This window comes from Brachybacterium tyrofermentans, from assembly GCF_014897585.1.
Lineage (GTDB): Bacteria > Actinomycetota > Actinomycetes > Actinomycetales > Dermabacteraceae > Brachybacterium > Brachybacterium tyrofermentans.
The window spans coordinates 56,989-114,034 of the sequence record NZ_JABUXW010000016.1 but is presented as its reverse complement, the minus strand read 5'-3'; the positions used below and the strand labels follow the sequence as shown (position 1 = coordinate 114,034).

The 57,046-nt window shown below is 69.7% G+C and carries 52 protein-coding genes (1 of these 52 cut by a window edge); 27 read left to right on the top strand and 25 right to left on the bottom strand.

The features are described from left to right. Positions 1-79 precede the first annotated feature (79 nt). From INT49_RS13195 to INT49_RS13180, 4 genes are all read right to left on the bottom strand, one after another. Positions 80-514 carry an ABC transporter substrate-binding protein gene (locus INT49_RS13195; protein WP_193118206.1) on the bottom strand — a complete coding sequence of 145 codons (435 nt, stop codon included), beginning with the start codon at positions 512-514 and terminating at the stop codon, positions 80-82. Between the two features lie 166 nt (positions 515-680). Beyond that, entirely contained in the window at positions 681-2,105 is a 1,425-nt protein-coding gene (locus tag INT49_RS13190; RefSeq protein WP_193118205.1) for an extracellular solute-binding protein, read from the bottom strand. After that, positions 2,102-3,028: a carbohydrate ABC transporter permease gene (locus INT49_RS13185; RefSeq protein WP_193118204.1), complete on the bottom strand. Its 927-nt coding sequence runs from the start codon at positions 3,026-3,028 to the stop codon at positions 2,102-2,104. The genes INT49_RS13190 and INT49_RS13185 overlap by 4 nt, the downstream gene beginning before the upstream one ends. A gap of 16 nt (positions 3,029-3,044) precedes the next feature. Beyond that, positions 3,045-4,067 carry a carbohydrate ABC transporter permease gene (locus tag INT49_RS13180; RefSeq protein WP_193118203.1) on the bottom strand — a complete coding sequence of 341 codons (1,023 nt, stop codon included), beginning with the start codon at positions 4,065-4,067 and terminating at the stop codon, positions 3,045-3,047. A gap of 205 nt (positions 4,068-4,272) precedes the next feature. Here INT49_RS13180 and INT49_RS13175 point away from each other — a divergent pair, with 205 nt between their 5' ends. Continuing rightward, entirely contained in the window at positions 4,273-5,538 is a 1,266-nt protein-coding gene (locus INT49_RS13175; protein WP_193118202.1) for an ROK family transcriptional regulator, read from the top strand. A 14-nt stretch (positions 5,539-5,552) separates the two neighbouring features. Here the strand turns inward: INT49_RS13175 and INT49_RS13170 are convergent, their stop codons facing one another. Next, positions 5,553-6,479 (bottom strand): AEC family transporter, encoded by a 927-nt coding sequence (locus INT49_RS13170; RefSeq protein ID WP_193118201.1) that lies wholly within the window; start codon positions 6,477-6,479, stop codon positions 5,553-5,555. A gap of 167 nt (positions 6,480-6,646) precedes the next feature. Continuing rightward, positions 6,647-7,072 (bottom strand): aspartate 1-decarboxylase, encoded by a 426-nt coding sequence (panD, locus tag INT49_RS13165; RefSeq protein WP_193118200.1) that lies wholly within the window; start codon positions 7,070-7,072, stop codon positions 6,647-6,649. A 70-nt stretch (positions 7,073-7,142) separates the two neighbouring features. Between panD and INT49_RS13160 the strand changes: the two genes are divergently transcribed. After that, positions 7,143-8,939: a DEAD/DEAH box helicase gene (locus INT49_RS13160; RefSeq protein ID WP_193118199.1), complete on the top strand. Its 1,797-nt coding sequence runs from the start codon at positions 7,143-7,145 to the stop codon at positions 8,937-8,939. Then, on the top strand, positions 8,936-10,330 hold the full coding sequence (locus INT49_RS13155; RefSeq protein ID WP_193118198.1) for an L-serine ammonia-lyase: 1,395 nt from the start codon (positions 8,936-8,938) through the stop codon (positions 10,328-10,330). The genes INT49_RS13160 and INT49_RS13155 overlap by 4 nt, the downstream gene beginning before the upstream one ends. Here the strand turns inward: INT49_RS13155 and INT49_RS13150 are convergent. Together INT49_RS13150 and INT49_RS13145 are read right to left on the bottom strand one after the other, a co-directional pair. Continuing rightward, positions 10,311-11,423 carry an AMP-binding protein gene (locus INT49_RS13150; RefSeq protein WP_193118216.1) on the bottom strand — a complete coding sequence of 371 codons (1,113 nt, stop codon included), beginning with the start codon at positions 11,421-11,423 and terminating at the stop codon, positions 10,311-10,313. The genes INT49_RS13155 and INT49_RS13150 overlap by 20 nt on opposite strands. A 79-nt stretch (positions 11,424-11,502) precedes the next feature. Further along, the gene (locus INT49_RS13145; RefSeq protein WP_193118197.1) at positions 11,503-12,609 is read right to left on the bottom strand and encodes an NADH:flavin oxidoreductase/NADH oxidase; all 1,107 of its coding nucleotides are present in this window, start codon (positions 12,607-12,609) and stop codon (positions 11,503-11,505) included. Positions 12,610-12,708: 99 nt separating this feature from the next. Here INT49_RS13145 and INT49_RS13140 point away from each other — a divergent pair, with 99 nt between their 5' ends. The 3 genes from INT49_RS13140 to acs all read left to right on the top strand — a co-directional run bounded on the left by INT49_RS13140 (position 12,709) and on the right by acs (position 15,868). Then, positions 12,709-12,894, top strand: a complete 186-nt coding sequence (locus tag INT49_RS13140; RefSeq protein ID WP_193118196.1) for a ribbon-helix-helix domain-containing protein — start codon at positions 12,709-12,711, stop codon at positions 12,892-12,894. A 10-nt stretch (positions 12,895-12,904) separates the two neighbouring features. Continuing rightward, on the top strand, positions 12,905-13,729 hold the full coding sequence (locus INT49_RS13135; RefSeq protein ID WP_193118195.1) for a VOC family protein: 825 nt from the start codon (positions 12,905-12,907) through the stop codon (positions 13,727-13,729). A 159-nt stretch (positions 13,730-13,888) separates the two neighbouring features. Beyond that, positions 13,889-15,868 carry an acetate--CoA ligase gene (gene acs, locus INT49_RS13130; protein WP_193118194.1) on the top strand — a complete coding sequence of 660 codons (1,980 nt, stop codon included), beginning with the start codon at positions 13,889-13,891 and terminating at the stop codon, positions 15,866-15,868. Positions 15,869-15,988: 120 nt separating this feature from the next. On the opposite strand, the gene INT49_RS13125 is transcribed toward acs, so the two are convergent. Genes INT49_RS13125 through INT49_RS13115 form a run of 3 tightly spaced genes read right to left on the bottom strand, consistent with a single transcriptional unit; the run spans position 15,989 to position 19,016 of the window. Continuing rightward, positions 15,989-16,981, bottom strand: a complete 993-nt coding sequence (locus tag INT49_RS13125) for a DUF4097 family beta strand repeat-containing protein (protein ID WP_193118193.1) — start codon at positions 16,979-16,981, stop codon at positions 15,989-15,991. After that, on the bottom strand, positions 16,978-17,634 hold the full coding sequence (locus INT49_RS13120) for a response regulator (RefSeq protein ID WP_193118192.1): 657 nt from the start codon (positions 17,632-17,634) through the stop codon (positions 16,978-16,980). Before INT49_RS13120 ends, INT49_RS13125 begins: the two co-directional genes overlap by 4 nt. Then, positions 17,631-19,016: a sensor histidine kinase gene (locus INT49_RS13115; protein WP_193118191.1), complete on the bottom strand. Its 1,386-nt coding sequence runs from the start codon at positions 19,014-19,016 to the stop codon at positions 17,631-17,633. Before INT49_RS13115 ends, INT49_RS13120 begins: the two co-directional genes overlap by 4 nt. A 194-nt stretch (positions 19,017-19,210) precedes the next feature. On the opposite strand from INT49_RS13115, the gene INT49_RS13110 reads away from it, so the two are divergent. From INT49_RS13110 to rlmB, 4 genes are all read left to right on the top strand, one after another. Next, positions 19,211-20,401, top strand: coding sequence for a LacI family DNA-binding transcriptional regulator (locus INT49_RS13110; RefSeq protein ID WP_193118190.1), 1,191 nt, complete (start codon positions 19,211-19,213; stop codon positions 20,399-20,401). A gap of 88 nt (positions 20,402-20,489) precedes the next feature. Beyond that, positions 20,490-20,972 carry a phage holin family protein gene (locus INT49_RS13105; RefSeq protein WP_193118189.1) on the top strand — a complete coding sequence of 161 codons (483 nt, stop codon included), beginning with the start codon at positions 20,490-20,492 and terminating at the stop codon, positions 20,970-20,972. Positions 20,973-21,113: 141 nt separating this feature from the next. After that, entirely contained in the window at positions 21,114-22,553 is a 1,440-nt protein-coding gene (gene cysS / locus INT49_RS13100) for a cysteine--tRNA ligase (protein WP_193118188.1), read from the top strand. An 11-nt stretch (positions 22,554-22,564) separates the two neighbouring features. Beyond that, positions 22,565-23,545, top strand: a complete 981-nt coding sequence (rlmB, locus tag INT49_RS13095; RefSeq protein WP_193118187.1) for a 23S rRNA (guanosine(2251)-2'-O)-methyltransferase RlmB — start codon at positions 22,565-22,567, stop codon at positions 23,543-23,545. Positions 23,546-23,664: 119 nt separating this feature from the next. Here the strand turns inward: rlmB and yczE are convergent, their stop codons facing one another. From yczE to INT49_RS13080, 3 genes are all read right to left on the bottom strand, one after another. Continuing rightward, positions 23,665-24,414 carry a membrane protein YczE gene (gene yczE, locus INT49_RS13090; protein WP_319021617.1) on the bottom strand — a complete coding sequence of 250 codons (750 nt, stop codon included), beginning with the start codon at positions 24,412-24,414 and terminating at the stop codon, positions 23,665-23,667. 17 nt (positions 24,415-24,431) lie between these two features. Further along, positions 24,432-25,673 (bottom strand): DUF4032 domain-containing protein, encoded by a 1,242-nt coding sequence (locus INT49_RS13085; RefSeq protein WP_193118186.1) that lies wholly within the window; start codon positions 25,671-25,673, stop codon positions 24,432-24,434. A 157-nt stretch (positions 25,674-25,830) separates the two neighbouring features. Then, on the bottom strand, positions 25,831-26,916 hold the full coding sequence (locus tag INT49_RS13080; protein WP_193118185.1) for an ABC transporter ATP-binding protein: 1,086 nt from the start codon (positions 26,914-26,916) through the stop codon (positions 25,831-25,833). 296 nt (positions 26,917-27,212) lie between these two features. Between INT49_RS13080 and INT49_RS13075 the strand changes: the two genes are divergently transcribed. Both INT49_RS13075 and INT49_RS13070 read left to right on the top strand, forming a co-directional pair. Next, positions 27,213-27,890 (top strand): peptide deformylase, encoded by a 678-nt coding sequence (locus tag INT49_RS13075; protein WP_193118184.1) that lies wholly within the window; start codon positions 27,213-27,215, stop codon positions 27,888-27,890. 102 nt (positions 27,891-27,992) lie between these two features. After that, entirely contained in the window at positions 27,993-28,745 is a 753-nt protein-coding gene (locus INT49_RS13070; protein ID WP_193118183.1) for a hypothetical protein, read from the top strand. A 173-nt stretch (positions 28,746-28,918) separates the two neighbouring features. Here the strand turns inward: INT49_RS13070 and INT49_RS13065 are convergent, their stop codons facing one another. Then, positions 28,919-29,431, bottom strand: a complete 513-nt coding sequence (locus INT49_RS13065; RefSeq protein ID WP_193118182.1) for an inorganic diphosphatase — start codon at positions 29,429-29,431, stop codon at positions 28,919-28,921. A gap of 66 nt (positions 29,432-29,497) precedes the next feature. On the opposite strand from INT49_RS13065, the gene INT49_RS13060 reads away from it, so the two are divergent. From INT49_RS13060 to INT49_RS12995, 14 genes are all read left to right on the top strand, one after another. Continuing rightward, a complete protein-coding gene (locus tag INT49_RS13060; RefSeq protein ID WP_193118181.1) occupies positions 29,498-30,907 on the top strand; it encodes a D-alanyl-D-alanine carboxypeptidase/D-alanyl-D-alanine-endopeptidase in 1,410 nt (469 codons plus the stop codon). A gap of 67 nt (positions 30,908-30,974) precedes the next feature. Continuing rightward, positions 30,975-32,069, top strand: coding sequence for a tRNA lysidine(34) synthetase TilS (gene tilS, locus INT49_RS13055; protein WP_193118180.1), 1,095 nt, complete (start codon positions 30,975-30,977; stop codon positions 32,067-32,069). 44 nt (positions 32,070-32,113) lie between these two features. Next, positions 32,114-32,668 (top strand): hypoxanthine phosphoribosyltransferase, encoded by a 555-nt coding sequence (gene hpt / locus INT49_RS13050; RefSeq protein ID WP_193118179.1) that lies wholly within the window; start codon positions 32,114-32,116, stop codon positions 32,666-32,668. Between the two features lies 1 nt (position 32,669). Then, positions 32,670-34,976 carry an ATP-dependent zinc metalloprotease FtsH gene (gene ftsH / locus INT49_RS13045; RefSeq protein ID WP_226850471.1) on the top strand — a complete coding sequence of 769 codons (2,307 nt, stop codon included), beginning with the start codon at positions 32,670-32,672 and terminating at the stop codon, positions 34,974-34,976. Between the two features lies 1 nt (position 34,977). Continuing rightward, on the top strand, positions 34,978-35,544 hold the full coding sequence (gene folE / locus INT49_RS13040) for a GTP cyclohydrolase I FolE (RefSeq protein ID WP_193118178.1): 567 nt from the start codon (positions 34,978-34,980) through the stop codon (positions 35,542-35,544). 4 nt (positions 35,545-35,548) lie between these two features. Next, a complete protein-coding gene (folP, locus tag INT49_RS13035; RefSeq protein WP_193118177.1) occupies positions 35,549-36,409 on the top strand; it encodes a dihydropteroate synthase in 861 nt (286 codons plus the stop codon). Beyond that, a complete protein-coding gene (gene folK, locus INT49_RS13030; protein WP_193118176.1) occupies positions 36,406-37,350 on the top strand; it encodes a 2-amino-4-hydroxy-6-hydroxymethyldihydropteridine diphosphokinase in 945 nt (314 codons plus the stop codon). Before folP ends, folK begins: the two co-directional genes overlap by 4 nt. Next, positions 37,347-37,868, top strand: a complete 522-nt coding sequence (locus tag INT49_RS13025) for a DUF3180 domain-containing protein (RefSeq protein WP_193118175.1) — start codon at positions 37,347-37,349, stop codon at positions 37,866-37,868. The genes folK and INT49_RS13025 overlap by 4 nt, the downstream gene beginning before the upstream one ends. Positions 37,869-38,004: 136 nt before the next feature. Beyond that, positions 38,005-38,574: a PH domain-containing protein gene (locus INT49_RS13020; protein WP_193118174.1), complete on the top strand. Its 570-nt coding sequence runs from the start codon at positions 38,005-38,007 to the stop codon at positions 38,572-38,574. Then, complete coding sequence (locus tag INT49_RS13015; protein WP_319021616.1) at positions 38,571-40,403, top strand: PH domain-containing protein; 1,833 nt, start codon at positions 38,571-38,573, stop codon at positions 40,401-40,403. Before INT49_RS13020 ends, INT49_RS13015 begins: the two co-directional genes overlap by 4 nt. Beyond that, on the top strand, positions 40,400-41,302 hold the full coding sequence (locus tag INT49_RS13010; protein ID WP_193118173.1) for a Rossmann-like and DUF2520 domain-containing protein: 903 nt from the start codon (positions 40,400-40,402) through the stop codon (positions 41,300-41,302). The genes INT49_RS13015 and INT49_RS13010 overlap by 4 nt, the downstream gene beginning before the upstream one ends. After that, complete coding sequence (panC, locus tag INT49_RS13005; protein ID WP_193118172.1) at positions 41,299-42,282, top strand: pantoate--beta-alanine ligase; 984 nt, start codon at positions 41,299-41,301, stop codon at positions 42,280-42,282. Before INT49_RS13010 ends, panC begins: the two co-directional genes overlap by 4 nt. Before the next feature lie 43 nt (positions 42,283-42,325). Then, entirely contained in the window at positions 42,326-43,834 is a 1,509-nt protein-coding gene (lysS, locus tag INT49_RS13000; RefSeq protein ID WP_193118171.1) for a lysine--tRNA ligase, read from the top strand. A gap of 301 nt (positions 43,835-44,135) precedes the next feature. Then, positions 44,136-44,468 carry a histone-like nucleoid-structuring protein Lsr2 gene (locus INT49_RS12995; protein WP_193118170.1) on the top strand — a complete coding sequence of 111 codons (333 nt, stop codon included), beginning with the start codon at positions 44,136-44,138 and terminating at the stop codon, positions 44,466-44,468. 151 nt (positions 44,469-44,619) lie between these two features. Here INT49_RS12995 and INT49_RS12990 read toward each other — a convergent pair whose 3' ends face one another. The 6 genes from INT49_RS12990 to INT49_RS12965 all read right to left on the bottom strand — a co-directional run bounded on the left by INT49_RS12990 (position 44,620) and on the right by INT49_RS12965 (position 51,208). Continuing rightward, positions 44,620-45,588 (bottom strand): aldose 1-epimerase family protein, encoded by a 969-nt coding sequence (locus tag INT49_RS12990; protein WP_193118169.1) that lies wholly within the window; start codon positions 45,586-45,588, stop codon positions 44,620-44,622. Then, on the bottom strand, positions 45,585-46,463 hold the full coding sequence (locus tag INT49_RS12985) for a LutC/YkgG family protein (RefSeq protein ID WP_193118168.1): 879 nt from the start codon (positions 46,461-46,463) through the stop codon (positions 45,585-45,587). Before INT49_RS12985 ends, INT49_RS12990 begins: the two co-directional genes overlap by 4 nt. Continuing rightward, positions 46,460-47,998 carry a lactate utilization protein B gene (locus INT49_RS12980; protein WP_193118167.1) on the bottom strand — a complete coding sequence of 513 codons (1,539 nt, stop codon included), beginning with the start codon at positions 47,996-47,998 and terminating at the stop codon, positions 46,460-46,462. The genes INT49_RS12985 and INT49_RS12980 overlap by 4 nt, the downstream gene beginning before the upstream one ends. Continuing rightward, positions 47,995-48,789, bottom strand: a complete 795-nt coding sequence (locus INT49_RS12975) for a (Fe-S)-binding protein (RefSeq protein WP_193118166.1) — start codon at positions 48,787-48,789, stop codon at positions 47,995-47,997. Before INT49_RS12975 ends, INT49_RS12980 begins: the two co-directional genes overlap by 4 nt. Before the next feature lie 108 nt (positions 48,790-48,897). Continuing rightward, a complete protein-coding gene (locus INT49_RS12970) occupies positions 48,898-50,382 on the bottom strand; it encodes a malate:quinone oxidoreductase (protein ID WP_193118165.1) in 1,485 nt (494 codons plus the stop codon). A 148-nt stretch (positions 50,383-50,530) separates the two neighbouring features. Then, the gene (locus INT49_RS12965) at positions 50,531-51,208 is read right to left on the bottom strand and encodes a DUF624 domain-containing protein (protein WP_193118164.1); all 678 of its coding nucleotides are present in this window, start codon (positions 51,206-51,208) and stop codon (positions 50,531-50,533) included. 167 nt (positions 51,209-51,375) lie between these two features. Between INT49_RS12965 and INT49_RS12960 the strand changes: the two genes are divergently transcribed. After that, positions 51,376-52,698: an alpha-L-fucosidase gene (locus tag INT49_RS12960; RefSeq protein ID WP_226850469.1), complete on the top strand. Its 1,323-nt coding sequence runs from the start codon at positions 51,376-51,378 to the stop codon at positions 52,696-52,698. Between the two features lie 95 nt (positions 52,699-52,793). Here INT49_RS12960 and INT49_RS12955 read toward each other — a convergent pair whose 3' ends face one another. The 4 genes from INT49_RS12955 to INT49_RS12940 all read right to left on the bottom strand — a co-directional run. Continuing rightward, positions 52,794-54,566: an extracellular solute-binding protein gene (locus INT49_RS12955; RefSeq protein ID WP_193118163.1), complete on the bottom strand. Its 1,773-nt coding sequence runs from the start codon at positions 54,564-54,566 to the stop codon at positions 52,794-52,796. Between the two features lie 68 nt (positions 54,567-54,634). After that, positions 54,635-55,645, bottom strand: coding sequence for an ABC transporter permease (locus INT49_RS12950; protein ID WP_193118162.1), 1,011 nt, complete (start codon positions 55,643-55,645; stop codon positions 54,635-54,637). Positions 55,646-55,649: 4 nt separating this feature from the next. After that, on the bottom strand, positions 55,650-56,588 hold the full coding sequence (locus INT49_RS12945) for a carbohydrate ABC transporter permease (protein ID WP_193118161.1): 939 nt from the start codon (positions 56,586-56,588) through the stop codon (positions 55,650-55,652). A gap of 61 nt (positions 56,589-56,649) precedes the next feature. Beyond that, positions 56,650-57,046 carry the final stretch of a type 2 periplasmic-binding domain-containing protein gene (locus tag INT49_RS12940; protein ID WP_193118160.1) on the bottom strand. It continues 1,430 nt past the right edge of the window, so only the last 397 of its 1,827 coding nucleotides appear in the window; its start codon lies beyond the right edge, outside the window — the gene reads right to left on this strand; the stop codon is at positions 56,650-56,652.

The following is a 57,046-nucleotide window of genomic DNA, read 5'->3' as shown; positions in this document are numbered from 1 at the left end:
ACACCGCCCGACGCACCAGCGAAGGCAAGACCCCGCGAGAGATCAAACGCTGCCTCAAGCGATACATCGCCCGAGACCTCTACCGCCGACTTGAGAACCCACCACTATCCACTTGACGCACCATAGGAGCGTCGCCCTCAAGCTCCTCGATGAGCCCGTCGATGGACTCGAGGAGCCCGAGGGAGGCGAACTGAGGAGCGTTGAAGCGGTCCATCCAGTAGAGGTCCGGCCCCGTCTTGCCGCGGATCGCCGTGATGACGCTGGAGGCATCTCCTTCACCGTTCGAGGGCACCTGCGAGACCTCGACCTTCACGTCCGGGTTCTGCTCGGAGAAGGCCTCGAGGACTTTCGCCTCCTTCTCGGCGTCCGCTGCGCCGAGGCCCCAGAGCCGCACGGTGTTCGGGTCGCGATCCTCGCCGACGGGTCGGTTCGTGCAGCCGACGATCGAGCCGCCGGCAATGGTCACGCTCGCGCCGGCGCCGAGGGCGCGCAGCAGGGTTCGACGGTCGATCAAGAAGTGCCTCCGTAGGTGATGTCGCCGAGGGGACGGCGCTGGGTGCGGGTGGTTCGGTGCGCCTGCCGGATCGCCGGTGGATCGGTGGCGGACGCCGCCTGAGCGGGGCGGAAGTCCGAGGACCTCCGCCCCGCTCAGGGTCGGTCAGAACAGCTGCATGAGGTGATCAGGAGTTGGCCCCGGCCTTCTCCGCATCCTTGCTCGAGAAGTTCGGGTCCGGTTCTCCGAAGCCCTCGGGCAGGGTGATCGGGCAGAACTGCTGCATCGTCGGATCCACGTACTGCTGGGCCTCCTTGACCAGGTTCTCCGGGGTGTCGGATCCGGCGTTGATGCTGCCCTGCATGGTGAACATGGAATCCCAGAGCTTCGTCCCGACCGGCAGAGGGGGCCGGGACTTTGCGACGCCCATCAGCTCCACGAAGAACTTGATGTCCGGGCTCCAGCCCTCGGGATCGTTCAGCGTCTCGATGTTGGTGGGGATGTTGGTGATCTTGGGCATGAGGATCTTCTGGCCCTCGTGCCCGGCGTAGAACTTGAAGAACTCCCAGGAGGCCTTCGACATGCTCGCGCCCTTGGGCATCGCCAGGGCGAAGCCGCCGGCCCAGGTGAAGGGGTCATCGCCCTCATTCGGGACGGGGAGATAGGTGACCCCGTAGTCCATGTCCGGCTTGTACTGCTGCTGGCCCTTGACCGCCCAGGAACCGGTGATCTGGAACAACTGACGATCCGAGAAGAACGAGGTCTGGGTGGGAGGGGCGTTCGGCGGCTGGTAGGTCGCCTTGAACGCGTCCAGACGGGGGAAGTCGAGCTTGTCGATCCACCCGGCGTACATCGTCGCGACGTCGAGCATCTCCGGGGAGTCGAGCAGCACATGGCAGGTCTCGTTGGAGAACATCGGCACGTCGTTGGCCATCGCCCACATGAGCAGCGAGGCCTGATCGTCCCAGGGGATCCAGGTGACCCTCTCGTAGGTGCCGCGATCGTCCTGGACGTTGAACTGGTCGTTGATCTCCCAGATCTGGTCGTAGGACATCGGTCCGTTGGCGGGGTCCAGGAGCGCCGGATCGATCCCGGCCTCCTTCGCGAGTCCCTTGTTCACGAACAGACCGCGCGTGTCGGTGTCGACGGGGAGCCCGTAGTACTGGCCGTCGTAGAACAGCTCGTCGGTGGAGAACTTGATCCACTGCGCCATGAACTCCTCGACGCCCATGTCCTCGTGCTCCTCGATCAGCCCGTCGATGGGCTCGAGGAGTCCGAGCGAGGCGAACTGCGCCCCGTTGAAGCGGTCCACGAAGTAGACGTCCGGGCCGGTGCGACCGCGCACGGCGGTGATCGCGCTGGAGGCATCGCCCTGGCCGTTGGAGGGGACCTGGGAGACCTGGATCGTGACGTCCGGGTTCTTCTCGGTGAAGGCCTCGATGATGAGGGCCTCGTACTCGGCGTTCGTGCCGCCCTGGCCCCAGAGCTTGATGACGTTGGGGTCACGCTCGTCGCCGACGGGGCGGTTCGTGCACCCGACGATCGAGCCGCCGGCGACGGTGACGCTGGCGCCGGCGCCGAGGGCACGCAGCAGGGTTCGACGATCGATCACTTGAAGCCTCCGAGGGTGATGCCACTGATGAAGTAGCGCTGGAACATGAAGAACAGGATCACCAGCGGCAGCAGCACCAGGAACGATGCCGCCATGAGCAGGTTGAACTGGATGTCCTGGGAGTTCACGGAGCGGAACACCTGCATACCGATGGAGAGCGTCTGCTTGCTCTCGTCCTGCAGGTAGATCAGGGGGCCCATGAAGTCGTTCCAGGTGCCGACGGCCGCGAAGATCGCGATGACCGTGACCGCCGGGCGCGCGGTGGGGAACACGATCCGCCAGGCGATGGCCCATTCGCTGGCCCCGTCCACGCGCGCCGCATCCATCATGTCCTTCGGGGTCTGCAGCATGAACTGGCGCAGGAGGAAGGTGAAGAACCCGCCGGCGAAGAGTGCCGGGGCGATCAGGGGAACCCACGTGTTGACGAATCCGAGGCCCGCCCACATGTCGAACATGGGGATCAGAGTGACGGGGAACGGCAGGAACAGGGTGGCCAGCACGACGAAGAACACCTTGTTGCGGCCCGGCCACTCGATGCAGGCGAAGCCGAAGGCGACGATGAAGTTCGAGACCACGCTGAAGACGACCACGCTGATGGTGATGATCGCCGTGTTGCGGAAGAACGTCCAGAACGGCATCACCGTGACGGCGTCGACGAAGTTCTGCCACCTCAGCTCGTTCGGGAACAGCGTGGGCGGGAACTGGGCGAGCTCCTCCGGCGACTTCAGGGCGGAGATGAGCATCCAGTACAGCGGGAGGGAGAACAGGATGAGCACGACGAGCATCACGAGGCGCGACACCCATTTGCCCACGGGCCCCTGACGGGAGCCGTCGGGGTTGCGGCCGTAGTTCGACCGCGACTTGATCGTGGTGGGGGACTGACCGAGATTCTGCGTCCCGGTCTCGAGAGTATTGATAGCCATGTCTGTGTTGTGCTCCTCAGCCGGCCGACACGTCGTAGTTCACGAACCGGCGCGAGAGCCAGTAGATGAGTCCGGCCAGCAGCATGCCGAACAGGAACAGCAGCACGGCCAGCGCGGAGGCGAAGCCCAGCTGCCCGTACGAGAAGGCGTTGCGGTACAGGTACAGCATGTAGAACAACGTCGAGTTGTCCGGACCGCCGTTGGTCATGATGAACGCCTCGGTGAACACCATCATCGCGCCGGAGACGCCCGTGATCAGGTTGAACAGGATCGTCGGGGTCAGCAGCGGGACGGTGATCGAGAAGAACTGGCGCATGCGGCTCGCCCCGTCGATGCGGGCGGCCTCGTAGAGCGTCTCGGGGATGTTGCGCAGGCCTGCGAGGTAGATGAGGGCGGCGTTGCCCGCACCCAGCTGGGCCATCACGATCATCACGATCTTCGCGTAGCGCGGCTCGCCCAGCAGGTTCGTGTCCGGCATGCCGAACAGCCCCAGGAACTGGTTGACGATGCCGAACTGGGGGTTCACGAACACGATGAAGATGAAGGACATCGCGAACATCGGGATCAGCGAGGGCAGGTACAGCAGCGTGCGGTAGATCGCCACCTCCCGCACGTTGCGGTTCATCGCCAGGGCCAGCAGGAGCGCGATGATCAGGCCGATCGGCACCGCCAGCAGCATGTAGTACACGGTGTTGCCGACCGAGGTGTGCACCATCGGGTCGGCGAACGCGGCGATGTAGTTCTTGAACCCGATGAACGTCGGGGACTGCATGCCCGAGTACTGGGTCAGGCTGATCACGAAGGAGTAGATCAACGGGTAGATCACGAAGACGGCGACCCCGATGATCCACGGGGAGATGAAGAGCAGTCCCACCCGGAGATTGCGCTTCTCGCGCCCGGTGAGCTTCCTCTTGGCGGGTTTTCCGCCGGTGCCGTTCCGGGCGCTGGGCCCGCTTCGCGCAGTGCGGTCTGCGACGGGGCCGGTGCCGGATGATCCGGCCCGCGGTGTGTCCGTGGCAATGGCTTCGCTCGCGCTCATCGCTCTCCCTTCGGGTACTCACCGCGCCGCCATCGGAGCGGTGGAACGGAACGCCAGGCATCGGTGCCTTCGTGGGTGTGCCGACCTCGGCGCACGGACCACGCTGTTCCTGTGAGGTAGGTTACTCACACCGATGGACTAATGCAATAACCGCTTAAGCGATATCGTCATCGGGCAGGCGACCGACGAGGTGAGGAGGGGTGGGATGCGCGGATCATCGATGACGGACATCGGCGAGTTCAACGAGAAGCTGGTGCTCCAGACGATCCGCAGCGCCCCGGAGGGCATCGGGCAGTCCGACGTGGTCCGGCGCAGTCATCTCTCCCGGCAGGCGGTCTCGCTGATCACGCGCCGTCTGCTGGGGGACGGGCTGATCGAGCAGGCCGGGAGGCGGATCTCCGGTCCCGGCAAGCCGCACACGCTGCTGCGGGTGGTCGCCGATGCACGTCTCGCGATCGGTGTGCACCTGGATCCTGCCCACATCACCGTCGTGGTCTGTGATCTCGCAGCCCGTCCCGTGGCCAGGGCGACCCTCGAGCCGCCGACGGAGGATCCTCAGGCCGACATCGCCCGCATCGCCGACGCGATCGGGGCCCTGACCCGATCCCTCGGGGCACGGCCGTCGGAGCCCGTCGAGGACCCCGCCGAGCGGCACGAGCGGTCCGAGGCCCAGGAGGCCCTGCCCGCCGGCCGCCGGCTGCTCGGGATCGGCATCGCGGCCCCGGCCGGTCTCGACGCCGAGGCCGGCATCCTGCGCGATCCGCCGTGGATGCCCGGCTGGCGCGATGTCCCGGTGGTCGACGCGCTGAGCGCGGCGACGGGACTCCCGGCGATGCTCGACAAGGACACCAACGCCGCCCTCACCGGCGAGATCTGGTCGCGGCACCTCGACGCCTCGCAGACCGTCCTGTACCTCTATGTCGGCCACGGCGTCGGCTCGGCGATCAGCGCCAACGGGAGGGTGCATCGGGGCGGGAGCACCCAGGCCGGGGAGGTCGGGCACCTGCCGATCGGGCGGGCGGGGGAGATCTGCTCCTGCGGCCGCGCCGGCTGCCTCAGCCTCTATACCGACGCCCATGTCCTGGTGGGTCGCGCGCGCTCCCTCGGTGTCCCTCTGCCTGCCGGCGACGACATGACCGCCGCGCTCACGGCCCTCTCGCAGGCGGCGGAGGACGGTTCGGACGCGGCGCGAGGCGTCATCGCCGATCACGGCATCGCCCTGGGGGCCGCGGTGCGTCTCCTGGCGGGCATCCATGACCCGCGCCGGATCATCATCGGCGGACCGACCTGGCCCGCTCTGAGCTCCGTGGGCACGGCGCGGGTGCGGGAAGCCCTGGCGGACTGGTTGATCGAGGATCGCGCCGTGCTGGAGAACTCGCGGCTCGGCGACGACGGCGGGGCGATCGGTGCGGCGAGCCTGTTCCTCGACCAGGAGCTCGCGCCCGGCACCCCGGGCCCGTCCCCGTTCTGAGTGCCCTTCGGCGGTCAGACGCCGAGCAGGCCGGAGATCAGGAGCAGCACCACGACCGTTCCGATCGTGGTGATCAGCACCGTGTCCCGTGCGAGGTTCTCCGCGGCCCGGTAGCGGGCGGCGGCGACATAGACGTTCTGCGCCGTCGGCAGCGCGGCCATCACCACGACCTCGTAGAGAGAGTGCCCGGACAGCCCGAACAGCAGGCCGATGCCGAGGGCGATGAGGGGCATCACGAGCAGCTTCGCGCTCGAGGAGACGGCGATCAGACCGCGATAGCCGTCGTCCTTCGCGAGGGGCCGGGAGCCGTGCAGGGACAGCCCGTAGGCGAGCAGCATCGCGGGGATGGCCATGTCCGCGAGGGACTGGATCGGTTCGAGCACGACGCCCGGGATCTTCACGCCGAGCACCGCGAGCACCATGCCCACCGCGGCGGCGATGATCGTGGGGTTCGCGCCGATGCTGCGGGCCACGCCCTTGGGGCCGAGCGATTCCTTCTCCGTGATCTGGTGGAGCACGAACAGGTACAGCGGGTTGTAGACCGCCTGCTGGAAGAGGATCACGGGCAGGGCGTGGGAGATGTCTCCGAGCACGTAGGCGGCGATGGGGAAGCCCATGTTCGCGCCGTTGACCACGGAGCCGCTGATCGCCGCGACGACCAGCTCGGTGCCCCGGCGCTTCGTGAACAGCCGTACGCCGAGGATCAGCAGACCGCCGGTGGCCAGCCCGGAGATGCCTGCCACGGCCATCGGCACGGAGAAGATCTCGCGAAGGTCCGAGCTCAGCAGGCCCACGAGGACCAGGGCGGGGGAGGCGATGAAGAAGGTCGCCCGGTTCAGCACATAGCGGCCGTGGGGCCCGAGGACGCCCGTGCGGCCCGCCACCCAGCCCACGGCGATGAGGGACCAGACGATGAAGAACCCGGCCAGGACCCCGGTCACAGCAGGGGAGGGGGCTGGGCGGTGTTCACGGGGGAGATCCTAGACGTCGAGCGGGAAAGGGGCTTCCCGTGTCCACCGGTTGCCGCGGGCCGGGCGGACGGGCGATGGCGAGGTGCCCGGGCGGGGGGCCGGGGCGAAGCGCCCGGGCGGGCTGCCGTGGGGCCGGCTCAGCGCATGCCGTGCGACTCGCGGCCGCAGAGCTGGTCCGGCATCCCCGGGACGGGCTGCGCGCCGTCGTCGCCGATCGCGACGATGCGGTTGCTCTCGTCCACATGGACCACCCGGGGCCGGTGGGAGGAGATCTCGGTCTCGTCGAGCTGGCCGTACGCCATGAGGATCACGAGGTCACCGGGGGCCACGAGGTGGGCGGCGGCGCCGTTGATGCCGATCACGCCGCTGCCGCGCTCACCCTCGATCACGTAGGTGGTGAGGCGGTGACCATTGGTGATGTCCACGATCGTGACCTGCTCGTTCTCGACCAGGCCGGCCGCCTCGGTGAGAACGGGGTCGATCGTCACCGAGCCCACGTAGTGCAGGTCTGCCTGCGTGACGGTGGCTCGGTGGATCTTCGAAGTCATGAGTGTGCGCAACATCGTCCTTCCAGTCTCCCACGGTCGGCACATGCGGGATGATGGCGGTGTTCGTATCGTCAGGAGGATCACCATGCCCAAGGCCCGTCGTCGTTCCGCCCACAGCGGGGAACGTTTCGAGGACATGGCTCTGCCCGATGAACTGATCGGCGTCCTCGCCGATCAGGGACTCGAGCGGGCCTTCGAGATCCAGTCAGCGATCCTGCCGGATGCCCTGGCAGGACGCGACGTCCTGGCACGCGCAGAGACCGGCTCGGGCAAGACCCTCGCCTTCACCCTGGCGATGGCCTCTCGCTTCCGGGGCCGCAAGATGCACCGCAAGCGCCCCCTGGGCGTCGTGCTGGTCCCCACGCGCGAGCTCGCCGTCCAGGTCGTCGACACGATCCACCCCTTCGCCCGCGCAGTCGGCATGAAGGCGCAGCTCGTCGCCGGCGGGATGAACATCGAGAAGCAGGCCGACGCCATCAACCGCGGCGTCGGGATCGTCGTCGCGACCCCGGGGCGCCTGATCGATCTCGCCGAGCGCGGTGCCCTCCAGCTCGACCTCGTCGAGAGCACGGTCGTCGACGAGGCGGACCACATGGCCGACCTCGGCTTCCTGCCCGATGTGCGCGACATCCTCGCCGCCATCCCGATGGGCACCCAGAAGATGCTGTTCTCCGCCACGCTCGATGGCCAGGTCGAGGAGATCGTCGACAGCTTCCTGGTGGACCCGGTGAGCCACGAGACGACCCCGGTGACCGCCGCCGTGACCACGATGGATCACCACGTGCTCGCGATCGAGCCGTCGGCCAAGCGGTCCGTGACCGCGCAGCTCGGCGCCCGCGAGGGCCGCACCCTGATGTTCACCCGCACCCAGCTCGGCGCCGAGCGCGTCGCCCAGGAGCTGCTCGAGGTCGGTGTGCGGGCTGCCGCTCTGCACGGCAACAAGCAGCAGGGCCTGCGCATCAACGTGCTGGCAGGCTTCCGCGAGGGCGCCTACCCCGTGCTCGTGGCGACCGACGTCGCCGCACGAGGCCTCCACATCGACGATGTGACGATGGTCGTGCACGTCGACCCGTCCGACGACCTCAAGGAGTACGTGCACCGCTCGGGCCGCACCGCCCGCGCCGGGGCCACCGGTGTCGTCGTCACCCTCGCCCTGCCGCACCAGGTCGCCAAGACCCGCAGCATCGTCGCGGGAGCCAGTGTGGAGGCCACGTGGGCGGACGTCGCCAGTGCTGAGGAGCCCGCGCTCGAGCAGCTCGGCGGGCAGGCACCGGCCGGGACCCCGGCGGAGGATCCGGCGCAGGTGAAGTACAAGGGTGCGCCACGCAAGCTCGACATCCAGCGCACCGGCGGAGCAGATGCCCGTCGTGCCGAGGAGCGACGGGCGAACGAGGAGCGTCGCGCCTCCTGGGAGGAGGAGCCCGAGACCGAGAGCCCGCGTGGCGGCGGTCGTGGTGGTCGCGGAGGCCGCGCCGCCGGTGGCCGCGCCGCCGGAGGGCGCACGGCTGTCGGACGTGGTGGCAGCGCCGGTGGCGCCGGCTCCAGGACCCGGGGTGTCCGTGGGGACGCCGGAGCGGAGGAGCCCCGCCAGGGCGGGCCGCGCTCCGGAGGGGGACGCACGGTCGGCGGCCGTCGCGGCCAGCGCACTGCCGAGGCCGCCGGGCGGGACGCGCAGGACCGTGGCCGGGGCCGTGGTGGCGCGGGACGGGACGGCGCCGGTGAACGCGGTGGCCAGGCAGGTGGCCGCGGGGGCAAGGGCGGCGCCGGTGGCGCTGCGGGTGGCAAGGGTGGCAAGGGCGGCAAGGGTGGCCCCGGGAAGGGCGGTGCGCGAGGCAGCTCCGGTGCCCCATCCCGCAGTCCGCGTCGAGGAGGCGGACGGTGAGCATCAGCACGTTCGACCTGTTCAAGATCGGTATCGGGCCGTCGAGCTCGCATACGGTCGGTCCGATGCGCGCGGCGGCCCAGTTCGCCCGTGAGGTGCTCGAGGACGAACAGATCGGACCGCGGGTCGCCCAGGTGGAGGTGCACCTGTACGGGTCGCTCGCCGCTACCGCCACGGGGCACGGCACCCTGGACGCCGTGGTCATGGGGCTGGAGGGTTCCGATCCCGAGACCGTCGACCCGATCGCCGGGCGGGAGCGCGTGGCCCAGATCGAGGCCGAGGGCGGTCTGCTCCTGGGCGGTCAGCTCGAGGTGGGTCTGCGGCCGTCCGCCATCGTGCTGCACCCGCTGACCTTCCTGCCCCAGCACTCCAACGGGATGACCTTCTCGGCCCTCGACGGTGAGGGCGAGGAGCTCGTGCGTCGGCCCATGTTCTCCGTCGGAGGCGGTTTCGTGGTCGACGAGGCCGATATGGACCGCTCGATCGCCGAGGTCGCCGCCGAGGGCGAGGGGAGCGCCATCTTCACCACCGGCGACCAGCTGCTCCGGGCGTGCGAGGACCAGGGCATATCCGTCTCCGAGGCGATGCTCCAGCGCGAACGCCAGTGGCGCAGCGACGAGGAGATCCGTGCCGGACTGCTCACCATCTGGCAGTCCATGGACGACTGCATCCGGCGTGGCACGGCCACCAGCGGAACCCTCCCCGGCGGCCTCGAGGTCAAGCGCCGCGCCGCCTCCTGGTACGACTCCCTCAGCGCCGAGGACCCCGTGCGCCTGCCGATGAACGCCTTCGAGTGGGTGTCCCTCGCCGCCCTCGCGGTGAACGAGGAGAACGCCGCCGGCGGTCGCGTCGTCACCGCGCCCACCAACGGCGCAGCGGGCATCATCCCGGCGGTGCTGTTCTTCGCGACCACCTACATCGACGGGGTCGACCCCGACGAGATCGCCGTGCGCTTCCTGCTCACCGCCGGAGCGATCGGCTCTCTGTACAAGGAGCACGCCTCGATCTCCGGCGCGGAGGTCGGCTGTCAGGGCGAAGTCGGCTCCGCCTGCTCGATGGCTGCCGCGGCCCTGTGCGAGGCGATGGGCGGCAAACCCGCCCAGGTCGAGAACGCCGCCGAGATCGCGATGGAGCACAACCTCGGCCTGACCTGCGATCCCGTGGGCGGGTTGGTGCAGGTCCCCTGCATCGAGCGCAATGCCATGGCCGCGGTCAAGGCGATCACCGCGGCGCGGTTCGCGCTGCGCGGCACCGGGGAGCACTTCGTCTCCCTGGACACGGTCATCGAGACCATGCGCCAGACCGGCAAGGATATGAACGATCGCTACAAGGAGACCGCGATGGGCGGCCTCGCGGTCACCGCGGTGCCGGTCAGCGTCCCGGACTGCTGAACCGCACCTCGCGCGGCACTGATGCCGCGCCGAGATGGTCACGGACCAGGGCGCGCAGCTCCTCCGGGAGCGGCGCGGACTCCGCGGCGATACCCGCTGCGAGCGTCACCTCGGCGACGGTGCACGGTCCGAGGTCCGCATCGTGCACGACCCGCAGCTGGGCCGCGGTGACTCCGGGATGGGTGCGCAGCAGGCGCACCACCGCGATCGGGTCATGCACCATGCCGCCCTGGGTGAGGACGCCTTCGGCGCGGCCGGAGACCCGGACGGTGCCGTCGGCGTCGATCCCGCCCCGATCGGTGAGGTATGTGCGTCCCGCGGTGAACGGCGTGCGGGCCAGCAGCTGGCCGTCGCGCTCGCGCAGGCGGATGCCGCGCAGCGGGCGGCCGTCGACGGCGAGCGGGCCCGTCTCCGCCGTGCCGTAGATGTCGTGCACCCGGGCGCCGAAGTGCCGGGCGAGATCGGCTCGCAGCTGCGGGGACAGGACGTCGGATCCGGAGATCACACGCTCCATGCGGACCGGCCGGTTCCCGCCCAGCTCGCGGTCGGCGAGCATGAGCTCGACCAGGTGCACGGGGGCGCCGGCGAGCATGTCCACGGCGTGCTGATGCAGCAGATCCACCCGCTCGGCGGCGGGGAGATGGGACAGGTCCAGCACCGGGCAGCCGAGGGCGAGGGCGCCGAGGGCCACCAGCAGCCCATGCCCGTGCACCCCGGGAGCGGCGCTGGCCACCCGGCGACCCGGCCGCAGGCCGATCCGTCGGCCGAGATCCAGCAGGGTGAGGAACTGCGACGGAGAGAGCGGGCCTCGGCGCCGTGGAGAGAGGCGCTCGGGGGTCCCGCTCGACCGCAGCTCGAGCGGGGCATCGCTGGCGAGCACGGTGACCATGATCTGTCGCAGAGGAGCGTGGGCCGGCAGCAGGTTCCACGGCGAATGGCCGCGTCCCGGCAGCGCCGAGCCAGGACGATGCCGATGCAGCTGCGCCTGCGCGAGCAGCTCCTGCGCCGTGAGCTCGCCGAACTTGTCGATGAGCACCACCGAGCGCGGCGCCAGGGCGACCCGTGCACGCAGGGTCGCCGAGACCGGGAGCATCTTCACCGAGCCACCTCCTCCTTCATGATTCCCACTGCGACCATCACCTCGGATCCCACCACGAATCCGCTCGCCGAGCTCACCAGGATCCGCGGCGATAGGCGCCGGGATAGAGGGTTCCGTCCCGGACGCCGAGCTCATGGGCGGCGCGTTGCGGCCACCCGGCTTCTCGCAGGGCGGCCCGCCCGATCGCCACGAAATCCGCGTCGCCGCGGTCCAGGACGTCCTGGGCGGCGGCAGGGTCGGTGAGGAGCCCGACGGCCGCGACCGGCATGGAGACGGCCTCGCGCAGGGTGCGGGCGAAGCCGACCTGGTACTCAGGGCCGACGGCGATATCGGCGATCACGGCGCCCCCGGTGGAGACGTGCAGGGCGTCCACGCCGACCATCTCGAGGCTGCGGGCGAGGTCGATGGACTGCTCGATGCCCCAGCCGCCGTCGATCCAGTCGGTTGCACTGATCCGGACGATCAGCGGCTTCTGCGCAGGCCATTCCTCGCGCACCGCCGTCGCGATCTCGAGGGCGAGACGGCGTCGGCCGGTGGCGTCGGCCCCGTACTCGTCCGTCCGGGTGTTCACGAGCGGTGAGAGGAACTCATGGACCAGGTAGCCATGGGCGAAGTGGAGCTCGACAGCGTCGAAGCCGGCGCTCTCCGCGCGACGGGCCGCCGCGACGAAGTCCTGGACCACCTCGGCGATCTGCTCGCGGCTGAGGGCGTCCGGCGCGTCGAGGCCGGGGAAGGGATCGGTGGTGGGGCCGACGGCGCGCCAGCCCGAGGCGAACTCGGGGATGGTGCCGCGTCGGTTCGAGAACTGGGGGAGCGCCGGCCAGGTGGAGGCCTTGCGCCCGGCGTGCGCCAGCTGGACCGCGATCTTCGCGCCCTGCTGCTGGCAGAAGCCGGTGATGCGGGACCAGGCCTCGGCCTGGTCGTCGTTCCACAGGCCGGTGTCACGGGGACTGATGCGGCCCTCGGGGGAGACGGCGGTCGCCTCGGTGATGAGGAGCCCGAACCCGCCGGCGGCCCGTGCCCCGAGATGGACGAGGTGCCAGTCGGTGGGGACCCCGTCCTCCGCCTCGACCATGTACTGGCACATGGGGGCCAGCCAGATGCGATTGCGGATCTCGAGACCGCTCAGGCGGGTCGGCTCCAGCAGCGGCGGCTGCGCGGCGGCGGTATCGGGGGCCATGGGACTCCACGATAGTCGCACGGCCTGCACCTCTGCCCATCTGCCCGGCCCGTGGGGACCGCACGACGAGAGGTAATGCGAGGATGCTAGAATCCTGGCATGGTAGAAGTTCCGAAGAGTCCCGCCAGCAGCCCCAAGGTGCAGTTCAACGTGTACCTGCCCAAGGACCTCGTGGTCGCGGTGAAGCACCGTGCGATCGATGAGTCCACCAGCCTCAGCGCCCTCGTCGAGACGGCGCTGACGCAGTACCTCACCCACTCCACCACCCAGCGCGACGACGCCTGAGGAGATCGACATGACCGAGCATCCTGTTCCAGCCCACCGGGCCACCCCGGACCCCAGTGCCTTCACCGTCTTCCCGCTGCGGTTCACAGCGAAGCCCCGTGCGCTCATCGACTTCCTGCGCACGGTGGGGATGGCCCCGCTGCTGACCTCGCCGAGCGATCAGTACGCCGAGCTCGTCGCCGGCGGCGGCGGTCGCGTCATGGTCCATTCCGCGTCGACCTCGGCGACCGGCTCCCCGGCCGGGGAGACCCAGCTGAGCACGGTCGTGCGTTCGACCGACGCCGCGGCCGAGCAGCTGCGCGAGGCGGGGCTCGAGGTGACGGTCTGGGACGAGGCCTATGGGCGGCAGGGGAACATCACCGGACCCCATGGCGAGGCGATCGGGCTGAACGAGGATCAGGAGGACCACTACGGCTATGTCGCCCATGACGGCGCCGGGGCGGACGCCCGCCTGTCGGTGGTCGCCGTCCGGGCCAGTGCCGAAGGCGTCGAACGGGACCGTGACGTCGCGTTCTTCGGTGCTCTCGGCTTCGTCCCGGCCGACGCGGGCAGTCCGGCCTACCGGGCCCTCGTGAGCCCGGGCAGTGGCGGGGTCGGCCTGCATGCCCCGGCCGAGGGAGAGGTGGCATCCCGGCCCGGAGGTGATTCGGCCCATCCCGCTCTGCGGGTCCCGCTCGTCCGCCTCGGGTTCACGACCACCGAAGACCTCGGGGAGCTCGCCGCCCGCCTCACGGACGGCGGATATACCGCACGTGTGGTCGAGGGCGGGGCGGTGCGCAGCGTGCACGTCGCCGATCCTGACGGTCAGCACCTGGAGATCCATCCCGCGAGCTGAGTCCGAGCGGCGACGAGAGTCCGCACGGCCGAGTCGCTCCGGGCGCCTGGCAGCGGACGTCCGCGCGGTGGACGGTGCCCGTGACGTGGGTCTCCTGCGATACGGTTGGGCCGTCCGTTTCGCCCCGGCGAGCCCGGGGCCCGTGAACCAGGAGTACTCATGACTGACGACGCCGCCACCGGGATCGAGAACCTCTCCCAGGAGACCCGTACGTTCTCCCCCTCCTCCGAGTTCGTCCAGAACGCGGTCGGTCGCCCTTCTCTCTACGAGGAGGCCGAGCGGGACCGGCTGGCCTTCTGGAGGGCGCGGGCGAGCCTGCTCAGCTGGAAGACCCCCTTCACCGAGACCCTCGACTGGACCGATCCGCCGTTCGCGAAGTGGTTCGCCGATGGCACCCTGAACGCGGCCTACAACTGCGTGGACCGCCATGTGGAGTCCGGCCACGGCGAGCAGGTCGCCCTGTACGCCGAGTACGAGGACGGCTCCGATGCGACCTTCACCTACGCCGAGGTCAAGGACGAGATCAGCAAGATGGCGAACGTCCTGACGGACCTCGGGGTGAAGACCGGCGACCGCGTCGCCATCTATCTGCCGATGATCCCCGAGGCGACCTTCGCGATGCTGGCCTGCGCCCGCATCGGTGCCCCCCACTCCCTCGTCTTCGGAGGCTTCAGCGCCGACGCGCTGCGCTCACGCATCGAGGATGCCGAGGCACGGGTCGTCATCACCGCCGACGGCCAGAACCGCCGCGGGAAGCAGCTGCCGCTGAAGCCCGCGGTCGACGAGGCGCTCGCCGGAGGCGGCGACAGCGTCGAGAAGGTCCTCGTGGTCCGTCGCACCGGTGGCGACGTCGAGTGGACCGAGGGTCGCGACGTCTGGTGGCACGAAGCCCGCGAGAGCGCCTCCGCCCAGCACGAGCCCGTCTGGGTCGAGGCCGAGCACCCGCTGTTCATCCTCTATACCTCCGGCACCACCGGGAAGCCCAAGGGCATCATCCACACGACCGGCGGGTACCTCACGCAGGCCGCCTACACCCACCGTGCCGTCTTCGACCTCAAGCCGTCCTCGGACGTCTACTGGTGCACGGCGGACGTTGGCTGGGTCACCGGCCATACCTACGTGGTCTACGGGCCTATGGCCAACCGCACCACCCAGGTGATCTACGAGGGCACCCCGGACAGCCCCCACCAGGGCCGGTGGTGGGAGATCATCGAGAAGTACAAGGTCACGCAGTTCTACTCCTCGCCCACGGCGATCCGTACCGCGATGAAGTGGGGCGAGGAGATCCCGGCGAAGTTCGACCTGTCCTCGCTGCGCCTGCTCGGCAGCGTCGGAGAGGCGATCAACCCCGAGGCATGGATGTGGTATCGCCGCGTGATCGGCGGGGACAGCTGCCCGATCGTCGACACCTGGTGGCAGACGGAGACCGGCGGCATCATGATCTCCCCGCTGCCGGGCATCACCTCGACCAAGCCGGGCTCGGCGCAGGTCGCGCTGCCCGGCATCAGCGCCGACGTCGTCGACGAATCGGGGAAGTCGGTCGCGAACGGTGATGGCGGCTATCTCGTGCTCAACGAGCCGTGGCCGGGCATGCTGCGCGGTATCTGGGGTGATCCGGAGCGCTTCAAGGAGACCTACTGGTCGCGCTTCGAGGGGACCTACTTCGCCGGCGACGGCGCCAAGCGCGACGAGGACGGAGACATCTGGCTGCTGGGTCGCGTGGACGACGTCATGAACGTCTCCGGCCATCGCCTTTCGACCATGGAGATCGAGTCCGCCCTGGTCAGCCACGAGTGGGTGGCAGAGGCCGCCGTGGTCGGCGCGAACGACGAGACCACCGGGCAGGCACCGGTCGCCTTCGTGATCCTGCGCTCGGGCAACGATGAGGTCATCTCCGCCGCCGGCGGCGAGGACAAGGTGCCCGAGATGCTCCGTGCCCACGTGGGCAAGGAGATCGGTCCGATCGCCAAGCCCAAGAAGGTGCTCCTGGTCTCCGAGCTGCCGAAGACCCGTTCCGGCAAGATCATGCGCCGCCTGCTGCGGGATGTCGCCGAGAACCGTCAGGTCGGCGACACCCAGACCCTCGCCGATGCGTCGGTCATGGACCTCATCCAGAAGGGGCTGGGCGGCAAGGCCTGAGCCACCTCTTCGCCTCAGGAGCTCGATCACGGGCGGGCGCCCCGGTCCATGACCGGGGCGCCCGCCCGTGATCGTGGTGTCCGGGACAGGACGGGACGGAGTCAGCGGGAGCTGGTCACGTCAGCGGGAGACGGTCACGTTCCCGAGCTCGGAGGTCACCGTGAGGGTGCCCACCTCGTCCCCGGTCCGTGCGGTGAAGCTCGGATCCACACTCCGTTCGCCGAGCTCGGTGCTCGCCGTGACGGACCACTGGGTGGTCCCCGGTGCGGTGAGGTAGACGTCACCCAGCTCGGAGCTCACGGCCACGTCGCCGCTCGCATCCACCGGCAGCAGCAGGTCGGCGTTGCCCACTGAGGTGGTCACCTCGACCGCGTCCGGGGTGGGGCCCTCGAGCTCCACCTCGACATCGCCCACGTCGCTCGTCACGGTCAGCCCGCCCGGGGCGGCCACGGAGGCGAGGCGCACGTCGCCCACCTCAGAGGCCACCGCGAGGGAGGAGAACGACCCCGTGGCGTCGACATCGCCCACGGTGGACGTGAGATCGAGAGACAGGTCGAGGTCGTTCGGGACGAGCAGGAGAAGGTCGCGCGTGTCGTTCTCCCAGGGAATCACGGCCGGCCCTCCGGGCTGGCGCACGGCGATGCTCGGGGCATCGGCCCCGCCCGTGCGGTCGATGGAGGCCTGCGCCGTCGCGCCGTCCGCCGGCAGCGTCGTCGAGCCCTCCTCGACGAAGGCCAGGGTGACCTCGTCGACGTCCGCGGATCGCAGGACGTGCACGTCGCCGAGATCATTGGTGAGCTCGAGCGCGCTGGGGGTCCCGAGGCCGGTCGTCGCCGGAATCTCGGAGAAGCTGCGGGTGGTGAGCCAGCTCGACACCGAGACCGCGGTGAGCCCCAGCAGGAGCAGGAGCAGCACGATCGCCCCGAGGAGCGTGATCAGCAGACGCCAGGACCTGTCGCCCTGCGGGGACGGGGACAGCCGTCGACCCGGCTCGAGCACGGATCCGCGAGCGGAGTCGGGTCCAGCGGCAGAGCCGGGCCCTGGTGCGGGATCGGGCCGAGGAGCAGCGCCGGGCCCATGCGGAGGTCGGGATGCGGACTGCAGGGTGGTCATGAATGGTCCTCGGATTCCAGGTAGCGCAGCACGGCCATCACGCGTCGGTTCTCCCCGTCCACGGGGGGAAGGTCGAGCTTGGTGAGCAGCGAGGAGATGTGCTTCTCCACGCTGCCGGCGGAGACGAACAGGGCGTCGGCGATCGCCTGGTTGGCCCGGCCCTGGGCCATCAGCGAGAGCACCTCGCGCTCCCGTGGCGTCAGACCCTCCAAGGTGCGACGGCGACGGGAGCGGATGAAGATCTGCTGGACCACCTCGGGGTCCAGCCAGGTGCCCCCGTTCCCGACGTCGGTGACCACGGAGAGGAAGTCGTCGACATCGGCGACCCGGTCCTTGAGCACATAGCCCAGCCCGTGCGGGGAGTCGGCGATCAGGTCCGAGGCGTAGCGCTCCTCGACGTACTGCGAGAGCACCAGCAGGGCCACGGCGGGGTCCTGCTGGCGGATGAGCATCGCCGCCCGGACCCCCTCGTCGGTGAACGTCGGCGGCATGCGCACGTCGATCACCGCGAGATCGGGCTGGTGATGGGAGACCGCGCTGAGCAGGGTGGTGGCGTCGCCGACGGCGGCGACCACCTCGTGTCCGGCGTCGGTGAGCAGGCGTTCCACGCCCGCCCTCAGCAGCACGGCGTCGTCGGCGATCACGATCCTCATCGGAGGGCCTCCTGGGTTTCGGGTCCGGCGGGGGATGCCGTTGAGGGCGGAGAGGCAGTGCTGGCGATGTCGGTGGTGCGGCTGATGCGCGCCTCGCGGAGGTCGCTGACAGCGCTGGAGTGCAGGGGGAGCCTGGCGTCCAGGACGGTGCCACCCTCTGCAGGGCTGGTCACCTCGAGCCGCCCGCCCGTCGCCCGGACCCGGTCGGTGAGCCCGGCGAGACCGGTGGAGAACCCGTCGCGGCGCACCGTCGCCCCGCCCCGGCCGTCATCCTCGATCCGCACGTGCAGCGAGGTGGAGGTCTGGACGACCCGGACACCGACCCGGGATGCCCCGGAGTGCTTGGCCACGTTGGTGAGCGCCTCGGAGACGACGAAGTAGGCGACGGCCTCCCTCTCGCGGTCCAGCCGGGGAGCCCCGGCTCCGGCGAGCTCGACCTCCAGCTCCACCGGGATCCGGGAGCGGGCGGCGAGGGCGGAGAGCGCCGCATCCAGCCCGCGGTCGGTCAGCACGGCCGGGTGGATGCCGCGGGCGAGCTGCCGCAGGTCCGTCATGACAGCCTTCGACTCGGCGTGCGCCTGGCCCACGAGGTCGGCGGCGCGGTCGGGATCCGTGCGGATCGCCAGCTTCGCCATCCCGAGGGTCATGGCGAGGCTGACGAGACGTGGCTGCACACCGTCGTGGAGATCCCGCTCGATGCGCAGCCGCTCCTGGGCGGCTGCATCGACCGCGCCCTGGCGACGCTCGGCGAGCTCGGCGACCTGTTCGCGCAGATCATCCTCGGAGCCGGAGATGAGGACCCGGGCCAGTCCGCGATCCGCGAGCGCCCCGAGCACCAGGGCGAGCACGGAGAGCAGCACGAGGCTCACGGCGATGACGCCCAGCATCCAGCGGGAGAGGTCGATCGCTCCGACCTGCAGCGGGCCGTGGCGCAGCGCGATGTCGCCGGCGCTCCAGCCCAGCCACAGCAGGGCCACGAAGAGGAGGGAGAACAGGCCCGCCACGAACATCGCGACGTGATGGTGCAGGACGCCGCGCCAGAAGGCACCGGATCCGAGCTCGAGCCACCGATCGTGGATCCACCCTCCGACGCCCGTGCGCCACGAGCGCCGCCGGGACGGCAGGATCACGGAGATCCCGTGCACGGCGATGGCGCGACGCCGCTCGATCCGGACCGCGCCCTGCATGATCAGGAGCCAGGGGATGATCAGCAGCAGGCCGGACCCGAGGGCGGGCAGGGCGCCGAGACCTGAGAACAGCAGCGCCAGGCTGATCCAGAACCAGGAGAGGAACAGGAGGCCGCCCAGGAGCACGGAGGCGAGCGCCGCGGCGTGCAGCCGGGATCGCGGAGCCACCGGTGGGGGCGCAGTGGTGTCTTCCATGGTCCTGACAGTATTCGTGATGGCGGATGCGGCCTAGAGGGCCCTCCGACGTCCTGGGTGGGGGATAACCCCCGAACGACCTGGGTGGGGGCAACCGCTGAACGGGAGCCGAGTCGGCCGATCCGCGGACGGTGTGAGGTGCGCACCGGCCAGGTCGTGCCCGGACCAGGGTGGAAATGCGGTTCAATGGGTCCATGAGCAGTGATGCGAGCGCTTCGTCCGACGAGACCATCGATCCCGGATCCGACACCGGTACTCCGCCCGGAGAGGGGGGTCGCAGCGGTCAGGTCGTCGAGGGTGTCGACGAGACCGCCGCCGAGCTGGCCCGGTCAGGGCAGGAGCGCGGCACCCTGCGAGATGTCGCGGACTCCCTCGGCATCTCCAGTGCGGTCGCGCTGCGGGCCCTGCGCGGCGCCGAGGAGATCAAGCCCCTGATGGCCAGCAAGGTGCGGGAGACCGCCGAGCGACTCCACTTCCCGCTCGAGGAGCTCAGCGGCGAGGCGGACCACCGCGGGGTCGTCGCGGTCCTCGTGAACACGATGCGCAACACCTGGATCTCGGACCTGGTGCGCGCGATCCGGATCGAGCTGGCGGCGACCGGGCGCTCGGCCGTGGTGGTCCCCACCCGGCGCCGGATCCCCGAGTACCCGGTGGCGGCGGATACGGACGCGATCGAGTCCCTCGTCGACCTGGGCGTCGACGGCTTCCTGATGATCTCGGACCTCGCCGACATGGACACCGTGCTCGAGGCGACCGCGGGCCGTCCCTTCGTGGGCATCGGGTGCTCGAAGAGCTTCATCGGCAGGTTCGACACCGTGCGCATCGACGATGAGGTCGGACAGGGCCTGCTGGTCGACCACCTGGTCGGCCTGGGGCATCGCGAGATCGCCCATATCGGCGGAGTCGGGGCGGAGGTCGCCCGCGAGCGCTCCGAGGCCTTCCGCGCCGCGATGGAGCGTCACGGCCTCGGCGAGAGCGCCCGCATCGAGCCCGGCGACTTCACCGAGCAGGTCGGGCAGACGGCCGGCTCGATGCTGCTGCGAGGGAGCAAGGTTCCCACCGCGGTCACCTGCGCGAACGACGTCACGGCCGTCGGGCTGCTCTCGGCGGCCCGCGAGGCCGGCATCTCGGTGCCCGAGGAGCTCGCCGTCGCCGGCTACGGCAACACGTCCCTGGCCTCCTCCGGCGTCTCCCAACTGACGAGCGTGGACCCCAACTCCTCCCGGCTCGGTGCGCTTGCCGCGCAGTTCCTGGTCGAGCGGGTCTCCGGTCTGGAGACACCCGCGCGCGACGTCGCCGTCGCCCCGTCGATCGTGGTGCGACGATCGAGCTCGGCCGGCCCCCGACCCGAGTCCACGAAGCGCAAGCGGATCTCGGTCGACTGACGGCGACCGCACGATCCCCCTCTCCGTCCCGAGCGCGCTCCGCGCCCCGAGGACACGAATCCCCGACACCCTGCGTTAGGCTCTGACCATGATCAACACCACGAACGATCCGAGCACACCGCCCACCCAGCGGTCCATCGGTGAACTCGTCCAGTCCATCCGGGACGAGCTCCTCGGCGTTGTCCATCACGAGATCGACATCGCCAAGAAGGAGATCACCGGGATCGCGATCAAGGCGGGCATCATCGCCGCCTGCGCCGCGGTGCTGCTGTTCCTGCTCCTCTCGGCCTGGGTGATGCTGCTGTTCGCCGCGGCGACCGGCCTCCAGGCCCTCGGGCTGCCCTACTGGGCCTCCTTCCTCATCGTCGCCGGCGTGTTCGTCCTGATCTCGGCGATCGCCGGTCTGGTCGCCTTCCTGGTCTTCAAGAAGATCAAGGCACCGGAGACAACGATCGAGACGGCCCAGTCCGCCGTTGACGCCGTCCAGGGCAAGCGCCGCAGCAACGCCGTCTCCTACGACGACACCTTCGAGGAGCTCTACGGCAAGCAGGTCAGCTCCCGCACGGAGTGATCCGCCGGGGATCCTGCGGACAGCCGGACCCCCTCCCAGGTCTCGCGTGAGCCCGCCGCCGGAGGATCGCAGGGTGATCCCTGCGATCCTCCGGGGCTCCGGAGGCCATGGAGCCGCGACCTGGGCAGTACCCTGGTCTGCGTGACTCTCCACCTGCATGACACCGCCACCCGCCTGACTGCGCCGTTCACCCCGGTGCGCGAGGGGGCGGTGTCGTTGTATGTCTGCGGTCCGACGACGCAGGGCGCGCCCCACCTCGGGCACCTGCGCACCTTCCTCGCCTTCGATGTGCTGGTGCGCTGGCTGGAACGCAGCGGGTACGACGTCACCCACATCCGCAACGTCACCGACATCGAGGACAAGATCCTCGCGAAGTCCGCCGAGGCGGATGTCGACTGGTGGGCCTGGTCGCTGCGCTTCGAGCGTGAGTTCCAGGACGTGCTGGACCGACTGGGGAACCGCAGGCCCACCTACGAGCCGCGCGCCACCGGGCATGTGCCGGAGATGATCGAGCTCATGGATCTCCTCATCGAACGCGGCCACGCCTACGCCGACGGCGAGGGCTCGGTGTACTTCGACGTCGCCTCCCACCCCACCTACGGCTCGCTGACCCGGCAGAGCATCGAGGACATGCAGGACGCCGGCGAGGAGATGGAGCCGGGCAAGCGGCACCCTCGAGACTTCGCCCTGTGGAAGGCCGCGAAGGCCACCGAGCCGGGCACCGCCTCCTGGGAGACGCCGTTCGGGAGGGGCCGGCCGGGCTGGCACCTCGAGTGCTCGGCGATGAGCCGCAAGTACCTGGGGGAGACCTTCGACATCCACGCCGGAGGCCTCGACCTGCGCTTCCCGCACCACGAGAACGAGCAGGCCCAGTCCCACGCCGCAGGTTTCGGCTTCGCGCGGCAGTGGATGCACTCCGGAGTCCTCACCGTGGACGGGCTCAAGATGGGCAAGAGCCTGGACAACTTCGTCACCGCCGCTCAGGCGTTGACGGACCACCCCGCAGCCGCCGTCCGCTACGCCATGGTGAGCGGCCACTACCGGGCATCGGTCGAGTACAACGGAACGGCCATGCGCGAGGCCGAGGTGGTCTGGGAGCGTTTCTCGGCCACGGCCCGCCGCGCCGCGGAGCTGCTCGGCGAGGATCCGCTGGCCGGCCCCGATGCGGATCTCGCCGCCGTCGCCCTTCCGGAGGCATTCGTCGCGGCGATGGACGACGACCTCGCGGTGCCCGAGGCGCTCGCGGTCGTCCACCACGAGCAGGCGGCGTTGAACTCGCTGCTCGCCGCGGGCACGGCAGCGGCGGAGGTCGCCCCCGGGCTGGGCCGCCTGCGCGCCATGCTCGACGTGCTGGGCCTGGACCCGCTCGCCGAGCACTGGGCGAGCACCACCGGCGGCGACGGTGCGGAGCATGCCGCGCTGGATGCGCTGATCACCACCCAGCTGGCCGCTCGCGCAGCGGCCCGCGCCGACAAGGACTGGGCCCGGGCAGATGCCCTGCGGGACGCACTGAGCGCCGCAGGCATCCGCGTCGAGGACGGCCAGGGCGGCGCACGCTGGACTCTCGAGACCACGGACTGAGGAGAACACCCATGGCAGGCAACAGCTCGCGTCGCGGCGCGATGCGCAAGGGCAAGAAGGGCGCGACCGTCGGATCCGGCGGCGTGCGCCGTCGAGCGCTCGAGGGCAAGGGGCCGACGCCCCGCGCCGAGGACAGGCCGTACCACAAGAAGTACTCGGCCTCGTCGGGAAGCGGCACAGGATCCGGCGGCCAGGCACGGCGCAGCGGGCTCAGCACGAAGGGCGGCCGGAAGGCGCCGGGCAGCGACCTGGTGGCAGGGCGCAACGCCGTGCTGGAGGCGCTCGAGGAGAAGGTCCCCGCGACCCAGCTCACGGTGATGGTGCGGATGGATTCCGACGAGCGCGTGCGCGAGATCATGCGCCTGGCCACGGCGCAGGGGCTGCCGATCGCCGAGGCATCCCGCACCGACCTGGACCGGATGACGGACCACTCGGTGCATCAGGGCGTCGCCCTGACCATGCCCGCGTACGAGTACGCCGAGGTCGACGACCTCCTCGGGATCGCCGCAGAGGCCTTCGAGACGCCGCTGCTGGTCGCACTGGACGGCATCACCGATCCTCGCAACCTCGGGGCCGTCCTGCGCTGCGCGGATGCCTTCGGCGCCCATGGCGTGATCCTGCCCGAGCGACGCAGCGCCTCGATGACCGCGAGCGTCTGGAAGGTCGCCGCCGGCGCCGCCGGTCGGGTGCGGGTCGCCCAGGTCACCAACCTCAACCGCACGCTCACCTCCCTCAAGGAGCAGGGCGTGTTCGTGCTCGGTCTCGACGCGGACGGCGACGTCACCTCGCGCGGGCTCGAACTCAGCACCCAGCCCACCGTGCTGGTGGTCGGCGCCGAGGGCAAGGGCCTCTCGCGTCTCGCCCGGGAGATCAGCGACCAGGTGGTGTCGATCCCGATGCCGGGTCGCGCGGAGTCGCTGAACGCCTCGGTGGCCGCGGCCATCGCCCTGTACGAGATCTCCGGGGTGCGGGCGGCGCACGGCCGAGCCTGACCCCTCACGTCGGACGTTTCGAGGCAGTCCACGACAGCAGGGCCCATCCCGGATCGCTCCGGGACGGCCCCTGCTGTCGTGTCATCGTGCTGTCGTGCGCTCAGGCCACGGGTGGCTCCTCAGGCGGGGCCCGCGGGCACATCCGGGTCGGTGCGTCCCTGCGCCGTCCCGCGCTCGGAGCGCTCGGACCCGCGCAGGCCGCGCACCGGCATGATCACGTACGGCAGAGCCAGCTGGATCACCGGACCGAGCCCGACGGCGTACAGGAAGGTCCCCGCCCCCACCGGCCCTCCGAGCAGCCATCCGGTGCCGAGCACGAGGATCTCGAGCACGATCCGCACCGGGCCGACGGGCCGGCCCAGTCGCCGCGAGAGCCCCGTCATCAGGCCGTCGCGCGCCCCGGGCCCGAGCTGCGCCCCGATGTACACGGCGGCGCTGACGCCGTTGATCACCACGCCCGTGACCGCCAGCAGGATCCCTGCGGTCAGGTTGGGCGCGGCTGGCAGCACGAGCATCCCGAGGTCGATGCTCACCCCGACCCAGACGGCATTGGCGATCGTGCCGATCCCGACCTGCTCCCGCAACGGGATCCACAGCAGCAGGACGACGAAGCTGACGGCGATGCTGAGGGTGCCCACGCTCAGGCCCGCGCGGTCGGCGAGCGCCGCGTGGAGCACGTCCCAGGGGGCGCCGCCGAGTCCGGAGCGCAGCAGCATCGCCAGGGAGAACCCGAAACCTGACAGCCCCACCATCATCTGCAGCAGGCGCAGCGGGAGGCGGTCGACCCTCAGCTGGTCACGGAACGAGAGGTTCGAGAGCTCAGAGGCGGGCGCAGGGACGGGCGCGGGGGTGGGGGAGGGCGCGGACACGTCGCAGGAGGGACTGGTCAGGAGCCGAAGATCGGCAGCGCCGAGGTCTCGGTGGTCATGAGCGACTTCTCGTCGGGCCGGTGGATCAGCACGTTGAGGATGTAGTGCCGCACGGTCTCGTCGAGGCTCACGTCGGTCCCGGCCTTCTCGGACAGGAACCACTTGTGCTCGAGCACCTCGTGGAAGAACTCCGGGGGCTCGAGCTTGGAGCGCATCGAGCGGGGAATCGCACGGACCACGGGTTCGTACTGCGTCTGCAGCCACTCGTGCGCGACGAACTCCTCCTCTTCCGCCTGCTGCTCGGTGGCCGCGCCGTACTGGTCCAGCTCGTTCAGGAGCCGGCGCGCCTGGTTCTCCTGCGCGTCGATGCCGGTGAGGCGCATGAGCCGACGGGCGTGGTGACCGGCGTCGACGACCTTGGGAAGGATCGACAGGGTGGTGCCGTCGAGGTCGGTGGTGATCTCGAGCTCGCCCACGTCGAAGCCCAGGCGGTTGAGCTTCTCGATCCGTGCGGAGACTCTCCAGCGCTCGTCGGCCGAGAACCGCTCGCGCTCGGTGAGAGCCGCCCACAGCTCCTCGTAGCGGCGCACCAGGTCGTCGCCCACCTCGACCGGATCGGCCTCGGGGTCGAACATGTCGCCGGCCTGCAGGTCCATCAGCTCGCCGATGATGTTGGTCCGCGCGAGGTCCAGGTCGTAGGCCCGCTGACCGTCGGTGAGCTGCTCGTGCAGGGCGCCGGTCTCGACGTCGACGATGTAGGCGGCGAAGGCGCCGGCGTCGCGACGGAACAGGGTGTTGGAGAGGGAGACGTCCCCCCAGTAGAAACCTTCGATGTGCAGATGCACGAGCAGCACGGCCAGCGCGTCGAGCAGGCGCTGGGCGGTGTCCTCGCGCGAGACCTGGCTGAACACGGCGCGATAGGGGAGCGAGAACTGCAGGTGCCGGGTGACGAGCATGGCGTCCAGCGGCTCCCCGGTGGGAGTCGTGCGCCCGGAGATCACGGCGAAGGGCACCACGGAGGGCACCCCGATGCGCCCCAGCAGCCGGAGCATCTCGTACTCGCGCTTGGCGAGGTTGTGGTTGATCTCCTTGAGGGCGAGGACGCGCCCGGAGACCCGCACGAACCGCACTACGTGACGAGAGATGCCGCGGGGGAGGGCGGCGAGGATCTCCTCGGGCCAGTCCTCCAGCGGCTGGTCCCAGGGGAGGTCCAGCAGTTCGGGATCGGCCCGGGACGCAGTGATCTCCAGGGGTGCCATGGCGCCATTGTCTCCCGTTCCGGGCCGCAGTGCCCACTCATCGCGCTTTTTTCACCGCTGGACTACGGAAACCTCACGCCGTCTTCCCGGAATCGTGGGGACGACGACGGGCGCCCGGCAGAAGCCGGACGCCCGTGTCGAGTGCGCTGCGGGGAGATCAGTCGCCCAGGCGCTGACCGTTCTTCGCGTCGAAGAGGTGGATGTGACCCTCGCTCGGACGGAAGTAGACGGTGTCGCCCTTCAGCGGGGGGTTCCGGGCATCGACACGCGCGATGAACGGCTTGGCCGTCTCCTCGCTGCCTGCACGGCGACCGTAGATGAAGGCGTCCGCGCCGAGCTCCTCGACGAGGTCGACCTCGACGGCGATGCCCTGGTCGTCCCCGACGAGCTCGAGATCCTCGGGGCGCACGCCGACGGTGACGGAGGTCTCGTCGGTCGCGGAGAGGGTGGCCCGGTCGACCGGGATCACAGCGCCGCCGAACTCGACGCCCTGATCGGTGAGCTTCGAGTCGAAGAGGTTCATGGCGGGGGAGCCGATGAAGCCTGCCACGAACACGTTGTTCGGGTGGTCGTACATGCGACGCGGGGAGTCGATCTGCTGGAGCACGCCGCGATCGAGGACCGCCACGCGGTCGCCCATCGTCATGGCCTCAGTCTGGTCGTGGGTCACGTAGACCGTGGTGACGCCGAGGCGACGCTGCAGCGAGGCGATCTGCGTACGGGTGGACACACGGAGCTTCGCGTCGAGGTTCGACAGCGGCTCATCCATGAGGAACACCTGGGGGGAGCGGACGATCGCACGACCCATGGCGACACGCTGGCGCTGGCCACCGGAGAGCGCCTTGGGCTTGCGGTCGAGGTACTCGGTGAGGTCCAGGATCTCGGCGGCGTCCTCGACGCGCTTGCGGATCTCTGCCTTCGGGTTGCCGGCGATCTTCAGGGCGAAGCCCATGTTGTCGGCCACCGTCATGTGCGGGTACAGAGCGTAGTTCTGGAACACCATCGCGATGTCGCGGTCCTTCGGCGGGACGTCGGTGACGTCACGATCGCCGATGAGGATGCGGCCGGCGTCGATCTCCTCGAGGCCGGCGAGCATGCGCAGCGAGGTCGACTTGCCGCAACCCGACGGGCCGACGAGGACGAGGAACTCGCCGTCGGCGATCTCGATGTTCAGGTTGTTGACGGCCGGGGCCTCTTGGCCCGGGTAGACGCGCGATGCGTTGTCGAAAGTCACTGTTGCCATGGTGGTACTCCTTCACCGGCAGGTACGTGCCGGACGGTCCGTTGTGAAGTGATGGTCACCGGTCTCGATCGCCCCTCGCGGGGAGGTGCGTCCTTGCACCGGCTCGGTGAGTGTATCCCACGTCTCATCGTTTCGGAAAACCCTGTCCAGGGGTGTCGCCATCGGCCGGGCGCCCGTTCTCGGCGAGGCCTGCGCTGCAGGTCGGAGTGCAGGTCGGAGCATAGGTAGGGGCGGAGGGTCGAGCGCCGGCCGGGCAGCTCGACGGTGACGGGCGGGAGCTGCGGGATACTGGGCGGGTGGATACCACTGAGCTGACCCGGAAGATCCTCGACCGTCGCGAGAAGGAGACCGATCCGCTGCGGATCGTGCAAGCCGGCCATCCGGCGCTGCGACGCCCTGCGCTGACCGCAAACGGTCGCCTGGCCACCGACCTCCTGCTGGAGCTGGTGGACGCCATGACGATCACGATGCGCGAGGCGCCGGGCGTGGGCCTGGCCGCACCTCAGGTGGGGCTGCCCCTCGCCCTCTACGTCATCGAGGACCGGTCCGAGAGGGAGGAGGAGGGCGAGGAGGATCCCCTGGAGCGCTCACCCGTCGCGCTGCGCGCCCTGCTGGACCCGCAGGTCGAGCTGCTGGGGGAGCAGCGCGTCTATGCCTGGGAGGGATGCCTGTCCGTGGACGGCTGGCAGTCGATCGTGCCCCGGTCCCGGCGGGTGCGGGTGCGGGCCGTCGAGCTGCTCCCCGGTGGTGAGCTGCGGGAGATCGACGAGGAGCACCAGGGCTGGCCCGCCCGCATCCTGCAGCACGAGACCGACCATCTGGCAGGCACCCTGTGCCACGACCTGATGGTGCCGCGCTCCTTCATCGATGCGGGCTACACGCCGCACTACGAGGACCTCAGCGAGGCTGTGCGCCTGCTCGACCTGCGTGGCGAGATCACCCAGCTCGCCGCGGGCCAGGTCGTCGTCGGCTGATCGCACTGCCTGTCGTCGGTCGATCGCACCGCCCGTCGTCGGCATCCTGCCAGCCGAGGGCGGTAGCTTGGCCCTGTTCACGACACGAGACGAACGGAGCCGATGGTGAGCAAGAGCGACCAGAACACGCCGGAGATCGATCAGGATGACAGCGGTGAGCTCCGCGAGGAGCTCGACGAGCGCTGGCTCTCGGTGATCGACGCCGCGCTGAAGGTGCAGACGCCCCTGGCGCACAGCTATGTGCGGCGGCTGCGTGCGAAGCACCCCGAGGACACGCCGCGACAGCTCCTGGAGCGGGCCACCGGGCGCTTCGCGGGCCTGATGACCCTGACCGGGGCGGGGATCGGCGGCGTCGCCGCATTGCCCGGACTGGGTACGGCGGCAGCTCTCGGGCTGACCGTCGGCGAGGGCGTCTCCTTCGCCGAGGCCTGCGCCTTCCTGACCCTCGCGGCCGCGGAGATCCACGACGTGGACATGTCGGACAAGCACACGCGCCGGCTGGTGCTGATGGGCGTGCTCAGCGGTGAGCGGGGAACCGAGATAATCGCCAAGGCGATGGGCAAGCAGGGACTGCAGTGGAACGCCGTGCTCGGCGGGGGCGGCGGCGGCTTCCTCCCCGGTCTGGTGAGCAAGCAGATCTCCCGGTACGTGCGCCGGCGGGTCGTGGCGCGCTCCAGCAAGCTGTGGCTGGGTCGGCTCCTGCCCTTCGGCGTGGGGGCCGTCATCGGTGGCTTCGGGGCGCGATCCGTCTCGAAGTCCGTCGTCGACGCGATGCTGGAGATCTTCTCGCAGGCCCCGACCCTCGAGGGCGAGCTCGCGGACTCCGGCCCGCGGGCGGATCGCCTGGACCGCTGAGGCTCGCAGCCTGAGGGCACCGGGACACCGGGGGCACCGGGGCAAAGCGCCTCGAGGGAGAGCGCCACTGGGCAGCAGGCCGCAGGACCAGCAAGAGAGGGCCGACCCCGCGGGGCCGGCCCTCTCCTGCTGTCCGTGGACAGGACGGTCACACCGGGGCGACCGCCCGGTGATCACACGTCCTGCGTGAAATCGTTCTCGTGCTCGGTGCCGACGGCACGCTGGTAGGAACGGCGGATCTCCGCCTCCGCGTCGCTGCGGCCCTCCCAGTGAGCGCCCTCGACGCTCTTCCCCGGCTCGAGATCCTTGTAGACCTCGAAGAAGTGCTGGATCTCCAGCCGATGGAACTCCGAGACATCGGTGAGCTCCTGACGACGGACCTGACGGCGGTCACCGACAGGCACCGCCACGATCTTGTCGTCGCCGCCGGCCTCGTCGCGCATGCGGAACATGCCGAGCGCGCGACAGCGGATCAGGCAGCCCGGGAAGGTGGGCTCCTCGAGCAGGACCAGACAATCCAGGGGATCGTCGTCCTCTCCGAGAGTGCCCTCGATGAACCCGTAGTCATCGGGATAGCGAGTGGCGGTGAACAGCATCCGGTCCAGGCGGATACGCCCGTTGTGGTGGTCCACCTCGTACTTGTTCCGGTTCCCGCGAGGGATCTCGATGGTTACGTCGAATTCCACGACAGCCGCTCCGTTGCTCCGGCCCTGTGGGCACTGGTTCTGACCCGGACACCATATCGTGGGGTCATGGTGGGAACAGTATCCGAGCGCATATGGCGCACGACGGCGATCGTGCTGTGCGCTGTCGTCCCCGGGAGCTTCTACCTGATCGGGGATCTCACCGACGCCTTCCCGGGCGTGCTCACGGTGCGTGGCGCGCAGGAGGGTCCGCAGGCCGGGCCGCAGGCGCAGGCCGAGGACTGGGAGCGGATCCCGGCCGCCGCGCCGGGCCCGGAGGTCGCCCCTGAGCCGGACCTCGAAAAGGCTGCTGACCTGGAGAGACGCATGGCATCGCATGCGGAGGATCCCGTCGTCGCCGGAGGGCTCGCCTTCAGCGTGGTCGACGCCGATACCGGGGAGGTGCTCGCCGCTCGGGATGCCGATGTCGCGCGGACCCCGGCCTCGACCATCAAGCTCCTGACCGCCGCCGCCGTGCTGCGCCTCTATACCGGGGACGAGGTGCTCACCACCCGCGCCACCGTCGAGGACGGTCTCGTCACGCTCCAGGGAGGCGGTGACATGACTCTCAGCGAGGAGGACCTGCGTGATCTCGCGGTCAAGACCGTCGCGCTCGCGACGGAGCAGGGCAGCACCGAGGTCTCCCTCGCCCTGGACGACTCCTACCTCGCAGGCGGCGCCAATCCCGCCTGGGGGAACAACGGGGCCGCCGGCGGATGGGTGACGCCGACGGCCACGCTCGCCCTGGACGAGGGGTGGCTCGACGGGCAGCAGTACGGACCCAAATCCATGGATCCCGCCGGTGACGCGGCCCGCCGCTTCGCCGAGCTGCTCGAGGAGGAGGGGCTCCCGGTCGCCGGGAAGCTCACCACCGCCCAGGCGGCGGACGAGGCCCCGAGCGTCGAGGTGCACTCGGCGCCCCTCTCGGAGATCGTGCGCCACACCCTGCAGATCTCCGACAACACGACCGCGGAGCTGCTCGCGCATCTCGTCGCCGACGCGCGGGGCGAGGAGACGACCCCGCAGGGAGCTGCGGCCGCGGTCGAGGCGGAGATCCGGGATCTCGCCGCGGAGATCGGCGTGAGCGAGGAGGATCTCGCCGCGCTCGAGATCCACGACGGCTCCGGCCTCTCGCGGCAGGACAAGGTGCCGCCGGCCCTGTTCTCCGCGGTGCTCGCGCACGTCGCCTCCGGGGAGGAGTCCGCACTGCAGCAGATCCTCTTCGACATCCCGATCGCCGGGCTCTCGGGGACCCTCACCGAGCGCTTCGCGGCCGATGACACGGACCTCGCCCGCGGTCTCGTGCGGGGCAAGACCGGCTATCTCGGAGGCGCCGCCACCCTGGCCGGGGTCGTCGTGCTGCCGGACGGTCGGACGGCGGGCTACTCGATCGTGGTGCACGGCTTCGACGGGGCGGACGCCGTCGCGGCCCGCGAGGCCGTGGATGCCGTCGCAGCCGAGATGGTGAAGGTCGCCTGATGCGGGAGGTCTCCAGAGGGAAATGGTCCTGTGAGGGAAGCGGTCGTCTGATGGACGTGGTCCTCTGATGGCCGGGCCCGCCCCCGTCGTGGCGCGCGCACGGACCTCCGTCAAGGTGGCGCTCGCGAGCCGGCTCGAGCAGCTGGCCGACGACACCGCGGCCGGTCAGCTGTCCCCGCGGATCCTCGTCGGGCTCAGTGGGGGAGCGGACTCGCTCGCGCTGCTGGCGACGGCGGCCTGGGTCGGGTCACGGATGGGCCTGGAGACCGAGGCGGCGATCGTCGACCACGGACTGCAGGAGGCCTCGGCCTCGGTCGCGGAGCGGGCGAAGGCCCAGGCCGAGCGGCTCGGTGTCGCCGCGCACGTGCTGCGGGTCCACGTCGATCCCGCAGCGGGCGGAGGCCTCGAGAAGGCCGCCAGGGAGGCACGGCACAGTGCGCTCGACGCCCTCCTCGAGGATCGCGGCGGCTTGGCCCTGCTGATGGCTCACACGCTGGATGACCAGGCCGAACAGGTGCTGATGGGGCTCGCACGGGGCGCCGGCCCCCGTGCCCTCGCGGGGATCCCGCGCTCCCGCGGCGCGCTGCTGCGGCCCTTCCTGGGCAGCGGCCGCGACGAGACCACGGCGCTGCGCCGGGCCGACACCGAGGAGATCTGCCGCCTCCACGACCTGGAGTGGTGGGAGGACCCGATGAACGCCGATGAGTCGATGCTGCGCGCCCGGGTGCGGCACCGGGCGCTGCCGCTGCTGCGGGAGGTGCTCGGGGAGCAGATCGACGAGAACCTCGCCCGTACCGCGGACCTGGTGCGACCGGATGCGGACCACCTCGATGCCGAGGCGTCGGCTCTCCTGGATGCCCTGGTCCGGGACGGGGGCGAGCTGCGCGAGGAGCGGGACCTGCTGCTGCTGGACGTGCACGCGCTGACCGCTGCCCCCGGGCCCCTGCGTACCCGGATCCTCCGGGACGTCTCCCGTCGGGCGCGCCGGATCGCCGAGCCGGCCGGGGCCCCGTCGGGCGCGAAGTCCTTGCTGCGGCGCCAGGTGCTCATGATCGATGCGCTGGTGGTCTCATGGCATGGTCAGGCTTCGGTACCCGTACCGGGTAGGATCGAGGTCGCTCGCCGCGACGGCCTGTTGGTGTGGCGCCGTATGGATCCGTGAGTCGCGGCGGACGCACCCCACCACGTTCCCTGGAGGAGATCCGCGTGCCTCAGACGCACCACCACCCCGATGTCGAACGGGTCCTGCTGGACGAACAGCAGATCCGCGAGAAGGTGTCCGAGCTCGGACGCCGGATCGCCGCTGACTACGCGGACGAGCCCCCGATCCTGGTGGGCGTCCTCAAAGGCGCGGTGATGGTGATGGCCGACCTCGCCCGCACGATCGACCTGGACGTCGAGATGGACTGGATGGCGGTCTCCTCCTATGGATCCGGCACCAAGTCCTCCGGCGTCGTGCGGATCCTCAAGGATCTCTCCGCGGACATCGACGGGCGCAATGTGCTCATCGTCGAGGACATCATCGACTCGGGCCTGACCCTGAAGTGGCTGCTGTCGAACCTGCGCTCGCGCGGCCCCAAGAGCGTCGAGGTCGCCGCCCTGCTGCGCAAGCCGGAGGCGGCCCGCGTCGAGATCGACGTCAAGTATGTCGGCTTCGACATCCCCAACGAGTTCGTGATCGGTTACGGGCTCGACTACGCGGAGGCCTACCGGAACCTCCCCTACGTGGGCGTGCTCAAGCGCTCGGTCTACGAGGACTGACATGGCGGACGACTCCTCCAAGAACGAGAACAAGACCAAGAACAAGGCCGCCGCGGCCGACAAGTCCGCGAAGTCTGCGAAGTCTGCGAAGGGCGGCAGGTCCAAGAAGCGTCGGCCCTTCACCGGGGTCGCGATCTGGATCCTGGTGGCGCTGCTGCTGGGGATGGCCCTGTTCTCCCTGTTCGGTCGCGACGGCTATCAGCAGGTCGACACCCAGCAGGGTCTCGAGCTGCTCGAGGGCGGCACCGTCGACCAGGCCAAGATCATCGACGGCAACCAGCAGCGGGTGGACCTGGTGCTGACGAAGAACTTCGTCGACGGCGAGGAGGACAAGGGCAAGCAGGTCCAGTTCTCCTACGTCGACGCCCGCGGCGACGACGTCGTCGAGGCGGTGCAGAAGGCCGACCCGAAGAAGGGCTACACCGACGAGATCGCCACGAGCCCGTGGTGGTCGACGCTGCTGCTCTCGTTCCTGCCCCTGCTGATCTTCATCGGCCTGTTCTGGTTCCTGATCATGAACGCCCAGGGCGGCGGCGGCAAGGCCATGCAGTTCGGCAAGTCCAAGGCCAAGCTCTTCAACAAGGAGGCCCCGCAGGTCACCTTCGCCGACGTCGCCGGCGCGGAGGAGGCCGTCGAGGAGCTCGACGAGATCAAGCAGTTCCTCGTGGACCCGGGCCGGTACCAGGCGGTGGGCGCGAAGATCCCCAAGGGCGTGCTGCTCTACGGGCCTCCCGGGACGGGTAAGACCCTGCTGGCCAAGGCGGTCGCCGGTGAGGCGAACGTGCCCTTCTACTCGATCTCCGGCTCCGACTTCGTGGAGATGTTCGTGGGCGTCGGCGCGAGCCGCGTGCGCGATCTCTTCTCCACCGCGAAGGAGAACGCCCCGGCGATCATCTTCATCGACGAGATCGACGCCGTGGGCCGTCACCGCGGCGCCGGCATGGGCGGCGGGCACGACGAGCGCGAGCAGACCCTGAACCAGATGCTGGTGGAGATGGATGGGTTCGACGAGAACCAGAACGTCATCCTCATCGCCGCGACCAACCGCGTCGACATCCTCGACCCCGCGCTGCTGCGCCCGGGCCGTTTCGACCGGCAGATCGGTGTGGAGGCCCCGGACCTCAAGGGCCGCCTGCACATCCTCGGTGTGCACGCCAAGGGCAAGCCGCTCGAGCACGACGTCGACCTCGAGGCCGTCGCCAAGCGCACCATCGGGATGTCCGGTGCGGACCTCGCCAACGTGCTCAACGAGGCGGCGCTGCTGACCGCCCGCAGCGGCAACCAGATCATCGACGACCGCGCTCTGGACGAGGCCATCGACCGCGTGTCCATGGGGCCGCAGCGCTACTCCAAGGTGATGACCGAGCGTGAGCGCCAGATGACCGCGTACCACGAGGGCGGTCACGCCCTGGTCGCTGCGGCGATGAACAACTCCGCGCCGGTCACCAAGGTGACGATCCTGCCGCGCGGCCGGGCCGGCGGCTACACGATGGTGGTCCCCACCCAGGACCGCAACTACCAGTCGCGCAACGAGCTGCTGGACCGCCTGGCCTACGCGATGGGCGGCTACGCCGTGGAGGAGAGCATCTTCCACGACGTCACCACCGGTCCCAGCTCGGACCTGCAGAACGCCACCAAGATCGCCCGCGCGATGGTCATGCAGCTCGGCATGAGCGACAGCGTCGGCCAGGTCGCGCTCTCCGGCGAGCAGGACGAGGTCTTCGTGGGCATGCAGCAGGGCCAGGCGCCCCGCTTCAGCGCCGAGACTGCGAGCATCATCGACCAGGAGGTGCGCCGCCTGCTGGACACCGCCCTGGACGAGGCCTGGTCCGTGATCGTGGAGAACCGCCACGTGCTCGACCGCCTGGTGGAGGAGCTCCTCGAGAAGGAGACCCTGAACGAGCACGAGCTCGCCGCGATCTTCACGGACGTCACGAAGCGACCGCTGCGCGAGGTGTGGCAGTCCAGCCAGGAGCGCCCGGCGCTCGCGGCCCCGCAGGCGGGCAGCGGCACCACGGCGACGGGGGCGGAGTCCCACGACGCGGGCGAGCCCCTCAGCCCCGGTGCCCCCGAGCTGCCGCACCCCGGTGACGACGGCCCCTCGATCCCGGGTGCGCCGCATGGCGACCTCCCCGGCGGCGGCGGAGGCTATGGTCCCGGAGGCTCCGGTCCCGGTGGCTACGGCCCCGGCGGATCCGGCGGCTACGGCTCCGGCGGCTACGGTCCGAGCGGGGACCAGGACGGGAACTCCGGCTACGGGCCCTCCCGCCGCGACGATGCCCCCGAGGGCGACGGGACGGCTCGTTGAGATGACCATCGATCACCCCCGCGTCGAGGCGGCGGTCCGGGAGATCCTCGCCGGGATCGGCGAGGATCCGGACCGGGACGGCCTGCAGGACACCCCGGCCCGGGTGGCGCGGATGTATGCGGAGGTCTTCGAAGGGCTCGACCAGGACGCCCGGGAGCCGCTGTCGACCACTTTCGACATCGACCACCAGGAGCTCGTGCTGGTGCGGGACATCGGCTTCCACTCGATGTGCGAGCACCATCTGCTGCCGTTCGTGGGCACCGCGCACGTGGGGTACATCCCCGACGGCGGCGTGGTGACGGGGCTCAGCAAGCTCGCCCGGCTCGTGAACGTCTACGCCCGCCGGCCGCAGGTGCAGGAACGGCTCACCTTCCAGATCGCCGACGCCCTCATGAGCGAGCTGGGCGCGGCCGGTGCGATCGTGGTGATCGAGGCGGAGCACATGTGCATGTCGATGCGGGGCGTGCGCGCCGAGGGCGCCCGCACGGTCACGAGCGCGGTGCGCGGCATGCTGCGCGACAGTTCCAGCACCCGGGCCGAGGCCATGAGCCTCATCAACCGGGCGTGACCCCATGAGCCCCGCGGCACGCCAGCGCCCGGAGGGACTCCCGGAGCGTCTCGCCGGGGAGGACACCCTGGTCATGGGCGTCCTGAACGTCACTCCTGATTCCTTCTCCGACGGCGGGGAGCACTTCACCCTGGCCGCTGCGATCGCGCACGGGAGGCTGCTGGTCTCCCAGGGCGCCGCGATCGTGGACGTCGGCGGCGAGTCCACCCGGCCGGGGGCGCCCAGGGTCGACGAGGACGAGGAGCTGCGCCGGGTGATCCCCGTGGTCCGCGCCCTGGCCGCGGAGAACGTCGTGATCAGCGTGGACACCATGCGGTCCTCGGTCGCCGCCGCCAGCGTCGAGGCGGGAGCCCTCATCGTCAACGACGTCTCCGCCGGCCGGGCCGATGTCGACATGGGGAGCGAGGCGGCGCGGCTGCGCACAGGTCGCGGCACGCCCCCGGTCTTCATCGCGATGCACTGGCGCGGCCACAGCGACGTCATGAACGAGCTGGCCGTGTACGAGGACGCGGCGCGAGACAGCGCCATCGAGCTCGAGGACCGGCTGACCGCGCTGCGCGAAGCCGGCGTCGAGGACCGCTTCCTGGTGGCGGATCCCGGTCTCGGGTTCTCCAAGACCGGGGACCAGAACTGGGACGTCCTCGCCGACTGGGACGGGATGGCCTCCCACGGGCTGCCGATCCTCATCGGGGCCTCCCGCAAGCGCTTCGTGAGCTCGCTGGGCGTGGACCGCGACGCCGCGACGGCCGCGATCAGCGCCTACAGCGCCGAGCATGGCGCCTGGGCGGTCCGGGTCCACGAGGTCCCCTCCACCCTCGCCGCCGTGCGCGTCGGCGACCGACTGCGCAGGAGCGCCCGCCGATGACCACCACCGCAGGTCCTGAACCGTCCCTCCCGGGCAGCTCGCACCCCGGTCGCGCGCTCGATCAGCTCGACCGCATCGAGGTGACCGGGATCCGGGCCTGGGGCCGGCACGGCGTGCTCAGCCAGGAGAAGGATCTCGGCCAGCAGTTCGTGGTCGACGTCGCGCTCCATCTGTCGACCGCTCCGGCCGGCCGCCGCGACGCGCTCTCGCGCACCGTGAACTACGCGGAGGTGGCCGCCGCGGTGCACGAGGAGATCGGCAGCGGCTCCCACGACCTCGTCGAGACCCTCGCGGAGCGCATCGCGCAGCGGATCCTCACCGACACCGGGCACCCGCTCGTGCGCCGTGTGGAGGTGCGGGTGCACAAGCCCTCGGCCCCCGTCGGTCTGCCGGTGGGCGACGTCGCGATCACCATCACCCGCGACGCGGCCCCTGTCGAGGCCGTCCTCGCCCTGGGCACGAACCTCGGCGACCGGGAATCGCATCTGGCCCGCGCCCTGGACCTGCTCGGGCGGACCGACGGGATCGAGATCGGCTGGACGGGCCCCGTGCTGGAGACCGCCCCTGTCGGCGGGCCCGACGGGCAGGGCGCCTTCCTGAACTCCGCCATCGGCGTGAGCACCGTCCTGGGGCCGTTCGATCTGCTCGAGGCGGCGCACCGCGCTGAGCGCGATGCGCATCGTGAGCGCCTGGTCCGGTGGGGGCCCCGCACGCTCGACGTCGACGTCATCACCTATGGCGAGAGCGTGAGCGCAGACGAGGAGCTCACGCTCCCGCATCCCCGTGCCCACGAACGGGCCTTCGTGCTCGCTCCGTGGCACGCCGCCCGGCCCGATGCCGAGATGCCGGGCCTCGGTCCGATCGCCGAGCTCCTCGCGCACGCCGAGGATCGCGACGGCCTGCGGCCCGGCCCGACGATCCCCGGGTTCGGTCGCCCATGAAGCCACTCAATCTGCCGATCCTGCTGCTGATCCTCGTGGTCGGTGCAGGGTTCGGTGCCCAGATGCTCGAAACCCTCGCCGCGCGGGGCCATTCCCTGCCGATCGCGGGCTGGCTGACCACCGTGGTGATGCTCGCTCTCGGCGGGGTGCTGCTGGCCTATGGGATCCCGCTGCGCCGCTACATGGCCGAGAGCGAGGAGCGCCGGGTGCATCCGAGCCTCGCCCCGCGTCGCCATCAGATCGATCTCCCCACGGCCTTCCGCACCGTGCTGCTGGCGCGTGCCTGTGCCTACACCGGCACGGTGGTGGGCGGCATCTTCACCGGGCAGGCCCTGTTCCTGGTCGTCACCGGGAACGGGGACCCGCTCGGAGCCGTGCTCCCCACCGTCGCCGCCGCCGTGGTCGGGATCGCGCTCGGGATCCTCGGCGTGGTCGTCGAGCGCTGGGGACAGCTGCCTCCGGACGACGGCGAGGGCAGCGGCGAGAGCACCGGAGAGAGCGCCGGGCTCGGGCGCTGAGCCCGGCTGAACCTGCTGGATCGGCTGAACGTCGGCCCCGGACCCCGACGATCGGCGGGGCAGGACACTGTCGGGAGCGGAAACCTCCCCCGGAGGTCGGATGGCGCGGCGCGCACGAGGTGACACGATGGTGACCATGACTTCCGCTCCCGACCCCACTGAGCGCCCCACGGCGTCGATGCATGTCGTCCCCACGGCGCCGACGCTTCCCGACACCCCGGACGGTCTCCTCGGCACCGGCGCGCTGCGCCCCGTCTCGCCCCGGCTGGTGCCCGCCCGCTACGTCGCGAGCATCGTGGGATATGTGATCTGGGTGCTCCTGATCGCGGGCGCGATCGTGGCGGCGGTGCTGACCGACCTGTGGTGGCTCGCCCCGATCGGCGTGCTGCCGCTGATCATCCTGCTGCAGAGCCTCCTGCTCACTCCGCGACGGGTGCGCGCGATCGGCTACCTCGACGCGCAGGAGGATCTCACGATCGCCAGCGGCATCATGTTCCGCTCCGTGCACACGATCCCGTACGGCCGCGTGCAGTCCGTGAAGATCGACGAGGGCCCGGTGGACCGTCGCTACGGCCTCGCGAAGCTCACCGTGAGCACGGCCGCGGGCGGGTCCACCGTCGTGCTGCCCGGTCTGCCCAAGCAGGAGGCCGAGCGCCTGCGGGCGATGCTGACCGAGCGCGGCCTCGAGATCATGGCCGCGCTGTGAGTGCGACCGAGCACCCCACCGCAGGGTCCGAGCACCCCTCCGCGGGGCCCGACGACGCCGAGAACGAGACCGGGCACGGCGGCACCGCCGTGGGCAGCACTGCAGACGGCGCCGCGGACAGCACGGCGGAAGGCAGCGCCGCAGACAGCACCGCGGTGGAGCCCGGCACCGACACGGCCGCGCGTCGCCGCACCCACCCGATCACCCCGCTGGTGAGCGGCTGGAAGATCGTCGTCGGCATCATCGCGGTGGTCTCCGCCCAGAACATCGCACGGCTCGTCAACGACTTCTCGGTCACCAAGGCGCTCATCGGCGCCGGCGTCATCCTGGCCGCCGTGGTGATCGCCATCGCGCTCTCCTCGATCAGCTGGTGGTTCACGACCTACGCGGTCGACGACGAGGGCGTCTCCCTGCACACCGGCGTGATCAGCAAGTCCCGCGAATATGCACCGCGGGCGCGCATCGAGTCGGTCTCCGTCGAGCGGCCGTTGCTGGCTCGCGTGCTGGGACTGGCGAAGGTCCGGGTCGAGGTCGCGGGCGGCGGGGAGTCGTACCTCGACATCGAGTACGTGAAGTCCGTGGACGCCGAGCAGCTGCGCCGCCAGATCCTCGGGGTCGCCGCCAGGGCCGCGGAGTCCCGCTCCGAGAAGACGGACCGGGACACCGCGGACGATGCCGGAACCGAGGGAGCCTGGATCGAGGGTGCGGGGATCGACGGTGCGCAGTTCGAGGGTTCGCGGATCGAGCGCAACGGATCCCAGGGCACCGGGCCCCAGGGCGCAGGATCGCAGGAAGCTGGGTCCGAGGGCATCGGGCATGACCGCACGGGCACGTTCCAGAACGTCCTCTACGACGGCGTCACCGACGGCGAGCTCATCGCGAAGATCCCCACCGGGCGACTCCTGCGCTCGCTCCTTCGGGACCTCGGGTTCCTCATCGGGACCGTGATGAGCATCGTGGGCGTCCTCGTCGCGATCGGCCTCGCGATCTGGCAGGACGGCCTGTCCTTCGCCGTGATCATCGCCCTGGCGCCCACTGCGATCACGATCCCGAAGTACATCTTCGGCCGGATCGAGTCCGGCTGGGGCTTCGTCTCCCGCGACACCGACCGCGGGCTGCGGATGCGTCGCGGCCTGGCCAACACGCGGACCGACAACATCGCCTCGGGGCGCGTGCAGCGCTTCCAGCTGCGCCGGCCGCTGCTGTGGCGCACCCCCGGCTGGACCGCCGTGTCCGTGACCGTGGCCGGGATCGACGACTCCGACGAGAACGGGGCCGAGCACGTCCTGCCCGTCGGCACCTCGGAGGAGCTGGGCGCCACGCTCAGCCACCTCGCCGCCCCGCTCGGGACCGACGACGACCTCGGAACCCTCGAGCACCTGATGACGGCGAGGGCGCGAGATATCGAGGGTCTGCGCACGCCGGCCCGCCCGTACTGGATCGCTCGACGCACCGAGGTCACCGTGCTGCTGCCCGGGGCCGTGATCCACCGCAGCGGGGTGCTGGCGCGGACCGTGCAGATCATCCCGCGTGAACGCATCCAGGAGCTCACCCTCCAGGACGGCCCGCTCGCCCGACGGCTCGGGGTGCTCGACCTGTCGGTGGGGATCGCGGGGGACACCTCCCTGGACCTGAGCGGCCTCGCCCGCGAGGACGCTCGTGCTCTGCACGGTGCCCTGGCGCTCGATGCCCGGACGCTGCGGCGCTACCGCGATCGTGACCAGTGGCCACAGCCCGCTCTGGGTCGGCTGTCGGCGACGCCCACCCAGTCGCCAGCACCGACCCAGTCGGCAGCGCCCGCCCCTGATGAACTCCTGGAGGATCGATGAACGCACCACGGCTCGGCATCGGAATCATCGGCTCCGGTCGCGTCGGGGCCGTGCTCGGCGCAGCCCTGCGCGCCGAGGGCCACGCGATCACCGGGGTCTACGCGGTCTCGGACGCCTCCCGCGAACGGGCCGAGGAGCTGCTGCCCGGCGCCCCGCTGCTGGACGTGCCCGCGATCGTCGAACGCAGCGAGATGCTCCTGCTGGCCGTGCCCGATGACCAGCTCGTACCGCTCGTCGCCGGGATCGCCGCCACCGGTCTCTCGCCGGGCGGGCAGCTGGTCGTGCACACTTCCGGCCGCTACGGGACCGACGTGCTGGCGCCCCTGGCCGAGGCTGGATGCGCGACCCTCGCCATTCATCCCGCCATGACCTTCACCGGCACCCGGACAGATCTGGCCCGGCTCGTCGGCTGCCCGATGGCGATCACCTCCGCGGCGACCTTCCTCCCGGTCGCCGCGGCCCTCGTCGTCGAGCTCGGCGGGGAGGTCGAGGTGCTGGCGGAGGGGGACCGGCCACTGTACCACGCCTCCCTCGCCCATGCGGCGAACCATCTCGTGGTCCTCGTGGACCAGGCCCGTGAGGCGCTCGGCCGGATCGGCGTCGAGGATCCCGGCGCGTATCTGCGGCCCCTGCTGGAGGCGGCGCTCGAGGAATCCCTGCGCCATGGGGCGAAGGCGCTCACCGGACCGGTGATGCGGGGCGACGCCGGGACCGTGGGTGCGCATCTCGAGGCGCTCGACGATCTCGACGCGACGGGGGAGCGCGGCGTGCGCGGTGATACCGGTGACACCTATCGCGCCCTCGCGCTCGCGGCCCTGTCACGTGCGAAGATCCCGGAGGGCAGCCGGGAGCAGATCCGAGCGCTGCTCCAGGAGAACCCGCCCAGGGAGGACGCATGAGCACCGCACCACAGGCCGCGCCGGGCGCCGGAGAGCATTCCGCGTCGGCCGCCGGACCGGACCTCGCACCGGAGGCCGGACAGAACCCTGCCCCGGGGGCCGGTCAGCACCTCGCATCGGCCGACGGCCGGACGCCGGATCGCGACACCGCACTGCTCACCACCAAGGCGCAGCTGCGCGAGGCGCGCGCGAGGCTGGACGGCACCGTCGCGGCCGTGTTCACCATGGGCGCCCTGCACGAGGGCCACCTCGCGCTGGTGGACCGTGCCCGGGAGATCGCCGATCACGTGATCCTCACCGATTTCGTCAACCCGCTCCAGTTCGGCCCCGGGGAGGACTTCGACGCCTACCCGCGGGTCCTCGAGCAGGACCTCGCCCTCGTCGACGGGCTCGTCGACCTCGTCTTCGCCCCGTCGGTCCAGGAGATGTACCCGGTGCTGCCGCCCACCGTCTCGGTGACCGCCGGACGCGCCGGCACGATCCTCGAGGGCGCGGCCCGGCCGGGGCACTTCGACGGGGTCGTCACCGTGGTCACGAAGCTCCTGCAGCTCACGCGGCCGGATCTGGCCGTCTTCGGGCGCAAGGACGCGCAGCAGGTCGCGATCATCCAGCAGCTGGTCGCCGACCTCGACCTCCCGGTGCGGATCGAGCCGATCGAGATCCAGCGCGAGCACAGCGGCCTTGCGCGGTCCAGCCGCAACGTCTACCTCACCGATCAGGGGCGGGAGCAGGCGCTGGCCCTGTCCCGCACCCTGGCCTCGGCGCAGGACGCCGCGCCCTCGAACGCCGCCCTGCGAGAGGCTCTCGCGGCCGCCGTCGATCGTGCCGAGATCGAGTGGGCCTATGCCCTCGCGCTGGATCCCAGCACTCTCGAGGAGATCGACGCCGACCATCGCGGTGAGGTGCTCGTGACCCTCGCAGGGCGCGTGGAGGGCACCCGTCTGCTGGATGCCGCTGTGGTGGTGGTGACAGCTCCCTGAGGAGACCAGCGTTTCCACGGGGAGTGATGAGAGAATGCGGATCATGACTGAGAACGCACCTGCCCTCGACCCCACGGACACCTCCGACCAGGTAGCGGTCCGCAAGTCAAAGCGGGAGCGCCTGCTCGAACGGGGCGAGGAGGCCTACCCGGTCTCGGTCCCCGTCACCACCACCGTCGCCGCCGTGAGGGAGGCCTACGGGCACCTGGAGGCGGGCCAGGAGACCGAGGACGTCGTGGGCGTCGCCGGTCGCGTCGTGTTCCAGCGCAACACCGGCAAGCTCGCCTTCGTGACCATCCAGGACGGCGCCGGTCAGCGGCTGCAGATCATGGCCTCGCTCGCGGAGATCGGGGAGCAGCGCCTCGCCGACCTCAAGGCGGACGTCGACCTCGGCGACCACGTGTTCTTCCACGGTCGCGTGGGAGCTTCCCGTCGTGGCGAGCTCAGCGTGTTCGCCGATACCTGGCAGATGGCGGCGAAGGCGGTGCGCCCCCTCCCCGTGCTCCACGCGGACCTCTCCGAGGAGTCGCGGGTCCGTCACCGCTATGTCGACCTGATCGTGCGCCAGCAGGCCCGGGACACCGTGCGCCAGCGCGCCCAGGTGATGCGCTCCCTGCGCGAGTCCTTCCACTCCCGGGAGTTCGTCGAGGTCGAGACCCCGATGCTCCAGGTGATCCCCTCCGGCGCCGCGGCGCGCCCGTTCGTCACCCACATGAATGCCTTCGATCTCGATCTGTTCCTGCGGATCGCCCCGGAGCTGTACCTGAAGCGTGCGGCGGTGGGCGGCCTGGAACGGGTCTTCGAGGTCAACCGCAACTTCCGCAATGAAGGCGCGGATTCGACGCATTCGCCCGAGTTCGCGATGCTCGAGGCGTATGAGGCATACGGCGATTACGACTCCATCGGCGATCTCACCCAGACTCTTGTTCAGGAAGCCGCCGAGCGCGCCACCGGCTCGCAGGTCGTCACGCTCCTGGATGGATCCGAATACGACTTCAGCGGGGAATGGGCGAAGATCACGGTCTACGGATCGCTCTCCGAATCCCTCGGCGAGGAGATCACCCCGGAGACGACGCCGGAGCGCCTGCGCGAGATAGCACGGTCCCTGGACCTCGATCTCGATCATCCGAAGTTCGGGCACGGCAAGCTCGTCGAGGAGCTCTTCGAGAACCGCGTGGGCGACCACCTGTACGAGCCCACCTTCGTGCGCGATTTCCCGGTCGAGACCAGCCCCCTGGTCCGTGCCCACCGCACGACGCCCGGTGTCGTCGAGAAGTGGGATCTGTACGTGCGCGGTTTCGAGCTGGGCACCGGCTACTCCGAGCTCGTGGATCCTGTCATCCAGCGTGAGCGTTTCGCCCAGCAGGCGGGTCTGGCCGCCCAGGGCGACGACGAGGCGATGCGTCTGGACGAGGACTTCCTCGAGGCGATGGAGTACGCGCTCCCGCCGACGGGCGGCATGGGAATGGGCGTCGATCGCCTGCTCATGGCGCTGACGGGCCTCGGAATCCGCGAGACGATCCTGTTCCCGCTCGTGAAGCCGGAGGCCTGAGATGGACAGCGGATTCTTCTTCGAAGCTGGATCTCTCCTGCCGTCTCTGGGCGTCGGACTCCTGTTCTGGTTCGTGATGCGGGCAATTCTGCGGTCGGATCGGCAGGAGCGGGAAGCTCAGCGACAGGCGGAGAAGGATTTTCGGGAACTCCATCCGACGGATGAATAGGATCACCGTGCGGAAGTGATTCTGCGATACAGATTGATAATCTCTCCTTCGCAATGGATACTAGGTGGCGCTCGCGAACTCATCCAGAGTTCGTGGATTCAGAAACACGCAGACCAGCGAGGGAGTACCCCTATGGCACGGAAGACTTACGTGGAGCTCGTCGATGATCTCGACGGCGGTCAGGCCGCCGAGACCGTGAGCTTCGCCGCCGACGGCGTCGCCTACGAGATCGATCTGTCCGAGGACAACGCCCGGAAGTTCCGCGAGGAGCTGGGCACCTGGGTCAGCAAGGCCCGTCGTGTCGGCGGTCGTCGCAGCCGCGGGACCGCGTCCGGTCGCTCCGGCGGCTCGAACGATTCCGCACGCATCCGCGAGTGGGCGCGGGAGGCAGGCTACGAGGTTCCCGACCGTGGCCGGATCTCCGGCACCATCCGCACGGCGTACGAGGATGCCCACGCGAACTGATCGCGCAGCAGCCTCCCGGGGAGTGCATCCCGGCATGACGAGAGCCCGTCACCTTTCGAGGTGACGGGCTCTCGCCATGCCGAGGCCGGGAAGGATCGGCCGGACAGAGCTGGGTCGGTTCGGACTGGGCCTGGCCAGAGCCGGGCTCAGCTCACCAGCCGCGGATCGACCAGCTCGCGGAGAAGTCCTCGCCCGGGGCCAGACGCACCACGTCGGTGCCGCTGCGGAAGGCGTCGGGCGGGCAGGTCATCGGCTCCACCGCGAGACCGAGCCGGTTGTTCTCCGGTTCCGGACGATCACCGGTGTGCACCTGCAGCCAGCCGCACTCGGTCCCCGCGGTGAGCGCGACTCCCGTCCCTCCGGGGGCCGTCACTGTCACGGTCATGATGTCGTCCTCATCGCGCCCGAGATCCGTGAAGGCATGGTCGATGAACAGCGCACCGATCGTGCGCGGACGGCTGAAGTCGAAGTCGCTCCCGGGCGCGATCTGCTCGGTGCCGGTGGGGAGCAGGCGATCCTCGGTGACGGTGAGCACCGTCCCGGCCTCGACCTGCAGCGTCCACTCGTCCAGGGGTTCCGTCCCGGCCACCAGATACGGGTGGGGGCAGACGCCGTACGGAGCATCCTGAGAGCCGATATTCCGGGCCGAGACCGTCGTGGTCAGGCCCGCATCGGCATCGACGGCGTGGTGGACTGTGAGCACCAGGTGGAAGGGATAGCCGGGGGAGGGGAACAGCTCGGTGCGCAGCGTGATCGCGTCCTCGGCGACCTCGACCGGGGTGAAGGCCTGGAACGAGATCAGACCGTGGAGAGCATTGCCGCGCTCGGGCTCGGTGAGCGCGGTCTGGATCTGCTGGCCGTCCCAGGTGTAGGCGCCGTCGCCGATCCGGTTGGGCCAGGGTGCCACCACCGCTCCGCGGTAGAACTGCATGGGTCCCTGCTCGGGGTTGCGCACCAGCAGGTCGCGGTCCCCGACGGTGAGGGCCTCGACGACGGCGCCGAGCGTCGAGATCTCTGCCCGGTAGTCGCCCGCGATCAGCTCGAACAGCTCACCGCGGTCCCTGCTGACGTCGCCGGTGGGGGAGGTCTGGGTGTCTGCAGCGGGCAGGCGGTCGCTCATGCGGTCTTCTCCTGGTGGTCCTGATCGGAAGGGGTGCGCTGGGTGCGCCGTTCTCTGCTCTCCGGCGCGGCCGGATGCATGGGCCCGGAATCTGACTCTGATCCCGGCGTCGTTCCGGACCCTGATTCGGACCCCGGTCCGGACTGTGAGTCGGAATCTGACCCGGGCTCGGGCTCGGGGGACGGCTCGACGAGCACGACGTCGAGCCGTCGCGGCCCGTGCACGCCTTCGACGCGGCTGAGCTCGATGTCGCTGGTGGCGCTGGGCCCGGAGATCAACGTCCAGGGTGCTCCGGGGTCGGTGCCCAGGCGTTCGATGCCCTTGGGGACGCCGAGCACCACCTGCTCGTCCTCGACGACCACGATGTGGTGATCGGGGACCAGGGTGATCGCCCGTCGGCCCCCGCGGTCGTCGCCGCGCAGCGCGATGGTGCCGGTGAGGGCGATCGCGGTGTGGCAGCCGGTGAGGACGGCGTCGATCGCGTCGAGGTCCCGGGGGGAGGCGGTGCCGTCGTCCTGGATCACCGTCGCGTCCACGGACCCGGTCCAGGTCTCCGGCAGCCCCGGCGGCACGATGACGCGGCGTGCGGAGCCGAGGGCGGTGGCGATCGCCGCCGGGATCCCGTCGGCCGTGGTGCGATGCACGACGGCGGTGTAGTCCTCGAGGCGTTGCACCAGCACGTCGCGCACCTTGCCCCGGTCGGTGGAGACCTCCTGCTTGGCGTCGGCGCGCTGATAGTCGCGGGGAACGTCCTCCGCCTCGGTGACGGCGTCACGGCGCGGGGCCGCGAGGGCGGTGCGCACGCGGGCGAGGATCTCCTCTTTGGCGCTCATCCCGGGAGTGTGGACCGGTCGCTGGTCCGTCCAGTCGCTCATGCCTGCTCCTCGCCGCGGGTGGGGGCGTCGTCGTCCTTCTCGCGGGCGTCCCACCAGCTGCGGAAGGACTGACCGGGCTTGGGCAGGTCCCGGTGGTCGGTCCATCCCGGGACCAGCGGGACAGCCCCGGGAACCTTCCCGATGTTCTTGCCGCGCAGCACCTTCGAGAGCGGGCCGGCGGCGCGCACCGCCTTGTCATAGGCGCCGGGGGAGCTCATCAGGGTGCTGGCACCCTTCATCGCCACGTCCCAGGTGCCGCGGAACTCGCCCTTGGTCTCCCGGCGCTGGTCAACCTCCTCCGCGCGCAGGTGCACGAGGATCTTGGGGATGTCGATCTTCACGGGGCACACGTCGTAGCAGGCACCGCAGAGGCTCGAGGCGTAGGGGAGCGAGGTGTTGGGGTCGTCCGGCCCGTGCATGCCCGTCATCTGCGGCGAGAGGATCGCCCCGATCGGACCGGGGTAGGTGGAGCCGTAGGCATGGCCGCCGGTCCGGGTGTAGACCGGGCACACGTTCAGGCAGGCCGAGCAGCGGATGCAGTGCAGGGCGCTGCGGCCCTCCGGGTCCTCGAGCACGGCGCTGCGGCCGTTGTCCAGCAGCACCAGATGGAACTCCTCGGGGCCGTCGCCCGGGGTGACTCCCGTGAACAGCGTCGTGTAGGGGTTCATCCGCTCCCCGGTGGAGGAGCGCGGCAGCAGCTGCAGGAACACTTCGAGGTCCTGGAACGACGGGATGATCTTCTCGATCCCGACCACGGAGATGAGGGTCCTGGGCAGGGTGAGGCACATGCGGCCGTTGCCCTCGGACTCGACGATCACGAGGGTTCCGGTGTCCGCGACGGCGAAGTTCGCCCCGGAGATCGCGACCGATCCCGGCATGTCCAGGAACTTCTCGCGCAGGAAGCGACGCGCCGCGTCCGCCAGCTCCGCGGGCTCGTCGGTGATCGACGGATCCAGGTCCGGCATCGCCCGCAGGAAGATCTCGCGGATCTCGGCGCGGTTGCGGTGGATCGCGGGGACGAGGATGTGGGAGGGGGTGTCGCCGGCGAGCTGCACGATGAGCTCGGCGAGGTCCGACTCGATGGTGCGGATCCCGGCGTGCTCGAGGGTCTCGTCCAGGGCGATCTCCTGGGTCGCCATCGACTTCACCTTGAGGATCTCCTCGGCGCCGCGCTCGAGGGCGAGACGGGTCACGATCTCTCCGGCCTCGTCGCCGTCACGGGCCCAGTGCACCACGCCGCCGGCAGCGGTCACGGACTCCTCGAGCTGCTCCAGCAGCTCCGGGAGATGATCGGTGACCTGCCACTTCAGGGCGCTGCCGGCGTTGCGGAGCTTCTGCCAGTCACGCACCTCGCGCACCGCCGACGCCCGCTTGGACTGGATGGTGGAGGTGGCGTGGCTGAGGTTCCCGCGCAGCGTCTCGTCATCGAGTTCACCGCGCGCGGCCTCCGGGAAGGACTGCGTGCCGCGCAGGTTCGAGGACGGCGAGGCGTACTGGGGGCGGATCGTCGGGATGCCGAGGTCGACGGTGCTCATGAGGCCCTTCCCAGGATGGTCTCGGATGGGATGAAGGGATCCTCCTGGGTGGAGGCGAGGATCTGGACGAGGTGCACGGCCTGCGGTCCTGTGGCGTTGCTGTTCGTGCGGCGCAGCTTGCCGCCGATGTTCATCAGGCACGAGGCGTCACCGGCGACCACGAACTCGGCGCCGGTGGAGACCACGTTGGCCGCTTTGTCGGTGACCATCGCATCGGAGGTCGCGTCGTTCTTCACCGAGAAGGTGCCGCCGAAGCCGCAGCAGGAGTCGGACTCGGGGAGGTTGCGGATGTCGATGCCCTCGACCGCCCGGAGCAGCTTCAGCGGGCGCGCCCCGACCTTGAGCACGCGCATCGAATGGCAGGTGGGGTGGTAGGTGACGCTGTGCGGGAAGTAGGCGCCGACGTCGGTCACCTTGAGCACGTCCACGAGCAGCTCGGAGAGCTCGTAGGTCTTCGCCGAGACGGCGGCCACCCGTTCCTCCAGCACGGCGTCCTCCTCGTGCTGTGCCACGAGCTGGTGCTGCTCGCGCACGCAGCCGGCGCAGGACCCCGAGGGCATGACGATCGCATCGATGCTGTCCAGGGACGGCTCGAAGGTGTCCACGAAGCTGCGCACCACCGGGGCGGCCTCGGAGTAGTACCCGGTGTTGGTGTGCATCTGCCCGCAGCAGGTCTGCCGCTTGTCGAAGACGACCTGGTGCCCGAGCCGCTCGAGCAGGGTGACGGTGGCCCGGGCGACGTCCGGTGCCATCACGTCCACCAGGCACGTGGTCATCAAGGAGATTCGCATCCGGGTTCCTTCTTCCTGGTCCTGCCGGGTGGGTGGTCGACGGTGACGTGCCGCGGTCCGTCCGCGACGAGGGCCCGTCGGCGCCCCGGGGAGGCGCCGACGGTGGGCTCAGGGGTGCTCGAGCCCCAGTGATGCGGCCGTGGCCTGCAGCGAACGATGCGCGGCGTCGGCATCCTCGGCCAGATGGGTGCCCCAGCTGGGAACCATCTTCGTGATGGTCGGGCGCCACTGCTCGATCCGCTCCGGGAACATCTTCCCGAGCAGGTTCAGCATGATGCTCGTGGCGGTCGACGCACCGGGCGAGGCGCCCAGCATGCCGCCGATCGAGCCGTCGGCGGCGCTGATCAGCTGAGTGCCGAACTGGAGGACTCCGTGCTTGGAGGCGTCAGGAGCGATCACCTGGACGCGCTGCCCGGCGGTGACCTCCTCCCAGTCGGCCTCGCGGGCGTCGGGCATGTACTCCAGCAGGGCGTCGAACCGCTGATGGCGGGTCGCGGCGAGCTGGGAGCCCAGGTAGACCATGAGGTCGAGGTTCGGCGGGGCGACCGCCATCATCTGGGTGATGTTGGACGGCTTGATGGACTCGAACAGGTCCATGTAGCTGCCGGACTTGAGGAACTTCGGCGACCAGCCCGCGTAGGGGCCGAACATGAGCGAGCGCTGGCCGTCCACGTACCGGGTGTCGAGGTGGGGGACGCTCATCGGCGGCGCCCCGACGGCGGCCTTGCCGTACACCTTCGCGTCGTGCCGTGCGATCACCGAGGGGTCGGTGCAGCGCAGCCACTGCCCGGAGATCGGGAAGCCGCCGAAGCCGCGGATCTCCTCGATCCCGGACTTCTGGAGCAGGGGCAGTGCGGCGCCGCCCGCTCCGACGAACACCATCGGGGCGCGGACGACGCGGATCGAGTCGTCGGCCGTGGAGCGGACCATGACGCCCCAGTCCGTGCCCATCCGGCGCAGGTCGATGACCTCGGAGCCGGTGGAGACGGTGGTGCCGTGGCTCCCGGCGTAGTCCAGCAGCTGGGTGGTCAGGGTCCCGAAGTCGACGTCGGTGCCGTCAGGGGAATAGGTGGCGGCGACCGTCTCGGTGACCGGTCGACCCTCGGTGACCAGCGGTGCCCACTCCGAGAGCTGGCGGTGCTCGGTGGTGAAGTCCATACGGTCGAACAGCGGGTGCGTCGAGAGCGCCTCGTGGCGACGACGGAGGTAGTCCACGTTCTCCATCCCGTGCACGAAGCTCATGTGCGGCACGGCGTGGATGAAGGTGGAGGGATCGCCGATCCGGCCGGTCTCCACCAGGTGCGCCCAGAACTGGCGCGACACCTGGAACTGCTCGTTGATGGAGATCGCCTTGGCCGGGCTGACCGAGCCGTCGACGTCCTGCGGGGTGTAGTTGAGCTCGCACAGGGCGCTGTGCCCGGTGCCGGCGTTGTTCCAGCCGTCGCTGGATTCCTGGCCGAGGCCGTCGAGCTTCTCGAGCACCTCGATGTTCCAGTCGGGCTCGAGCTCGGTGAGCATCGCGGCGAGGGTGGCGCTCGCGATCCCCCCGCCGATCAGCACCGCATCCGCACGGGTGACGTCAAGGTCTGACATGGTTCTCCGTTCCAGCTAGCTCGGGAGGCGCACCCGGGGAGCGCTGCGTGATCTCTCGCGCGCGATGGGGCGGCCGTGGCGTCCAGCGTATCCCTTGTCGACCGGGTGGGAGGGCGCACCGCCGCCCGTCGGCCGACTCCGGGAGGCGTCAGACGGTGACGGCGCGGGAGGCCTCGAGATCTTCCAGCAGCAGCTCGACCCGTCGGCTCAGCAGGGTCGTGGCGATATCGATCCCCGTGGCCGCGCCCACCAGCAGGGCGACCGGCCAGAGGACGGTGCACACGACGATCCACACGGCGAGCAGGAGGATCAGACCGATGAAGCGCAGGGGCACGGCCCCGGGGAGGAGGATCGCCAGCCGCCACGCCACCAGGACGTCCTGGCGACGGACCCGCGGGACCGTCATCAGGAGGGCGACGCTGACCGTGGACCAGGCGGCGCTCACGACGGCGATCCCGGACAGGACGACGGCCATCGTCGAGTTCGCGGCGCCTCCGCCCAGCACGATCCAGATCATCGACGCCGAGCCGAGCTGGACCACCATGAGAGGCAGCATCCGGAGGTTGGCGCTGACGAACTGACGGCGGTAGCTCTCCCACATCAGAGGCAGCACCTTCACCGGCGCTCCGTGCCGCGAGGCGATGAAGGCGTCGCCCGCGGCCGCGCCGGCCGGTGCGACGCCCGCCACGATCAGGCCCAGGAGGCTGAGCAGGGTCCAGACGATGTTGATCCGCAGCACCAGATAGACGTGCTCGATCATCTCGTTCATGTGCATGACCCAGGCGGGGACATGCGTCGGGCCCGCGGGCGCTCCGGATCGACTCATGGAGGAAAGGGTAGCGGGCGCAGCTGTGAGCTGTTCCACCGTCTCGTGCCGCAGAGGCCCGATGTCTGGGGGTAAGCAAGAGGCGGTCCCGGGAACTGGCGCGACGGAAGCCGAGAACAACGTGGACGGGCTTCCCCTAAAGGCCCGATCTTTGGTTGACTGATCCCATGGCATCCACTCCGCGCGACGAGGCGCCGACCATGTTCCCGCCCGCTCCCCGGACCGCCCAGGCACCGCTCACCCCGACTCCCGCCCAGCTGACCTGGCAGCGCGACGGCCTGGGAGTGTTCTTCCACTTCGGGGTCAACACCTTCGCCGGGAAGGAGTGGAGCGACGGCACCCTGACGCCGGAGAGCTTCGACCCGAGCGAGCTGGATGCCGACGAATGGGTGCGGACCGCGCAGGAGCTGGGCGCGAAGTACGTGGTGGTCACCGCCAAGCATCACGACGGATTCTGCCTGTGGCCCACAGCCACCACCGACTACTCCGTGGCGTCCTCGCCCTGGAAGGACGGCCGCGGGGACGTGGTGCGCGAGGTCGCCGACGCCTGCGCCCGCTACGGGATGAAGCTCGGTCTGTATGCCTCGCCCTGGGACCGCAACGCCCCGCAGTACGAGGACGCCGCCGCCTATGACGAGTTCTACCTCGCCCAGCTGCGGGAGCTGTGCACGAACTATGGGCAGCTGTCCGAGCTGTGGTTCGACGGAGCGGGCTCCGCCGGTCGCGAGTACGACTGGGACGCCATCGGCGCGCTCGCCGCCGAGCTGCAGCCGCAGGCGATGATCTTCAACATGGGCCCGGCGACCATCCGCTGGGTGGGCAATGAGGACGGCCTGGCCGCCGATCCCGTCGAGTACGTGACGACCTCGACGGATCTCAACAACTACGACGACGACGTTGTGGAGACCGGGGAGGCCGTCTACCTGCCGCCGGAATGCGACGTCTCCCTGCGCAAGGGATGGTTCTGGCAGCCGGGGGAGGAGCCCAAGTCGCTGTCGCATCTGCTGGCGATCCACGACCGCTCGATCGGGCTCGGCGCCAACCTGCTGCTGAACATCCCACCGGACCGCCGCGGCCGCATCGATCCGGCCGACGCCGCGCGCGTGCGCGAGTTCGCAGCGGCGCTCGAGCAGCGCTTCGGCTCCCCGCATCCCGGGACGCTCACGGCCGACGGCCACACTGTGCGTGTCGATCTGGGGGCGGAGACGGACGTCGACCATGTCGAGCTCGTCGAACGGCTCGAGGACGGGCAGCGCGTCACCAGCCACCGGATCCTCCTGGAGGACGGGACCGTGCTCGCCTCCGGGGCCACCGTCGGCGTGCGCCGCATCCACCGGCTCGAGCAGACGGTGCGGACCTCGGCGCTCGTGGTCGAGCTCAGCGGTGAGGGAGCACTCCTGGAGGCAGCGGTGGTCCACGACGCGACCGGTGCGCCCGTGCCCGATTCCACCATCGCCTATCGCGCGACGACGGAGCGCCCGGGCGCGTGATTCGCGGTGCCTGACGCTCCTCGCGCCGCGAGACCGCGGGGCGAGGAGCGTGGAGACGTGCACGAAATAAGCGCAGGAGCGCTCACTCGGTATCCTCAGGCGCGTTCCGAGTCAGCCGTGGTCAGCACCTCGAGGTATCTCTCGAGCCCCGCGGCGTGGAAGGCCGCCAGATAGGACTCCCAGTCCGCATCATCGGCGGGGTCCAGCTCACCGAGGCACATCTTCGTCACGTTCTGGGCGTACAGGCTGTCGAGGTTCGCGCGCAGCTCGCCGACCTCCGCTGCCTGGTCCGCGCTGAAGAACGGGGGCACGAAGAGTTCTTCGAGCGAATTCCGGAAGGGCTCGTACAGCTTCCCGGCCCGGTAGAGCGCGGGCTCGATCGAGGTCTTCTCGTCCACTCCCAGGCTGTGTCGCACATCCATGCTCGAGTTATGGGGATGGAACTCCGGCCAGGTCGTGTTGTCGGGCGAGCCATCCTTCTGGGGAATCGCCGCATACATGGCTGCGCGGCCGTCGATCCCGATCACATCGGGGCCCGCCCAGTCCCATTGCTCTCCCTGCCGCCCATAGCTGAACTCCAGTGTCGGCAGCAGACCGAGCTGATGGTCGGCCCAGCGCACCATGGTCTCCGGATCGGAGCAGGCGCTGGTGATCACCAGCCCGACGGCATCGCCATGGGACTCGTTCCACGGGATGACGGGGTCGCCGTGGGGGCCGCTGAACGGCGCCAGGGCCACGTACTCGTTCCAGAGCGACTTCGGATCGTAGTAGTCCACGTCCAGCAGAGAGTGGTGGTGGGGCATCTGTGACACTCCGACGCGTGTACCGGCCGGATCCATCGTGAGGCGTTTGAACTGTTCGTTGTCGCGAGTGAACGTGTTGGGGTCCAAGAGCCCGTCCCGGACCAGTCTGGCCGCCACCGTGAGCACCTCTCGGAACTTCTCGTCCGACGGGGTGTAGACGATGGTGTCTCCGTCCTTGCGGAGCCGGTTGATGCCGAGATCGAGGAAGGGTGCACTGATCAGCGCGAACGGCAGATTGTCCTTGTCGCCGCTCAGCGGCAGGATGTCCGGGTTCGCGGTTTTCATGTCACGCAGCATCTGCTCGAACTCGTCCAGGGTGGCGGGCTGCTCGGTCCATCCGGCGGCCTCCAGGGTCGGTTGGTGGACGAAGGTGCGCGAGGCCGACGATGCGCAGTGGTAGCACTGGTTGACTGCGGGGATCCCATACATCGCACCGTCGGGGGCAGTCCAGGAAGCGCGCAGGTCAGGATTCTGCTCGAAGAGCTCCTGCAGCTGCGGAGCGAACTCATCGATCAGCTTGTCGAGAGGGAGGAAGAGTCCCTGGGTGCCGTAGGCGTAGAGCTGGCTCTTCGTGAAACCCCCCATCCATTCCGGTCCCAGCATCATCGCGTCGGGCAGATCCCCGCTCGAGATGATGGCATTGACCTTCGGGGATCCCTCATCGCCCTGGGGAACGGTCTGATAGGCGATGTGCACCCCGGTCATCTCCTCGAGGTGCAGGGAATGGGCGTTGGTCGCGAGATCCAGTCCGGCCTCGCTGCGGGCGAGCACGGTGAATTCTGTGGACCCGTCACCGAACGGCTCGGACTCCCGCGCCTTGGGTCCGACATATCCCTCGGGGTAGGGGACCCCGTCGATCTCCGCACCCAGCTCGACCGAGAGCGGTGACGAGCCCTGTTCGTAGTCGACCTTCGGGACGTCGCCGGCACCCCCGCCGCTGTCCGTCGAGCACCCTGCGAGCAGTGCCAGGGCAGGCCCGGCACCGAGCCCTGCAAGGACGGAGCGTCGGCGGACATGGTGACCGTTGGGTGTGTCGTCAGGAGTGTGCTGCGGAACGGTGTGCATGGGTGGTTCCTCGTCTCGTCGAGTGGAGCGTCGGTGGTGACAACGGATGGCGACAGCTGGTACGGAGGTCAGAACAATCCGGCCTTGGTCACGCGCTTGGCCAAGGAATTCACCGTGACCAGCAGGATCAGTCCGACCACGCTGCGGAACAGTCCGATGGCCGTCGCGTAGCTGTACTGGGGGATGGGGCTCTTCAGCCCGACCTCGTAGACGTAGGTGTCGATCACCTGGGACGTGGTGAGGTTCAGCGGGTTCTGCATGAGGAGGACCTTCTCGAAGCCGACGCTCATGATCGATCCGACATTGAGGATCATCAGGACGATGGCGATGGGAAGGATCGCCGGCACATCGATGTGCCACATGCGGCGGACGTGCGTGGCGCCGTCGACCTTGGCTGCTTCGTGCAGCTCGGGCGGCACGGAGGTCAGGGCGGCGAGATAGATGATGGCGCTGAAGCCGGCTGTCTGCCAGATCCCCGACCACACATAGGTGTGGCGGAACCAGCCTGGATCGGTGAGGAACGCGGGTGGGGTGAGCCCCAGCAGCTCGAAGGTGTGGGGCACGATGCCCATCTGCGGATCCAGCAGCATGACGAGGATGCCGACCACGACCACGATGGAGATGAAGTTCGGGGCGTAGGTGATCAGCTGGACGATCCGCGAGAAGTACTTCTGGCGCACCGCATTCAGCGCGAGGGCGAGGATGATCGGGATCGGGAACCCCGCGATCAGCTCGTAGAAGGCCAGGATGAGCGTGTTGCTCAGCAGCGGCCAGAAGTTGTAGCTGGTCACGAACTTCTCGATGTGCTTCAGGCCCACCCAGTCCGATCCCGTGATTCCGCCGACCGGGGTGAAGTCCCGGAACGCGATCTGGATGCCGTACATCGGCCAGTACGCGAACAGCACGACCCATACGACTGCTGGCAGGAGGAGCAGGTACAGCTGCCAGGAGCGCTTCAGCTTCTTCGACAGAGGGACGGTGCGTTGTCCGGCGACCGGGGGCGACGAGCGCTTCCTGCGTCGGGTGGGGGTGTCGTCGACCCGTAGCTGGTCGACGAATGTCTGCTGGTCCGTGCTCATGTTCTCAACCCTTCAGGGAACCGATCATCATGCCTTTGACGAAGTGCTTCTGCACGAACGGATAGGCGATGAGCGGGGGGACGGACGCGATGATGATGAGGGAGTATTTGAGCTTGTCGGCCAGCTGCTGCATCTCCGCGATGCGGTCGGGGTTGGCACCGACCATCTTCGAGGGGTCGAAGGTGTTCTCGAGGAGGATGTTCCGCATGACCAGCTGCAACGGGTAGAGGTCCTCATCGGTGAGGTAGATCAGCCCGTTGAAGTACGCGTTCCAGGTGGCCACGCCGTAGAGCAGCAGGTTCACTGCGAGGATCGGCTTGGACAGAGGCAGCACGATCCTGGTGAAGAACCGCACGTCGCTCGCGCCATCGATCCGCGAGCACTCGAGCAGCTCGTGGGGGATCGTGGTCTGGAAGAACGTGCGTGTCACGATCAGCTGCCACACGCTCACCGCGCCCGGCAGGATCATCGCCCAGATCGTGTTGAGCATGCCCAGATCTCGGACCACGAGATAGGTGGGGATCATGCCGCCGGAGAACATCATCGTGAGCACGAAGACGAGGGTGAAGGCATTGCGACCCACGAGGTCCGATCGTGAGAGGGCGTAGCCGCCCATCACGGTGGCCGCCGTGCCGATCAGCATGGCGGTGCCCGAGTACAGCAGGGAGTTGAGGAATCCGCGGGTGATGGCCGGATAGTCCAGGACGGCCTGGTAGGCGTCCAGGCTGAACCCGACCGGCCAGAGCCACATCTCGCCGGAGGACACGGCGGTCGGGCTGGAGAGCGATGCACTGATGATGTACACGAACGGATAGACGATCGTCAGTGTGAACAGAGCCAGCAGCACCAGGAGCACGACATTCAGGACACGGTCCGATCTCGGGTCCTTGATGCGTCGACGGGCACTCTCCGCGGCGGGGGCGGGAGGGGCGTGAGCTGTCATGTCGGGGGAACCTCTCTTCCGGGCGCGGCGGGTGCGGGAGCACTGGGGGCCGGGAGCGGTGTCATCCGTTCTGGGTGTCGTACGCGGCCTGATGGATCTCGACGTAGTCGTCGATGCCGATAGCCTTCGCCGTGGCGATGTACTCGTCCCACGCGGCGTCGTCGCTCGCGTCTTTGGCACCCGTCCCGAAGGCCGCCATGGTCTGCTTGAGATGGCTCTCCAGATTGGTGGTGATCTCACCGATCTGTGCCGACTGATCCATGTCGAGGACCAGGGGAGGCACCCCTGATTCCTCCGGTGTGGCGAAGGGTTCGTAGAGCTCCGCTGCCCGGAAGAGGATCGGCTCGACCGACGGATTGGACTCCTGGACAGCCTCGCCGTGGCGCTGCGACATGGACTTGTACAACGGGCCCCACTCGCGCCATGCCGTGTTCTTGAGATCCTCCGGCGTCGGAAGC

Bases quoted from the DNA above. Each gene is read 5' to 3' on its own strand.
- INT49_RS13185 (WP_193118204.1), bottom strand. From the start codon at position 3,028: ATGGCTATCAATACTCTCGAGACCGGGACGCAGAATCTCGGTCAGTCC.
- INT49_RS13180 (WP_193118203.1), bottom strand. From the start codon at position 4,067: ATGAGCGCGAGCGAAGCCATTGCCACGGACACACCGCGGGCCGGATCA.
- INT49_RS13175 (WP_193118202.1), top strand. From the start codon at position 4,273: ATGCGCGGATCATCGATGACGGACATCGGCGAGTTCAACGAGAAGCTG.
- panD (WP_193118200.1), bottom strand. From the start codon at position 7,072: ATGTTGCGCACACTCATGACTTCGAAGATCCACCGAGCCACCGTCACG.
- INT49_RS13160 (WP_193118199.1), top strand. From the start codon at position 7,143: ATGCCCAAGGCCCGTCGTCGTTCCGCCCACAGCGGGGAACGTTTCGAG.
- INT49_RS13150 (WP_193118216.1), bottom strand. From the start codon at position 11,423: ATGCTCCCGGTCTCGGCGACCCTGCGTGCACGGGTCGCCCTGGCGCCG.
- INT49_RS13145 (WP_193118197.1), bottom strand. From the start codon at position 12,609: ATGGCCCCCGATACCGCCGCCGCGCAGCCGCCGCTGCTGGAGCCGACC.
- INT49_RS13140 (WP_193118196.1), top strand. From the start codon at position 12,709: ATGGTAGAAGTTCCGAAGAGTCCCGCCAGCAGCCCCAAGGTGCAGTTC.
- INT49_RS13135 (WP_193118195.1), top strand. From the start codon at position 12,905: ATGACCGAGCATCCTGTTCCAGCCCACCGGGCCACCCCGGACCCCAGT.
- acs (WP_193118194.1), top strand. From the start codon at position 13,889: ATGACTGACGACGCCGCCACCGGGATCGAGAACCTCTCCCAGGAGACC.
- INT49_RS13125 (WP_193118193.1), bottom strand. From the start codon at position 16,981: ATGACCACCCTGCAGTCCGCATCCCGACCTCCGCATGGGCCCGGCGCT.
- INT49_RS13120 (WP_193118192.1), bottom strand. From the start codon at position 17,634: ATGAGGATCGTGATCGCCGACGACGCCGTGCTGCTGAGGGCGGGCGTG.
- INT49_RS13115 (WP_193118191.1), bottom strand. From the start codon at position 19,016: ATGGAAGACACCACTGCGCCCCCACCGGTGGCTCCGCGATCCCGGCTG.
- INT49_RS13110 (WP_193118190.1), top strand. From the start codon at position 19,211: ATGAGCAGTGATGCGAGCGCTTCGTCCGACGAGACCATCGATCCCGGA.
- INT49_RS13105 (WP_193118189.1), top strand. From the start codon at position 20,490: ATGATCAACACCACGAACGATCCGAGCACACCGCCCACCCAGCGGTCC.
- rlmB (WP_193118187.1), top strand. From the start codon at position 22,565: ATGGCAGGCAACAGCTCGCGTCGCGGCGCGATGCGCAAGGGCAAGAAG.
- INT49_RS13085 (WP_193118186.1), bottom strand. From the start codon at position 25,673: ATGGCACCCCTGGAGATCACTGCGTCCCGGGCCGATCCCGAACTGCTG.
- INT49_RS13080 (WP_193118185.1), bottom strand. From the start codon at position 26,916: ATGGCAACAGTGACTTTCGACAACGCATCGCGCGTCTACCCGGGCCAA.
- INT49_RS13070 (WP_193118183.1), top strand. From the start codon at position 27,993: ATGGTGAGCAAGAGCGACCAGAACACGCCGGAGATCGATCAGGATGAC.
- INT49_RS13060 (WP_193118181.1), top strand. From the start codon at position 29,498: ATGGTGGGAACAGTATCCGAGCGCATATGGCGCACGACGGCGATCGTG.
- tilS (WP_193118180.1), top strand. From the start codon at position 30,975: ATGGCCGGGCCCGCCCCCGTCGTGGCGCGCGCACGGACCTCCGTCAAG.
- ftsH (WP_226850471.1), top strand. From the start codon at position 32,670: ATGGCGGACGACTCCTCCAAGAACGAGAACAAGACCAAGAACAAGGCC.
- folE (WP_193118178.1), top strand. From the start codon at position 34,978: ATGACCATCGATCACCCCCGCGTCGAGGCGGCGGTCCGGGAGATCCTC.
- folP (WP_193118177.1), top strand. From the start codon at position 35,549: ATGAGCCCCGCGGCACGCCAGCGCCCGGAGGGACTCCCGGAGCGTCTC.
- folK (WP_193118176.1), top strand. From the start codon at position 36,406: ATGACCACCACCGCAGGTCCTGAACCGTCCCTCCCGGGCAGCTCGCAC.
- INT49_RS13025 (WP_193118175.1), top strand. From the start codon at position 37,347: ATGAAGCCACTCAATCTGCCGATCCTGCTGCTGATCCTCGTGGTCGGT.
- INT49_RS13020 (WP_193118174.1), top strand. From the start codon at position 38,005: ATGACTTCCGCTCCCGACCCCACTGAGCGCCCCACGGCGTCGATGCAT.
- INT49_RS13010 (WP_193118173.1), top strand. From the start codon at position 40,400: ATGAACGCACCACGGCTCGGCATCGGAATCATCGGCTCCGGTCGCGTC.
- panC (WP_193118172.1), top strand. From the start codon at position 41,299: ATGAGCACCGCACCACAGGCCGCGCCGGGCGCCGGAGAGCATTCCGCG.
- lysS (WP_193118171.1), top strand. From the start codon at position 42,326: ATGACTGAGAACGCACCTGCCCTCGACCCCACGGACACCTCCGACCAG.
- INT49_RS12995 (WP_193118170.1), top strand. From the start codon at position 44,136: ATGGCACGGAAGACTTACGTGGAGCTCGTCGATGATCTCGACGGCGGT.
- INT49_RS12990 (WP_193118169.1), bottom strand. From the start codon at position 45,588: ATGAGCGACCGCCTGCCCGCTGCAGACACCCAGACCTCCCCCACCGGC.
- INT49_RS12985 (WP_193118168.1), bottom strand. From the start codon at position 46,463: ATGAGCGACTGGACGGACCAGCGACCGGTCCACACTCCCGGGATGAGC.
- INT49_RS12980 (WP_193118167.1), bottom strand. From the start codon at position 47,998: ATGAGCACCGTCGACCTCGGCATCCCGACGATCCGCCCCCAGTACGCC.
- INT49_RS12975 (WP_193118166.1), bottom strand. From the start codon at position 48,789: ATGCGAATCTCCTTGATGACCACGTGCCTGGTGGACGTGATGGCACCG.
- INT49_RS12970 (WP_193118165.1), bottom strand. From the start codon at position 50,382: ATGTCAGACCTTGACGTCACCCGTGCGGATGCGGTGCTGATCGGCGGG.
- INT49_RS12965 (WP_193118164.1), bottom strand. From the start codon at position 51,208: ATGAGTCGATCCGGAGCGCCCGCGGGCCCGACGCATGTCCCCGCCTGG.
- INT49_RS12960 (WP_226850469.1), top strand. From the start codon at position 51,376: ATGGCATCCACTCCGCGCGACGAGGCGCCGACCATGTTCCCGCCCGCT.
- INT49_RS12955 (WP_193118163.1), bottom strand. From the start codon at position 54,566: ATGCACACCGTTCCGCAGCACACTCCTGACGACACACCCAACGGTCAC.
- INT49_RS12950 (WP_193118162.1), bottom strand. From the start codon at position 55,645: ATGAGCACGGACCAGCAGACATTCGTCGACCAGCTACGGGTCGACGAC.
- INT49_RS12945 (WP_193118161.1), bottom strand. From the start codon at position 56,588: ATGACAGCTCACGCCCCTCCCGCCCCCGCCGCGGAGAGTGCCCGTCGA.